Origin of the sequence: Amycolatopsis sp. NPDC051373 (assembly GCF_040689465.1) — a bacterium.
GTDB lineage: Bacteria > Actinomycetota > Actinomycetes > Mycobacteriales > Pseudonocardiaceae > Amycolatopsis.
Genome location: NZ_JBFBAE010000040.1, coordinates 1 through 57,671, shown reverse-complemented (window position 1 = coordinate 57,671; position 57,671 = coordinate 1). Strand labels below are relative to the sequence as shown.

Below are 57,671 nucleotides of genomic sequence, written 5' to 3'. Positions count from 1 at the left end.
GCGCTCGCTCGCCGCGGTGCGCGCGGAAGGAACCCGCGAGCTGCCGGAGCTCGACCGGTAGTGGACCGGCGCCCGCACCGCGAGTGCGGGCGCCGCGCACCGGACGAAACAGGCACGGCGCACCCGGAAGAACCGAACGACTACATGGATGTAGATTTACTACATGCCTGTAGAACTTTCCGAAGGCGACCGCGTGGTGATCGTGTCCGCGCGGGTGGGCGCCGGGCACGACGGTGCGGCGCGGGAGCTCGCCCAGTGGCTGGCCGAGCGCGGGGTGCGCGCCGACCGCGTCGACTTCCTCGACCTGCTGCCGGGCCGGCTCGGGCAGACGCTGTGCGGCGCCTACCACCGACAGTTGCAGGTCGCCCCGCGCAGCTGGGACTGGCTGCTCGGGGCACTCGGCTCGCCGGCGCTCGCGGCGATCGCCCGGCGGCTCGCGGCGCTCGCGTCCGCCGGGCTGGCCGAGGTGGTGGGCGACGACGCCCGGCTGGTCGTGTCGACTTACCCGCTCGCGACCCACGCGGCGGCGCACCTGCGGGCGCGCGGACGGCTCGCGCCGAGGCTGGTGGCGTACCTGACGGATCCGTCGGTGCACCGCCTGTGCGTCAGTGCGCAGGCCGGCCTGACCGTGGCGCCCAACGAGACCGCAGCGAGGCAGGCGCGAGCCTGGGGCGCGGGCCGCGTGCTGGTCGCGCCGCCCTTGGTCGCGCGGGAGTTCCGGCCGGTCGCAGGCGCGGCCGAGCGGACGCGGCTGAGGTTCGCGCACGGTCTGTCCGCGGATCGCGCGCTGGCCCTGGTCGTCTCGGGGTCCTGGGGCGTCGGAGAGGTCGAACGGACGGTGGCCGACCTGCGTGCCGACGGTTCGGTCGAGCCCGTGGTCGTCTGCGGCCGCAACGACGCGTTGCGCGAACGCCTGCGGAACGCGGGGCACCGGCACGTGTTCGGCTGGGTGGACACGATGGCCGACCTGATGCGCGCGTGCGACGTCGTGGTCCAGAACGCGGGCGGGCTCACGACTTCCGAAGCCCTCGCGACGGGCCTGCCGGTACTGACCTACCGCTGCCTGCCCGGCCACGGCCGCGCCAACGCCGCCGTGCTGGACCAGGAGGGCACCGTGCCGTGGGTGCGGACGCCGGACGCGCTCGGCCCGGCATTGCGTGCCGCTCTGGCCCGTGAAGCCGCGCCGGCCCTGCCGATCGAGGTGGCCGGATGATCCGCGTGGCGGCGGCGGGCGCGCTCGTGGCGCACGCCGCCCCGGCCGCGTTGTTCCTGCCGCACCTGCGCACCGACGCGCTCGCCGGAGTGGGTGATCCCGGGCACGTCGCGCTCACCTTCGACGACGGCCCGCACCCGCGCTCGACCCCGCATTTCCTGGCCCTGCTCGCGAAAACCGGCACGCGGGCGACGTTTTTCGTGCTCGGCCGCGAACTCGCCCGGTGCCCGGAGCTCGGGCGCGAGATCGTCGCCGCCGGGCACGAGCTCGCGGTGCACGGCTGGGACCACCGTTGTTTCCTGCGCCGGTTCCCGTCCGCTCTGCACGACGACCTCGCGCGGACGGTCGAGCTGATCACCGACGTCGCCGGCGTCAGGCCGCGGTGGCTGCGCGCGCCCTACGGGGTGTTTTCTGCCGGCTCCCTGGTCGCCGCCCGGAAGCTGGGCCTGCGGCCCGTGCTGTGGACGGCCTGGGGGTTCGACTGGTCCGCCCGCGCGACTCCGGCGTCGGTGGCCGCGACAGTCCACAAGGGACTTCGCCCCGGCGGCACGATCCTGTTGCACGACTCGGACACCGCCGCCTCCACGGTCGGTTCGTGGCGGTCAGCGCTCGGCGCACTCCCGGCGATCCTGGTCGGCTGCGCGGACCGCGGTCTCGCCGTGGGACCCCTTCGTGAACACGGAGTGGGACGCGCACGAGGCCTGCTGGGCGGCTTCGATATCGGCGTGCATCGCGATCGCGGCCTGAGCCCCGGCTCCGGCGGACCAGCCGCAGCAGCCGAGTACCACGGCGACCGCGAAGGCGGTCAGCACACCGCGACGGCGCGGGGGTGACGCGGGGATGTCGAGCAGCGCGCGCACTCGACGGCGGGTGCCGGGTGAACCACCAGTTCTCGACGGCGTTGACCACACCGCCGAGAACAATCTCCCGCAGCCAATTCACAGTCCGGACGGAGACACTCGCGTCGCCGGGGTAAGCGAGCGCGTAGCCGTAAGTGCCGGCTGGGTAGGCCAGCAGGGCCGCGATCACCAGCAGCACGATCCGGCGTCGGCGGCGCTTCGGCCGCGGCGGCGCGGGTGGCTGCCGGGCCACCGGCTGTGGCGGAAGGAGGTGCGGCGGAACCGGGTGCGGAAAGTGCTGGTCGGCGGACATGTCCGCAAGCTATTCCGGGCCTGGTGCACGCCCGGAAAGCCGCGGGTTACGAGACATCCCTTAGCGGTGGAATCCACCGTCAATTGATCGGAGTGCTCTGATGTCGATGGCGTCGGCCATGGGTCCGCGTAGGGACCACGCAAGCACCGGGAAGGCTCCGGCGCGGGACCACCTACATGCCGTCCGCCGGTCCGGCGCCGGGTTCTGGACGGTGGCCGTGGTGTTCATGACGGCCATGGCGTTCTCCACGGTTCCCACGCCGCTGTATCCGCTGTACCAGGTTCATGACGGGTTCTCCACGTTCACGGTCACCGTCGTGTTCGCCGTCTACGCCGTTGGTGTGCTGATCAGTCTGTTGCTCGCCGGGCACGTCTCGGACTGGCTGGGCCGGAAGAAGGTCATGACGGCGGCTCTGGCGCTGGAACTGCTAGCCGCCGCAGTGTTCCTCGCCACGCCGTCACTGCCGGTGCTGATCGTCGCCCGGCTCGTCACCGGCCTCGGCGTCGGCATGCTGTCGGCGACCGCCACCGCGTATTTGCACGAGCTGCACAGCGCTGACCGGCCCGGCGCCTCGACGCGGCGGTTCGAGATTGTGTCGACCGCGGCCAACATTGGCGGGCTCGGCCTGGGTCCGATCGTCGCGGGAGTGCTCGCCCAGTACCTGGGTGCGCCGCTGCGTCTGCCGTATGCCGTCTTCGTCGTGCTGCTACTCACCGGCGTCGCCGCCGTCGCGCTAACACTGGAGACCGTCCACAGGCCCGCGGTCCGGCCGGGCTACCGTCCGCAGCGGGTCGGGGCGAGTCGCGGTGACCGCGGATACCTCGCCGCGGCCGCGGCCGGATTCACGTCCATGGCCGTGTTCGGCCTGTTCACATCCGTGGTACCCGGCTTCGTCGGCGGGACCTCCACCACCCGTCCCGCGCGCTGGCCGGACTGGTCGTGTTCGCCGTGTTCGGTGCCGCAGCGGCGGCGCAGACGGGCACCGGCCGGCTCGGCACACGGACTCGCCGGCACATCGGGCTGCTCGCCCAGGCCGTGGGTATAGCGGTCCTCGCGGTCGGTATGCACGCTGCCAGCCTGCCTGTGTTCCTGCTCGCTGGGATCATCGCCGGAGCCGGCGCCGGGGTGCTGTTCAAGTCTGCCGTCGGACACGTGGCCACCACGGCCACCCCGGCCCGGCGCGGCGAAGCCCTCGCCGGCCTGTTCCTCGCCTCCTACCTCGGTCTGGCCCTGCTCCCCGCCGGGCTGGGCGTCGCCAGCCGCTCCATGAACGTGACCGCCGCGACGACGTGGTTCGCCGCCGTCGTATTGGCCCTGCTCGCCGCCGTCGCCGTGCTGACACGCCACCGCGGGCCCACCACATCCCCCGAGCCCGCTAATGCTCGGCCCCTCCAGGAGCACGACGGGAGTGCACCTCACGTTCACCCACCAGCGCGGATCGGCTTGAGCCCGGTCTGCCAGGGCCTCGTCAGCGCGATGTTGTGGTCCGGCGACCCCCTGGCCGATTACGCGCGCGGCACGGAAGCGGGGCGCGATGGTGCGATGGGCGGACAGCCCGAGGTCGCGGGCGCACCACCCGGTGGCGGAGCGCGGGCCATCACAGGCGGCCCGTCCCGAGCCGATGTTCGCGCAGCAGGAACCGTCTTCCGCGAAAGAAAAACAGGCCTTCGCGCAGGAGGAACCGGCGGCGCAGCCTAAGCCTGCCGGGGGAAGAATAGGTCGCAGACATGGACAACAGTGGCTGAGCCGATCGCCGCAGTCGTGCGCGCCGCCGCCCCCGGCCGGCGCTCGTGGTCCTCCGGCGAACACACCCACCTCGAGGTGCGTGGCATGCATCAGCCGGGCAAAGCGCGAACCGGGCCGACCGGATCGCTCTTTACGTTTTCCTGATACTGACCTGAGGTCGCGGCTGCGCACCGAACTGGGCCCGTCCGGGCGGCGGCGCACCTCGTCATCGCGCCCGCGATGACGAGGTGGGGCCGACTACCACCGCCAAAGCACCGGCGTGTCCCAAGATTCACAACGGGAAGGGCCACAATTCTCTGACATACCGGAGCTACTCAACGCTGACACAGCCAGCCGCTGGGCTGGGCTTTAGCACATATTCCGCAGGACGCAGTTGCTATGCACTAACGGTCAGCCCCGCGTGCCGGCCGCGGTCCGTTCGGGCCGGCGGAGGCCGGAGAGATCGACCTTCTTGACGATGTTGCGGTCCACCACGTTGTTCCCCAGCGCAAACTGCGCCCAGCTTCCCGCGAGTTCCTGACGGCTGCGCTCGCTCCACTCGCGGGCCAGGTCGCTGCGCGACTTGTGGAAGTTCAGAGCGAACCCCTCGCTGTGCAGCCGGAGGATCGAGAAGCCGCCCGGGTACTCCTTGGCCGCGGCGACCTCCTGCAGGGTCACCCGCGGTGCGCTCGGGCTGACCGTGTGGTGGTTGCGGTGAGTGTGTCCCGCGTGGTGCAGGAAGACGCCCGGAGTCTTCGCGTAGGTCTCCAGGATCGACGCGGCCTGGGCGGCGTCTAGCGAGCTGCTCGACTTGATCGGCTTCGACGACTCCTGAACGACGAGCGGGTGGTGACCGAACACGAGGGTCGGCTGCTCCTTGTGCTCGGCCAGGTCCTTCATGAACCAGGCGTACTGCTCCGCTGCCAGTGCACCCGCGTCGCCTCCGCCGCCGGCCTTGTCGTACGTGTCGAGTCCGATCACGTGCAGACCGGAGAGATCGGTCGAGTAGAAGGCGACCTCGTCGTCGGGGAAGTAGCGGTCCTGGAAGCAGTCGTTGCCCTGCCAGCGACCGACCCGGCAGTTCGCGTAGGGGTCGCCGACGTGCGCCCGGTCGTGGTTGCCGCGCGTGAGGAAGTAGTCCTCGCGGTACACACCGAACCGGTCGAGCAACTGACCGGCTCGGCTGAGGTCGCCGGGTACGGCCTCGGCGGAGATGTCACCCGCGGCCAGGAGGTAGGTCGGGTCGAAGCTTCGGACGTCGCGCACCAGGGATTCCAGCATGACCTCGGGATACGGCGGCTCGCCCGGGACCTGGACGATCGGGATGACCGACGGGTCCCCACCGACGAGCCCAGCCTGCGTCTCGCCCATGTGCAGGTCGTTGCACAGCACCACCGAGAAGAGGTAGCGCCCCGGCGGCGGCTGCGGCGTGGTGAACGAGAACGGGCCGCCCGGAGTACCCAGGCCGTAGTCGCTGGTGCCGACGGCGTTGCCGGCGATGAGCGTGAACACCATGGGAGCAGCCAGCTTCCCACGGGAACGCGCCTGGTAGTAATACGTCTGCCCCGGCTCCAGGCCGGTCAACTCGACGTGGTGGTACGGGGTGAGTGGACCGCTCTGGCCGGCGACGCGGTTGAGCCGGCGGGGGTTGGTGCCGTACCAGACCTCACCGTCAGCGGGCAGCGGCACCATCCTGCCCGTGCCGTCGTTCGTGCCGGCCTCGCCGGTGTACCAGGTCACCACGGCCCGGTCCTCCGTCAGAGTCACCAGTTCCAGGTTGACCGGCACGACCTCGCCGGTCCCGGCAGCGCCGGTGGACGCGTCGCTTCGAGCGGGATCGACCACTCCCGCCAGCGGTATGGCCGCAGCAGCGATCGCACTCCAGCGAAGAATGTCTCGACGGGTCACATCACAACCAGGCACGCACAGCCTCCGGAATACCTCCCCAGGCCGAGTCGCCGGGGACGCCAACATCCCACCTCACCAGACCGTGGACTGAAAAGAACCCACGCAGTGAACACCATGTGTCAGCACCGGATCACCGGCACAAACAACGTCGCTGTCAACAGCCAGACGGCCCAGCGCGACCGGCGCGAAACTCCCGGCGTGCGCATACCGGGCGACGGCGCTGGCAGCTTGCTGGGTTCGCCACCGCCGACGTGGGATGCCTCCAGCACGCGGGCCGGCCAAGCCCTCCACATCGTCTACGGAGCCAACCAGGTGCTGCGATCGGCGGCGGATGCCTCGCTGCGGCGTCAGCGGTGGCGTGAACCCCAGCTCCGTCGCCGGCTGGCCCCTCACCGGTCGGGACGCGGGGCCGGTTGTTTCCGTTCCTGCGCATCCGGCGGGCACCCCTCGGGGCCCGCCGGAGGCCTTGCCCCGATCTCGGCCGCCGGGTCGACGATCAGGTCCTGCGGAGGCCTGCAGACTCTCGTATCCAGTACGTGAACAGACGTTCCGGTGGGGCCGGGTGACGGCTGTGGTCGGGCGATCGCCTCGTCGACCACGCTCGCGGGGCCGAGCCGGCGATGTGCGCCATGGTGTGCAGCTGGATCAACGAGCTTTACCACGGTGACGGACCCAGCCCAGCCCGCTCGCCGATGGTCACCAGTCCGCACGCTCGGTGACCTGGTCGGGCGAAGGCCGGAGCTGGAGTCCCGGTGGCCGACGTGGTGCGGGCGCCGCGCGCTTCGCCGCGGTGATGCGGGGGAGGCTGTGATGCGGGGGAGGCTATGGCCTTCTCCGATCCACGGTCTGTGCACGGGGCGCGGTCACGGATCAGCGTCACCGCGGCGCGGGCGGGGCGTCTTGTCGCTCATTCTCCGGTCAGGTCGTCGAGCGTGCGGGCCAGGGCCAGTTCCGCGGGCCGGGTCTGGAGACCGGTGCTGGAACGCGGCCTGGATCCGGTGTTGTGTCTCGGCGAGGATCCACGCGTACCTGCCGATCCTCGTTGACGAGCGGCCAGATCCGCACTGGGACGGCTGCAAGCTGAAGGCCACAGGGTGTCGCCGGGCGGGCTTTGGCCAGTGTCGGCTGCGGTTGGGGTGTGCCCGTCGCCTGGGTGACACCGGCCTGCCGGGTGACGCGTTGCCCGGCAGGGAAGGCTGCGTCGGCGTCGTGAGACAGGCTCGGCGTGGCGAACTGAGGGGTCGGGGAATGCAGAGGGCCCGATCGAGCGGGAGTGGAACTCGGCCGGTGCGGAGTGGGTTCGCACCGGCCGGGTATCCCTGATGTCGCCTGAGCACTAGCGCAACCCGGCTGGAGGTGGGGGAAGCCTGTTCGTCGTCAGGGGCTCGAACCCTGGACCAGGGGCTAGAAATCTGAGGGAACCCAGTGTCGGCGAGTCGCGCCGGATGCCGGCGAATGCCGCTCACCGTGCGATCACTTGGTCCCGATGTGGTCGGGCAGTTGTGTTCGGTGGGCGAGTTGCAGTCGTTCCGGTCCCAGCCGAGCAGAACTCCGTAGTGGTGCGGGTAAAGCGTTGCCTGGCCCTGGTCCCCGTCCTGGGCGCGGGAATAGTGAGCCAGGCTTCCCGGACACGAAGGAGCGGCGCCTAGGTTGCGAGCGGGATACCGATGGATGGCTTCGTTCAAAAGCACGAACTTCTCACCGAATGCGGTATTCCGCGCCCAATGGCTGTCGCGCCGCCTGTTCCTAGTGTCGTGGTTACTGACTCGATCCAATCCACGTAGACGATAAGGAGCGGTAGATGAACGCGACACACGACACAGCATCCGGCTCGGGCCAGAGCACCCTGGCTGGGGCCTCCTCGGGAGGGAACGGGAGGTCGGGGGTGGAGCCGCCGGTGCTGGGTGGGCCCGAGCAGTCCGACTATTACCTGCTGGGTGAACTGCTGACCGACGAGCAGCGGGCCCTTCGCCAGCAGGTCCGCGATTTCATGGACCGGGAGGTCAACCCGGTCATCAATCCTTACTGGGAGCGCGCGGAGTTCCCGCACGAACTGGTCCCCAAGCTGGCGCAGTTGGGTATCGCGGGTTTCCAGATCGACGGCTACGGCTGCCCGGGTATGAGCAATGTGACGACCGGCGTGGTGATCCTCGAGCTGGCTCGCGGCGATCTGAGCATGTCGACGTTCACCGGTGTCCACTCGGCCCTGGCCATGACGTCGATCGCGGTGCTGGGCTCGGAGGAGCAGAAGCAGCGCTTCCTGCCGCCGATGGCGCGTTTGGAGAAGATCGGCGCGTTCGGTTTGACCGAGCCCGCGCATGGCACGGACGTGGTCAAGTTGGAGACGACCGCGCGCCGGGACGGTGATTCCTACGTGCTCAACGGTCACAAGCGGTGGATCTGCAACGCGACCTTCGCCGACTACGTGATCATCTGGGCGCGCGGCGATGACGGGCATGTGGGCGGCTATGTGGTCGAGAAGGGTACGCCGGGGTTCGATGCCCAGGCCATCACGGGCAAGACGGCGCTGCGCTGTGTCCAGAATGCTCAGATCTCTCTGACCGACGTCCGGGTGCCCGCGGAGAACCGGCTGGCGGGCGGCAACACCTTCCGCGATACCGAAAAGGTCCTGCTGGCCTCGCGCTTTTGCGTGGCCTGGGAAGCGATCGGCGCCGCCATCGCAGGCTATGAGACGGCCTTGGCTTACGCCAAGCAGCGGCACCAGTTCGGGATGCCGCTGGCCGCTTTCCAGCTCGTCCAGTACCGGCTGGCGCGGATGCTGGCGGACATCACCGACATGGTCTGCATGCAGTACCGGCTCAGCCAGCTGATGGACGAGGGCAAGTACTCGATGCCGCGAGTGGCGCTGGCCAAGATGCACTACACCGAACGCGCACGAGCAATCCTCGCCGACGCCCGCGACATGCTCGGCGGCAACGGCATTCTGCTCGACTACCACATCGCCCGACACCTGTGCGACATCGAGGCCATCGACACCTATGAGGGCACCGACACCGTTCAGGCGCTGATCGTCGGCCGGGACATCACCGGATACAACGCCTTCGTGCCCGCGGCTCCGCGCCGCTGACTCAGCACGCATCGCGTCGGCGCGACTGCCGACGCCGCCTGAATTTCCTGTCATGGAGAACACGCCCCTGCTGGAGGGCCTGCACGTCGTTGATCTTGCCAGCTTCATCGCCGGGCCGGCCGCGGCCACCGTCCTCGGTGACTTCGGCGCCGACGTCGTCAAGGTGGAACCACCGCACGTCGGCGACGCCTACCGTGGTCTCAGCCGGGTGCCGCCGAACCCTCATGTCGAAGGGGTCAATTACCCCTGGCAGCTGGACAACCGCAACAAGCGCAGCATCGCGCTCAACCTGAAGTCACCCGGCGCCAAGCTCGTGCTCGAGCGGCTGGTGCGGTGGGCCGACGTGCTGGTGACCAACTTTCCGCCGCAGACCCGGGCCAAGCTGGGCCTGGACTACGACGAGCTCGCCGCCCTCAATCCCCGGCTGATCTACGCCGATGTCACCGGCTTCGGTGAGGCAGGTCCGGATGCGCACCAGCCGGGCTTCGACGTCACGGCGTTCTGGGCGCGCAGCGGTCTGATGGACGTGACACGCCAGCGTGACGCGCCGCCGGCGATGAACGCCTTCGGATCAGGCGATCACGCGACGGCGACAACCCTGTTCGCCGGGATCATGACCGCGTTGTACCGGCGAGAGAAGACCGGTCAGGGCGCCCGCGTCACGGCGTCGTTGCTCGCGGAAGGTGCCTGGGCGGCGAGTATGTGGCTGCAAGCCGTACTGGTTGGGGCGAAGGGGCCTCGCCCGGTCGACCGGTTGCACCCGCCGAATGCGCTGGGGAACACGTACCGGACAGCAGACGACCGCTGGGTGCTGTTGGTGTTCGTCAACGAGGACAAGGAGGTCCCCCTGTTTCTTAAGGCCATCGGCCATCTCGAGGCGGCGCAGGATCCACGCTTCGCCGACACCGCGAGCCGTCGCGCTCACGCCGCCGAGATCGTCGCCCTGCTGGACAAGACGTTCGCGACCTGCCCACTGGCCGAGTGGCGTGAGGTTCTCGACGCCGCGGGCCTCACCTACGGAGTCGTCCAGACTCTCGAAGAATGCGCCCGCGACCCCCAGCTCCTCGCCAACAAGGTCCTCGTACCGATCGACGACGGCAGCGCTGAGCCGCAGCTGACCGTCGACAGCCCCGTGCACCTGGACCAGGAACAGAAGGTCCGCCCGCGCCCGGCCCCCGACCTGGGCGAACACACCGAGTCCGTGCTCGGCGACCTCGGCTTCGACGCTGCCGGAATCGAGGACCTGCGCACGGCAAAAGCGATCGACTGACGGAAGACCGAGAGAAGGGAACCATCATCATGACCACGGCCACAGGCGCCACCACGGTGCACACCGAGGAACGCGACGGCATATTCGTGATCACCATCGACCGGCCAGAGGCCCGCAACGCCATCGACGGCGCCACCGCCCGGGCACTGGCTACCGCCGTCGACCAGCTCGACGCCCGCGATGACCTCATGGTCGGCGTCCTCACCGGTACCGGAAGCGTTTTCAGCGCAGGCATGGACCTCACGGCGTTCGCGGCCGGAGACACGCCCGTCCTCCCGGGGCGGGGCTTCGCCGGCATCACCCGCGCCCAGATCAAAACGCCCCTCATCGCCGCCGTCGAGGGCTACGCACTGGGCGGCGGCACCGAGATGGCGCTGGCCTGCGACATGATCGTAGCCGCCCGAAACGCCACCTTTGGCCAGCCCGAGGTCCACTACGGCCTCGTGCCACCCGAAGGGGGCATCGTGCGCCTGCCCGAACGGATCCCCCGCAACATCGCGGTCGAACTCCTTCTCACCGGCGAGCCCCTGCCCGCCGAACGCGCCGAACGGCTCGGGCTGGTCAACCAGCTCAGCGAAGCGGGCCAGGCGCTGGACCGCGCTCTGGAACTGGCTGCTCGCATCGCGCACAACGCGCCACTGGCCGTAGCAGCCGTGAAACGCGTCGTCAACGAGCGAACTGCCTTTCGCGACCAGGATGCCTTTCCCGAGCAGGATCAGATCGTCTCACCCGTGCTGGCGTCTCAGGACGCGCGGGAAGGCGCCCGTGCCTTCGCCGAAAAGCGCGCGCCCCACTGGCAGGGCCGCTGACGGTGCCCAAAGACCACGGGGTTGGGCGAGGGCGCAACGCCGGACAAGGTGCGCTCCGGCGAGTGCACCTTGTCTCATGCCGAACCAGTTCGAAGGACCGCCGAGCCGAGGTATTCGACGGCGAGCAACGCCACCTCCAGATCGGTTCGCCCTTCTTGTACGGTCCGTCCCATGATTTTCTCGGCCTTCCGGATGCGGTACTGCACAGTGTTCTTGTGCAGAATCTGGCTGCTCGCAGTACCCGCGTAGCTACTTCCGGTGGCCAGAAAGATCTGCACGGTCTCGCGCAGCCGGGCGGAGCGCTCGTCATCGACAGCCAACGGACCGAGGACGCTCCATACCCAAGCACGCAAGTCCTCGAAGTGCGTACACATCAGGGCAATCGGAGCCACGTGAGAATACGCGGTGAGTTGTGCACCTGAAATCGCCACCGACGCAAGCTCCTGTGCGCACAGCGCCTGCCGATGTGTGCTGCGGAATCCCTCGATGCCGGGTGCCACACGTCCAGCGCATACCCGCACGGAAGGATCGCGGTTTTCGACCACGCTCGATAACCGTTCCCAGCAGACGTCGCTGTGTGAGCCCAATGGCAACCAAGCCCACGACACTATTTCATCTCGGGGGACGAACAGCGGCCTGGCAGGGCATTCGAACTCCTCGGCGATCTTAGTGGTGAGCCGGTCGAGTCGGGCCAGTCCCACATCGCCACGGGTAGGCTCGGGCAGCCAAGCCACCAGTCCGAGGTGATGTTGTCGCAGCCGGTAGCCAAGGGCTGGTTCCGCCCAGTCCAGGTCGACCTCCTTCTCGGCAAGGATGTCCCGCACGCGAGCGGCGCGCACCGCAGTCTGCGCCAGCAGCCAGCGGTCCCGCTCCATTTGGTGGACCTCAATGAGACGCTCAGTGACTCGGTCGATGTAGCTGAAGCTCACTTTCAGCATCCGCAGGTTCGTGGCGGCACAGAGGTCACCGTCGGCTTCCTGACGGTCAAGCTCTTGAAGGCACCATTGAAGAAAACGCCAATGCCCGATTCTGTACGCTCTGACCAAAGCGGTTATGGGCATATTCCTCTGGGCCAGCCTCTTGGCGTACTCCTTGGCTGCTACAGGCGCTTCGATATCACCCGGCGGAATGTCGTTTTCAAAAATGTGCAGCAAGGTGGTGACATTTTCCATGACGCTCGCCTGCAAGGCTTTAACGATGGCATCATCGCCCCGAAGTGGCGGTATTTCGGCAGTCAGATATAGCCATACGTCGCGGCTGACCTCGGGGAGGTGTGACTCCACGTTCGCTGCGACTACAGACAGTTGTTTTGCGGCGTCGGAGTTTCCCGCAGCCATCTTTGCAAGCTACCACTCCGTGTTCGCGACCCCCGCTCACGCGCGGGGTTCCTGGACAGTCGAGGGGTGGTTCAGTATGCAGTTTTTCACCCCGCTGCAGGTAACACCCGGGTTGTCGACCGTTTTGCGGATAGTCAGGTCCCAGATCAAGGCTGCCACCTGCCACCCGCCACGCTGGCAACCCGAGTCGGTCCCGCCGGGACCGGAACGCCGGCGGAACCCGCCCGCCGCTCTCGCTCCGCGACGTCCAGCCGGTCGTCGACCTCGGGATGCATTCTCTCCAAAGGCGCCAACGCATCGTGCGCACGCGACGGTGGCGCACGCGCCGGCGACGATGGCCACGAGGACCGTGGCAATCGCGATGACGGCTGTGGGGGGCCACTGGAGGATGCCCGCATCGGCTGCGGCGCTGGTGAGTATCGCGGCGGTGGAGCCGAGTCGTCGGTGTGGTTTGGCGCTGGGGTCGCGGACCAGTGCGCTGTCGGCGGTCAGGCCGGTGAGGGTCAGCGTCATTACGGTGGTGGTCAGGTCGCGCGCGCCGAGGCGGCGGACGGACCTGGCGCTGCGGATCTACACAAGCGGCCCGACAGGCTGTTCGAAGGGGGTACTCGGCCACTCGAACCTCACCGCGGTGGCCGGGGTGATTGCCGAAGCCATATATCTCGGTCCAGCGGACCACTGCCTGCTCGTGCATCCCCTGGTTTGGCCGACCTACTTCTCCACCGTCCCGACCATCTACGCTCGGCTCGCCGAATTGCCCGAGGACGTCCGGCCGGACACCTCCTCCGTGCAGTTAACGGTCTGCGAAGCGGCCCCAGTGCCGATGGAACTGCTGGCGCGCACCGAATTGCACCTCGAGGTCCCGCGCCTCGCAGGCTGCGGCCTGACCGAAGGCACCTGCGCGTGCACTGTCAATCCAGTCGACGACCCGCACAAGCCGGGCACCGTCGGTGTGGAAGGAAAACCAGGTACTTGGTGTCTTCTCGACGGGAAGTCCGCGGGCACCGCACGGGACGTAGTTGCAGCCGGCCTCCCGGCACCACCCCGCTGGCGCCGGGAGGCCGGCTCTGAACCGCGACGACGGTCAGCCGGTGATGTACACGTCGTCGCGGAGGTCGTAGACGCCTGCTGTCATCCATGCGGCGTCCAGTACGGCGTCGTGCTCGGCCCACGTACGCACGTGCCCGGTGAGCATGACGGTGTTGCCGTTGGTGTCGACGACCACGTCGCTGTCGTCGAGGATCAGCGCGTACCGGTCGAGCGCGTCCTGGACGGCCGCCAGCACGTCCACCGGGTCGGCGTCGTAGGCGATGTCGATGTCGTTCTTGACATTCCGCACACCGGTCAGCGAGCCCACCGCGGACGCGGCCGCGTCCCGCTCGGAGCCGTACTTCACGGTGCCCGTCAGCGTGATGTTGCCGCGACGCGCGCTGGCTTCGATTCCGGCTGGCACGGTGACGTTCACCGCGAGTGCGTTGTTCGCGGCAGTGGTCAGCATCGGGTCGTCACGTTCGTCGCCGGGCGGCAGCACCACCTCCAGATGGTTGTGCAGGCGGCTCACCCCCGCGACCCGGCGAGCGGCGGCGGCCGCGTTGAGGTACTGCGGGTAGCTGGGCACTGTGCCGTTGAGAGCGACGTCCCCGCGCAGGTTCTTCACGGTGATGTCCGTCGCTTCCACCGTCGGGTCGAAGATGAGCTCGGCTTCGACCGCCTCGCGGATGTCCTTGGTCTTGGTCATGCTCTGGATCCTTTCTGTCGGCCGGCTTTCGATGTCGACCGATCGCGTGTGTTTCTTGTTTTCCAGTACATCGAAGTGGTGGGCTGTCGTAAAAGTGATGGGGCCTGTCCTGCCATAGGTCGCCGCAATGGCTGCGGCAATCCATGCGGCTGCACCAGCGTGTCGCATACCAGACAGGCCACAGTGGCCGGAGCGATGTCCGAGTCGTCGAGGAAACAGTGGCAATGGCCGGCTGAGTCCTCACCCGGCCATTCGGTCCACCAACCGAGGCCGTCGCGCCACACCACTATCACCTCTCGGCGGACATACGGTCTGCCGGGCGCCCGTCCGCCGGCGATCCGCAGGCGGTCGCGTGGCACCGGGCCGAGGCTGACCTCGACCGATCGGATGTGGACGCCGCGACATCGCAACTCATGCGCCACGTCCTCGACATACCTGACCGCACGAAGGCTGTCGGCCGGCCGTATGAGCGGCCGGGAGGGCCACGATGGACTCGTCGCGTGCATGGTGAATCCTCCGTCCGCAGCGCGCAGCGACCGTTTCTGCGCGGGGGAGTGGCTGCTTTCCGAAGCTCAGCCGGATCCGGAGTCGCCGGCCAATTGGCGTGGCCTATGGCTTGATTGGTCGTGCGCGGATCGCGACACCGGCGCACCGTGCCCTGTGCCGGGCGCGGTCGCATCGGTGACGCACCGAGTGTTGCGTGACATGCGATCGGCGACGAGTGCCATGCGGCGCCACACCTCGCGCCGCCGACGGCTACGCGTTCGCCGGATTCGGCCTACCACGCACCACGGCATTGTGGTCACTGAGCTCGATCACCTGAGCGCGCGTGCGTCGTCGATTCAATCAGGCCATGGACAAGGAAACGAATGCATGGAACAGAAATGACGCAACAAACCGGGCCTGATCAGCAGCCTCGTGTGGGAACAGCTCTCCGTCAGGGGATTGAGCTCCGTCATCTGCGGTACCTGGTGGCGGTCGCCGACGCCGGAACGATCACGCATGCGGCGCGGCGGATGTTCGTTACCCAGCCCACCCTCAGCCAGCAGATACGGCGGCTGGAAGAGGTCGGTGCGCCGTTGCTGCACCGGCGGCGGACCGGTGTCCGTTTCACTGCCGCCGGCAGAGTCTTGCTTGAGGAGTCGCGCGCCGTGCTCTCAATGCTTGAGCACGGAGTGACGCGAAGCCGGCAGGTGGCGGGCCTGGGCCGGCCCCGTCTGAGGTTTGTGCTGCCGCCGAATTTGCCGGAGGGGCTCGTGGTGCGGACGGCCTCTCGTCTTCGGTCCACGGCGGACGCTGCCGGCGTCGATGTCGAATGGCTCGAAGCACCGCTCGACGCCGAGTTCACGCCGATCCGCCAGCGACGTGCCGACGCCGGGCTGGGCTGGCTGATGTGTTCCCCGGACGCACTACCGGATCCGCTGGAGGTCGTGAGCGTCGGGGAGTTCGAGCCGGAGGTCTGGATACCCGCGACAGCCGGCAACGCTGACCGCCGAACCATCAGCGTGGACGAGCTGGCCGACATGGATGTCGTCCACCACCACGCCGTACCAGTCCAGCCACCTACGACGCCTGGTTGACGCTGCTGCGTGGCAGCCGCCCGCGTTTCGAGTTCACCGACCCTCCGATCTCGCACTCGCTACCGACGACACTGGCGTTCGCGGCGACCGCCCCGCGTCCGACCGCGGTGCTGACCGGCCCGCTCAACCCGAGCAGTGAGCGGGCGGCACCGCGCATCCGGCAGCCGATGGCGAGCACGTACGCCATGGTCCGGGTCGCCGTCGAACCCTGCCCGCTCATCGCGACTGCCGTCGTGGCGTGGTGCGGGGCTCTGCCGCGTGACCTCCAACAGGTGCTGTTCGACGCGGCTGACGGAGTCGGTTCTTCAGCTTGCTCGTCGGCCGAGCCGGCTGAGGTCGAGCCCACGCCCTCAGCCGCCTCTACCGTTGGGATTTTCCGGCAACATTGCCCGCCGTAGCGGCTGCGGGCTACGAGTGGGGGTCGTCGACCTTGAGCTCGGCTCCGGGGTCGGCGACAAAGACGACCAGGAGCCTGGCCCGTTTCGTCGAGCTGGTGTTCTCCGTGAGCACATGGTGCACACCCGGCTGCTCGGTCCAGTTCTCGCCCTGGCGGAATGTGCTGACCGGTTTGCCTTCGAGTTGGCTGCGCACAGTGCCTTCGAGGACGTACGCGTCGACGAAAGCGTCACCGTGCCGGTGCGGTAACGCGCGTGCGCCGGGCGGGAAGTCGACCCCTACGGAGGTGAACGTCTTGCCTGTCACATTCGGAAGGGCCTGCTGGATCAGGGGGGTGAGGTTTTCGGTGGGTGGCTGCGATGCCGTGGTGGGCATCGGAGCTGTGGCGGGGGCGGGCTGGCCCGGGCGGCGCAGGTCGTGGCCCCGGCCAGCGTGGCGACGGCCAGGATGCCACCGGCGATCCGCATTCCGATCAGGATGGGTCTTCTGTTCAGCTTTCGGTGACGCGGAGAATCGTCGTGCCGTAGGCGCATTTGTTGCTGGGCTCATGGCGATTGTCTAAGGATGCACGCCACAGCTGGACCTGTGCCATACCGCATGGTTGAACACAACGTCGCGTTTTCCGTCTCATCAGGGAGACGAGGCAGCCCCTCCGAGTGCGACGGCTCCACTGGCTACTCGCGACTGCCGCGTAGGACCGTCTCGGCGTGTCGCTTCTTAGACACCGGTTCCCGGTAGTCGCCAGCCCTGCTTGCAGCTGCAGGCCTCATCGCTGACGCCGTTGGCCCATCGCGCGGACGTGTACCTCGGCGTCGTTCTGCCGGTCATCGGTGTCGGTTTCCTGGCCACCGTGGTCGGACTCCTTGCCGCCGTGCAGTATTTCGCCGGTGTCGTCGCCTTGCGGTGTGTGGTGGTCCTGCCCCCTGGCCCGAGCCCGTCAGCGCGCACCGGTCACCACGCCATGATCTCGCCGGGCCGACCGCGAAGGTCAAGCCGCGAGGGACAATAGTGTCGTGTCCAGGATGGACCCGTGCGGACACTCAGGATCGGCTCGGGCGCGGGGTTCGCCGCCGATCGCATCGAGCCGGCCGCGGAGCCGGCTGAGCACGGCCACCTCGGCTGTCTCGTCTTCGAATGCCTCGCGGAGCGGACGATCGCCTTGGCACAGCTGGACAAGCTGCAGGATCTACAGCGGCCAACTGCGTCAGCCGTCAATCGCGTGCGGTCGATGTTCCAGTGCCTCTCGGTCCCATGCCCCAAGATCGGCCGCGGCGACATAGGTTGACCGAAGAAAGCCGAGGAGCATGCCATCCGGGTCTGGCGCTGTGCGCACGGCCTCGTACGGCAGCAAAAACTCGCCCAAACCAGCGTCAAAATAAGCAACGTTGGGCGTCACGCGGCGCTGCCGATAGCCAGCGGGCTCAGGGTAGGAGTAGGCGTAGAAGGAGCCCTCTGCGCTGCCGCCTGGCCAGAACCCGCAACTGGCGAGTTCATGCGAGTAGCCTTCCACCATCACGCGGTCCGGACAGTTCGGAACTCCACCGGGGTGCCGTGGAGCGGCGCGGCCGGAGAACCGGGTGCAAGCCAGGTCCATCGCTCCCCAGAAGAAGTGCACCGGGCTGCTTTTCCCCATGAACTCGGCTCGGTACTCGCTCATGACCCGGTGTGCGGCCGAGAGCTGACCCCAGAACCGGCGGGCGTGATCGTGCTCGTACGTGCGATGCGCGTTGTCTTCGGCGAAGGGGATCGCCCGCTCGACTTCCACGGGGGTCGCCCAAATTGACACTTCGATGCCCAAGTTGGCCAGCGCCGCGACCGTCTCCCGATAGAAGACGGCTACGGGCTTCGACTCGAGGACCACCTGACCGTGCGCGCCGTTGCTGACACGGATGTTCAGACGGTGGTCCACGAAGTCGAATTCCAGGTCGAAGAGCTGATTCCCGTTCGGGATCGAAGACGTGGTGAGGCCTCTCGCGGATACATACAGGGGAACCTGCCACCAGTGGTTGACCGGCGGCGTGTTGGCCATGCGGATCTTGCCGACGACCTGGGTCCACATGTGCAAGGTGTCACGCGTGTCGGTCCAGTCGTCGACCCGAAGCGCAGGCCACGGGTCCGCGACAGCGAGTTCACTGGACATCGTGACTCCCGATCAGTGCCAACCGCATATTGCACAGTGTAATCGATCCTGGCGGAGGCGAGATCATGCGAAGTCCAGGGGTGCCAGCCGCCGATGAGCAGCACGGGGATTCGCGTGGCGGTCAGCGCCGCCGAGGCCCCGTACGGAGTCCAAAAAGGATCATCGCGGTCGGGATGGGAGAGCCAGTCGGTGAACCACGTGTGGGCGGGACCTAGCGCCTTCGCAGCGGCGGCTTCCGCGGTCGGCTCGCGTAGCGCGGTGTCGACGCGGCGGCGCGCGGCGAGCATCGTGCGCGGCCCGCGGGCCTGCACGTTGGTGCTCCAGCCGAGAAAGTCGGCCAGGGCCACCGAACCGGTACCGCGGATGGCGCGGGCGAAGTCGTGCGGAACCACGAGAACGATGGCCGCCCGCAGCTCCGGCGGAGGGTCCTGCAGCAGCGCCCACTGCGTCCAGCCCAGGTAGGAACCGCCGAGCGTCGCGAGGCGGCCGGTGAACCACGGCTGCTCGCGCAGCCACGCGACGGCGTCCTGGCTGTCGGCGGTTTCTTGCGCGATGGGCCGCAAGGCGCCGGTGGATCCGACCGTCCCGCGGACGCTCTGCACCACGACCTGGTACCCGCGTTCGGCGAAGGCGCGGCCGTGGAACAGGCTTTCGGGCAGCCCGCGGCCATACGGCGTGCGGATGAGCACAGTGCCGTGCGCCTCGCCCACGTGCAGGTAGAGGTCGGTGAGCAGCTGCGCCCCGTCGGTGGTGGGCACGGGCACCGCGCGCGCGATCGTGTAGCGCCGTCCGCCGGGGCAGGCTGAACACCGCGCGGTGGACGGCGCCGATCGCGCGCGAGCACGCCGGGCTGGGTCATGGTTCCTCCTGGTGGTGCGCCTCAGCCGGCGTGCGGCAAGACCGCCTCGGGCTCAGGGTCGGGTTTCGCGGACTTGCCGGGGCACAACGCCGCGGCGACCAATGCGGCCAGCGCAAGCGCCACGGCCCCACCCAGAATGCGGCGTGGTGCCGGCCAGGTCACCACCAGACCGGGTGCGGAAGCCGAGAGGCTCATCAACAGCGCGACCCCGATCGAGCCGCCGATCTGCACGGTGGTGTTGACCGTCGCGGACGCGACGCCGGTTTCGGCGGGGGAGACCCCGACCGTCGCCGCGGACATCGCCGAGCCGGACACAGTGCCCAGGCCCAGCCCGGTGAGCAGCAGCCCGGGCAGAGTGGTCGTGGCGTAGTCGTTTTGGAGGCCGGTTCGGGTGAGCGCCACGAAACCACGCCGGCGAGGCCGCGACCGCATCCCGGTAAACCGTCGCCATGGTTCGCGTTGCCTGTCACCCCGCGACGATTGCGGCCGCGGCCTGCTGGATGAGAGCGGCGACCGCGGCGGGCTGCGATACGTAGATGGAGTGGCTGCCGGCCACTTCGACCACGGTCGAGCCGGCCCGCTGGGACATCGCGTGCTGCGCGGGGGGTGGGATCATCTTGTCGTCGGTCGCGATCAGGTACCAGCTGGGCTTGGCTCGCCAGGCGGGTTCGGTGATCGATCCGCCGAGGGCGTCCACACCCCACGGGACCTGCGAATCGGCCATGAACGCGGCCTGCTCGGCGGGCAGGTCACCGGCGAAGGACGCGTGGAACTTCTCTCGGTCCAGGAACAGGAAACCCTCCGTCGGTGGCAGGATCGGCGGCACGGGCGCGCCGGGCGGCGGGTCGACGATGAGCGTGTTCACCGATTCGCCCGCGTCCGGGGCGAACGCCGCGATGTACACCAGCGCGTCGACGTTCGGGTGTGTGCCCGCCTCGGTGATGACGGCCCCGCCGTAGGAGTGGCCGACGAGAACGACTGGCCCGTCCTGTGCATCGATGATCCGCCGTGTCGCTGCGACGTCACCCTCAAGCGACAGGGTGGGGTTCTGCACGACAGCGACGCGGTGGCCGTCGCGCGTGAGCAGGTCATAGACTCCACGCCATCCGGACCCGTCGACGAAACCGCCGTGCACGAGCACGACATTTCTCGCTGATCCCGTGTCCATGATGGTCCCCTCTCGCAACTTTGTGGTCGATGTCGGCGAGACTAAGCAGACGACATGGCATACGGTTCCGCCAGATTGCCGAACCTGACCCTCGCAGCGGCGACTGCGCCAGGGCTGCGGGGGTGTTGCGCTGAGTGAGATCGTCGGAACGTAACGGCGTGCAAGGCGCCGGAGGCGCTAAGACCGGCAGCGTCCTTGAAGCTGACCATCAAGACCGGCAAGAACGCCGGCCAGCCGTTGCGCTCCCACGCTGCGTCTTTCGTCCCGAAGTGAGGTGAAAGACACAGTTGCCGCCAACTGGGTCAGTATTCGATACTCCTTTCAGTGGGGAATTATACGCGCGCTGGTCCAACAATTTACTTTTTGTTTTTTGAGTATTGACACACGTGTTTGAAATTTCATACGGTTTTGCCGTGAAGCACACCAAGGCGAGGTACGGCAGCGTGGGCGTGGCCCGGATCCTGTGCACCGTTTTACCGTGAACGCCGACGGTTTGGGCTTGCCTCGCCACTCGAGCATTTGCCAAAAGCGGTAGATGTACATTTTCAATTCGTGTAAATTGTCTATTTTGCCCTCGGGTCATCGGCTCTGAGTGAACTGTGTTCATCAGTGCTTGAGGTTGCGGTGAACCGAGTAACACGCTTTCGGAAACCTCCATCACTGTCCCCTGCAAAGGATGCACCTTGACGACGAAGTCCGAAACCTCCGAACCCACCAGCCGCAGAGCGGTGCTGAAAACGGTGGCTGCTGCCGCCGTCGTACCCGCGGCGACGGGGTTGCTCGGCGCCACCATGCCGAGCTCGGCCAGTGCCTCCGAGTCCGGCACGCTGCCGGACTTCGCACCGGTTCCCTCCGCCTCGGCGGGGCCTGCGCTGAACGCGAACGGCTACTACGTCGGCCGGATCGAAGGAAACCTCTATTGGGTGACCGATTCGTTTTACCAGGCTATGTTCCTGACCACCTCTGAAGGAGTCGTGCTCGTCGACGCTCCGCCGACGATCGGGCACAACCTCTTGCGGGCTATCGACGACGTCACCAAAGCCAACGGTATGCCCAACAAGGTCACGCACCTGATCTACTCCCACTCCCACGCCGATCACATCGGCGCCTCGGCGATTCTGGGTTCGGACGTGGTGCGCATCGGGCACGCGGAGACCCGCCGACTGCTTCGTACCGCCGGAGATCCCAACCGGCCGGTCCCGACGGAGACGTTCGACGACCGCTACGTTCTCAACGTGGGGGTTGAACGCCTGGAACTCACGTACCACGGCCCGAATCATTCGCCTGACAACATCTTCATCCATGCACCGGGCCATCAGACTCTCATGGTCGTGGACGTGATTTTTCCGGGCTGGGTGCCGTTCAAGAGCCTCGCCGTCTCCCAGGACATCCCCGCCTGGGTGAAAGCGCACGACATCGCCATGGGATATCCCTGGAAGACCCTGGTCGGCGGGCACCTCGGACGCCTGGGTGCCCGCTCCGACGGTTACCTCCAGAAGCAGTACCTCGCAGACCTTGATGCAGCGGTCCGCGACGCCTCGGAGACAGTCGACCCCGCGCCCTACTTCCAGAAGTACGGGGCGAGCGGTAACGCGTGGGCGATTTTCAAGACCTACCTCGACGCCGTCTCCCGCCGGGCCGCCGAGCCGGTGATCGCCAAGTACACCGGCACGCTGGCCGCCGCCGACGTCTTCACCGTGGACAACGCCTTCGCAATGCTGGAGTCCCACCGGATCGACAAGGATCTCCTCGGCCCCTTCGGTGTCCACCCGTGACGGCGCGCTCTTGAAATCACGTCGCCTTGCTCGGTGCTGTAGCGACCGGACGCAGGACAAGCATGGAGATCGGCAAGCCGGGTGAACGCTGAAGACTAACGTCGTGAATGGCTCTTCACTCGGGTTGGTGCTGACCGTTCCGCACCGGGACGGTCAGCACCAACCCGGCTGGTGGCGCAGCGCTCGGCGGACCGGCAGGTCACGCCGACCGAACTCGTTTCGCAATCGCGACCGCACGGCCGAATCGGTCAGCAGGCCACGCTCGACAGCCCCACCGCGCGCGAGCGGGGAGTGAGCGGGACGGGAGCGTCCAGCACGATGGGTGCACGCACGTCCGCCTCATCAGCCTGCGGTCGAGCAGCTCCGTCAGTAGCCGTGCCGTGTCGGTGGGGGCAATGTCCTCGGGTATCGCGAGCCGTTGCTGCACCGCGGCGGCCGCGGTACCCGGGTCGCCGGCGAGCAGAGCGTCCAGCACGACCGTGGCGGCTGCCGAGCGGCTCGGCCAGGGGCGCCGGCGAGCTCGGGGTCGCGGCCCGATGAAGTCGTTGTTGGAGCAGGGTGGCGGGAGCGGTGGGTGACGGTGCTGTCGGAGGCCGAGGCCTATGCGGCGGCGGAGCTGCTCGGGCAGTTCGCGCAGCTCGATCCGCCAGGTGAGTTGAACCGGCTGGCCGCCTCCCTGGCCAGCCGCCTCTACAGTCGCCTCGGCGCCTGACCAACTCTGGGGGTCACCGCCGGCGCTTTTGGGATGCCCACCACCCCAAGGCGCCATACTGTGACGGAACCGAATTTTGTGGCCAAGCTGGGCCGACCGCGGTGTTGTTCGTCAGGCTGTCTTGATGCAGTGGTGAGCGTCAAGAGGGTGACGTATGGCTGATTTCATTCGACTCATCGAGGGCTGGGTCCTGCCCTCCGGGACGGACGTGGAGCGGATCGTGCGGTCCGGGGACGAGCGGGAGCTGTTCGCTGTGCGCGAGACCTACCGGCGTCGGCAGCGGTGGCAGCAGATCGCGGATCAGGCTGTCGACGAGGACCATCGCAGGCTGTGGGAGCCGGCCGTGGCGGTCACGGCGGAGGTCACGCCGCTGCAGGAGCTGGCGGCGGCGCACCGGCTGGCCCGGATACTGAGCAGTAGCCGCTGGTACGTGATGCGTGATGCCCGCGGGGCCGGGGCCAGCTGGCCGGAGATCGGTGTGGCGCTGGAGATGAGCAAGCAGGCCGCTCAGGAGTGGTACCAGCGCAAAAGACCAGGAGAAGTACCTGCCGGACTTCCACGACGCAGCCCGGGTCCAGGCCGTGCTCGACGAGGACGCGCCGGGCACCACGGCGAGCTGACCTGGCTTTTGCGGGCCGGCCTTCGGCGCGCTGCGAGGAGAGAAGGACCTCGGCGATCAGCTTGTGGCTACGGTGGGAGGTGTCCCAGGAAGGTCGAAGCCGTTCGGAGTTCTCATGTCATTTCAAGTCCTTGGTACCGCGCACACGGGAATCACGGTCGTCGACCTCGAAAGGTCGCTGTCTTTTTGGAGGGACGTCCTCGGGCTCAAGGTCGTGATGCGCGATGAAGTGGCTGGCGAGGCGCTCGAAGAGATCACGGGTGTCCGTGGAGGCGCCATGTCGTTCGCCATTCTCGAGGTTCCCGGTGGCGGAGGCCAGATCGAGCTGTTGGAGTACACGGAGCCGGCCGATCGGCAGCATTTGCGGCCACGTCCCTTTGATGTCGGTTCGATGCACGTTGCGTTGTTCGTGGACGACATCGAGGCTGTGCCGCGGGATTGCGCTGCAGCTGGATGGCGCGGCCACGGGGCGCCGCGGATCAGGCAGGAGGGCCCGGCCAAGGGGATAATCTTCCAGTATACGAGCGACCCGGACGGCACCATCGTGGAACTCGTCCAAGCCGCCTCCTGAGGAGTTTTCCGCCTCTTCGAAAAGATCCACCCTGGTGAACACCGTGTGCCATTCTCCAGTCACTGACACCAACATTTCTGGTGTCAACAGCCAGACGGTTCACAACAAGGGCGCGAATCACCCAGCGGCCCCATGACCGGCGACGCCGCAAGTCTTCACCGCCTAAAGGGAACGGGTCCGCCCGCGCAGGAGCGACGAACATGCTCGTGTCGAACCCCGGGTCCGGGGTCTGGGCTCGTCGATCATGGCGTCGTTCAGTTCGGGCCGGCATGCCGTCGCAGCTCGGACCACTCGTCGTTCGGTCTGTCGGCGGCCAGCGCCGCACATCGTGGGCAGGTCCTCAGGTTCATACCACCAACCTGCGCGCCGAACGGCCTCATGCTACGGATGACGACGCGCAAGGTGCTGTCGCACAACGGATAGTCGGTGTCGTCGTGCACCGCGTGCCGCAACACGACAGGCTGCGGGGTGGCTTCGCCGACGCGCGCGAACCGGCGGCTCACACCCTGCGAGCGAGGTGCGGGCATCGTCTCGATGAAGCCTGAGTACAAGGTCATCTGACTGTTCCTCCTGGTGGCGTCGCCATTGAATCGCCGCCGAAGGCTGCAGCGCTACGCCCACTCTGCAAACGGACGCACCCGGGTGTCACCACTCGCGCCAGCGCTGCCCGGCCGAGCGGGGTCGCGGGCCGCGCCTGTTGAGGAACCGCAGCAGGCGGCCGCACAGGGGACGCCGAGGTCGCCGTCGACCCGCTTGATGTCGTCGTGGGGCAGCCCGGTGCCGCAGAGCGCGGTCATCATGTCGTCGGCGCGGCTGAGGGCGGGAGAGGGCACGCGGGCGGTATGCCCCGAGGACCGCATCGGGGCGCTCGAGCACGTCCAGGTCGACGGCGAGGTTCGGCGCCGCGGCTACGGGCGGGTCCTCGCCTCGCCGTGTTCTCCCGCCTGGACTGGTTCACCGACGGGCCGGACTGGATGCACGGTGACCGGCGCGTACGGGCGCTGCGCGCGGCGCAGCACGGCGCCGGGTGCACGTGGACAACCATGCTGATCGAAGACACCCCGCAGGCACGCGGATTCGCCGAATGGCTACCGCTGCCAAGGTCGGGGAACCGCTGTACTGCCGGCACATGCTCGACGCGGCCGGCCTGACCAGTATCGATTCGCCGGGTGCATAACCTGGCCGTGCAGGGGTACCACGATCGGCAACGGGAAAGACAGGAAGATCACGACAGCGCGAGGAAGTGCCTATGTCCCCTGTCAGTGAATTCGGCGGGGCCGCGAACGATTACCTGCGGGCCGGGCGTGCCCGCGGCGGGTGACGGCCCTCTGTCGGAGGAGATTGCGCTACCCGGGCGGAGGGTTCGGTTTGGGGCGAGCACCGGGCTGTTCTCTGGGTATGCCGCCGGTGACGGCGAGTGCCAGCAGCGTGAGCATCGCCAGCACCGCCAGTGCCGACCGCAGCCCCGCGATGCGGCTCTGGGCGTTGGTCGCCACCACCGCGTCGACCGTCGCCGGAGGGACGTCCGCGTTGTCCAGTGCGACTCTCAACTGGTCGTCGGACAGGAACGGCACCCCGCCGGACAGCTGTGTCTGCGCTTGTGACGCGAGATCGGCAGGCACCTCCGGGTTGTCCTGAATGCCGGCGAAGAAGGACGCGGTCAGAGCGGAGATCACGACAGCGCCTGCCAGCGCGGTGCCGATCGACGCGCCGAGCTGGGTTCCGGTGTTCTGCAGGCCGCCGACCTGGCCGCTCATCTCGTCGGGCACGGACGACACCGTGACGCTGCCCAGCTGTGACGCAAGCGCACCCAGGCCCGCACCGGCAAGCAGCAGCGGCCAGGTGATGATCTTTGCCTCGGCACTGACGTCGAGCAGCACGACGAGGAGCACGCTGCCCGCGAAGACGGCCAAGAACCCGAGTCTGACGACCCGCTGCGGCGAGGCGTCGGGCCGCAGCTTCGGGATGCCTACCGCGAACAGCAGCAGCGTCAGCGACAGGGGCAGCAGCCGGATGCCGGTCTCCACCGCTGACAGCCCGAGAGCGACGGACAGGTACAGCGGGATGGTGAAGAAGATGCCGGCCTGCACGAGGAACATGAACAGGAACGAGCCGACACCGCTGCGCAGCTGGCGGACACGCAGCAGCGCCGGGTCGACGAGCGCGCCCTCATGTCGCGTGACACGCCGCTTTTCCCACGCGAGGAAGACCGCGGACATCACGCCGCCCGCGAGCACAAGCCAGATCCCCGGCGAGAGTCCGAGCCACGTCGGGGCGCCGGGCTTCGGCTGAATGAAACCCCAGCTGCCGGAGACGAGGACACCGAGCACGATCATCCCGAGTCCCAGCGCGGACATCGCGGTGCCGCCGAGGTCGAGATTGGTCCCTTTTTCGGCCGGCGTGTCGTTCACGCGCCTGACCAGGACCAGGATCACCAGCACGATCAGCACCTCGCCGGCGAAGACCCAGCGCCACGAGGCGTAGGTCGTGAACGCGCCTCCGATCACCGGGCCCAGCGCGGCGGCGATAGCGCCCGCCGCCGCGACCAGACCGTAGGCCCTGGGACGCTCGGGTTTGCCGAAGTTCGACGCCACGAGCGCCACGATCGCCGGCATGATGAGCACCGCTCCCAGGCCTTCCAGGAAAGACCAGCCGATGATGAGGACGACGAGGTTCGGTGCCAGGGCCGTGGTCAACGACCCGCACGCGTACACGACGCAGCCGATCGAGAACGAGCGCTTGCGGCCGAGGATCTCGCCCAGCTTCCCGCCGGTGATCATGAGCGAGGCCATCACCAGCGTGTAGAGCGTGATCGCCGTCTGGATGCCGGTGACGGTCGTGCCGAGGTCCTTGGCGACGGTCGCGATTGCGGTGTTCATCACGGTGGTGTCCAGGGCCATGACGAACTGCCCTGTTGCCAAAGTGAGCAGAACAGACCTGCCGGCTCGCGACTCTCGCCTGGTCTTCCTCTGGGTCAACGCACTGCCTCCTCGTGCGGCCGACGTCGGTGTCGGGCAGAGTGCGCACGTCGCCGAGCTCGTTCTCGCCGCCGCAAGTACGGATCGAGAACGCGCACCCGCTTACTCCGTAGGCGGAAACAGGCGGCGTCGTGTTACCAGAACTTCTGTGGCACCGACGCTGAGGCGCTGGCGCCAAGCGAGCCTGACGAACGCACCCGTACGTTCGCCGAGCGCGGCGGTGACACCGACCCGAACACCCTCTACGAGCAGGCCCACAAACTCGTCCTCGGCCTCGGCGATGCCCCGACAGGGATCGTAACCGCCGGCGACCCCGAGTACTTCGCCCGGATGCAGCACTGCGCGGCGAACATCCTCACCCAGCTGTGGTCCACCGGCTACCTGCTCGGCCCGATCTCCATCGACGCCTGGCCCAACGAGGCGACCGCCCGCCAACTGCTCACCACCATCGAACACCACGCGGACGTCATCACCCTGCTGCACGAGACTGAGCACTTCGACGAAGACGACCAGCCCTGACCAGCTGGACGCGACCAAGCGTTGTTTTCGGCGCCTGCTACGTAGACGCCCGGATTACTTCGGCCCGCTGCCGGTTCTCCGGCGGACCGGCCCGGACGCGCGAGCATCCCACCGTCCTCGGCGCGGACCACACGACGTGATCGCGCTCCGGCACGACCTCGACCACCTCGCCCGGAGTCCTGCGGCTGCTGGCGTTCCTTGACCTACCCTCCAGGCCTGCGCGGTGAGTCGACCCCGTGGATGTGTCCGTAGCCGATCCGCATGGTCCAGGCCGAGAACCCTCGAGAACGTGACGTTGGCGCGGACGCGGGATGCTTTACAGATCGGCCTGCGGAAACGTCGATCAGCCACCTGTTCGCGAACGATCGTTTGTGCACTATGCGTTCCCGTTCAGGCACCGGCAGGGAAGCAGCTGAACCGAGCCGCACCTCAGGTCCGTGTGACGGGTGTCGACCGCGGGACCATCATGGCTTCGGTCCGCCCGGATCATCTGGCTCTTCGAGAAGATCGGCTGGGCCACCGACGTCCGCTAAGGGATGTCTCGTAACTGCTCTTGTGGTTGGTGGGGCTGGTGTTGCGGATCAGTCTGCGAGGAGGATGTTGTGCAGATGCGCGATGCCGGAGACCGTGTCGTTCAGGGTGCTGGCGGCGCGGCGATAGTCGCGCAGGATCTTCCAGCACTTCATCCGCGCCAGCGCGTGCTCGACACGGGCCCGGATCTTGCGATGGCCGGCATTGAGGTCTTCCTGCCAGCCGGGCAGATCGCTGCGGTCACGGGGTTTGCGGTAGGGCATGATCACCTCGGTATTGCCTTGGTAGCCGCCGTCGGCCATCACCGAACGCCCCGCCAACTTCTGCTCGATGCCGCAGGCGCGGTAGACGGTGCAGTCGCCTGCGTTGCCCGGATGCGCGTCGCCGGTGGCGATCACCAACCGGGTGTCAGCGTCGATCGTGACCTGCACGAACGCCCGAGTACCGGTAGTTCTTCGACGGTGCTGCCAGCCGGTGATCCCGCGTCGGCACCAGGGTGCCGTCCACGATCGCGATCGCGTCGATCCGCCACTTGCGGACCGGGCCCAGCGCCAGCAGCGGCCCGATCGTGTCGATCACCCGATGCGCCGCGGAATGCGACACCCCGAACAGCGGCCCGATCTGGCGCATCGTCAGGTTCGTCCGCCAGTACGTCGCGACCAGCAGCACACGATCGGCCAGGTCAAGACGCCACTGACGACCAGGTCGGCCATCGGCGATCTCGTCACCGCCACGTTTCGCCACGATCCGCACCAACTTGCGGAACTGACCCGGTTCCAACCCTGTGAACGGGGCAATCCACTCCGACCGCGACGCCGAGATCACCTGCACCACACCATGATCAACTATCTAGGCAACCAGACCCACACCGGGTTACGAGACATCCCTTAGCCAAACCCGAACGCCTGGCCCGCAAGCTCAATCCCGGCTACACCTTCACGCCTAGCGGGTTCGGCAAACTGGAGCGTGGCCCGCTCGCCGACGCACCCGCCCGCAAACACCGCAGCATCACCCGGCCGGAAGGCCGCTGACAATGACGACCGGCGGCGGAAGCATGGCGGCCGCGCTCCCGCGACGCAGACACCGGATCGCTCGCCGTCGTCACCGCTTTGCAAACCGCGTGGGCCAGGTCGAGCGGATCAGCTACCTCCTCGGTGGCGGCTGGGCGATCACCCACCGCAACCTCGTGCTGAAAGGCCACCTCCGTGCGGCTGAAATGATTCCACGTCATCCCGGCGCACACACACCAACGGCGCCGAGGAGGCGAGTCGCCCAGCGCCGGCATGGCAGCCGCGAATGACGGCGCTGGTTGCCCGGGTAGGGCAGCACGATCGCTATGTGTGCAGCTGATGGGAGCGCCCGGCCCCAACAGGGCCGGACGCACATCGGTTGTTTACCGCATCTGTTCGGGAATCGTGTCCATGGTGTGCAGTAGTTGCACGGCAAGGGCCTGACAGGCGGTGTCCGACAATTTCGTGTTCTCTTTCAGAACATCTCGCACCAGTTTGACGCGCAGGTCGTACCGGGACGCAAACGCGATTTCCGTGGTCATGATGTTTCCTTCTCAGGTTCGCAGTGCCCGCCGACGCAGACGCATCGGCGGTTGAACCCACCCGCCACGGTGGCCGTGCAGTAACGGCGTGCGATTGAATCGTGCGTGTGTTGGGCATGCTGGCAGGCCGCGCACGCAACTGCGGCCGTACCGCCGGTCTCTGTGACGGCGCCAGCCGGTTTCGCGTTCGCCCCGGCAGTCATGACGGTGGAAACCCACGCCCGGCCTGTTGCCACTGGGCCCGGTGTCATCGACGGGCGCGGCGTCGGGACGGGTCGCGTGCCCACGTGCTCGCCGTGCCGGGGCGCCGTTGCGGGCCGCGTGCTGTCCCGCCGTCGGTTGGCGGTGTCGGGGTGTAGACCGGCTGGCGGAACAGGCTCCCGTACCGGTCGTCCGGGGAGGTGGTGAGCGCTCCGGGCCGGGGTTGCTCGGCGATGGGGTGGCTGAACATCGAATTGTCCAGTGTGGACGTACTGATCAGAGGATCCTTTCGTGGGTGCTGCCCGGTGGGCGGGGTGGTTCAGGAGTGCAGTGGCGCGCGGCTGTTGGTGTGCTTGTGCCCGGCGGCCAGCAGATGTGTGCTGTCGCTGGTGTTGTCCGGGTCCGCGGCGGTCGTGAGGGCGTGCTGTGCGGCGTCGGGGCCGGTTTCCGCGGCAATGACCAGCAGGGTCGTTCGGTGCTGGTCCCAGCCGATGACCGTCAAGATGGCGGATGGCTGCGACCGGAATCCCTCGAGCCGGATGACGCTCTCACCGAAGGTGACGTCGCGGGGTGGATCCGGCCAGTCGCCGAGGTGGTAGGTGACCCGGTCGATGCGTCCCAGCCGAGCGGCCAGCGCCGCGAGCAGCGCGGGCAGTTCGGCGGCCAGATCGCGGGACCGGGGCCACCATGCACCGTCGACGTGTCCGGTGGTGGGTGCCGCCGGTTTCAGCCGTAGACGGGGCTCGGTGACCGGTTGCGTCGAGAGTGTGGTGTTCGGGCCCGACGGCATGTCGGTGCTCCCGTCTCCGGCCGCTGATTGCCGGCCGGACTGGGGCCGAGGACGGCGCAGGTTCGATCACTCGCGCACGAAATGCTCTCGGTCAACACCGAGCGTACACGACGACTGCGCTGAGTGTTGAAGAGTGTGACGCATTCCGGGGTACTGGGCGTTGGCGCCGACATGTTCGCCGTTGAGGACGAGGTCGGCCAGAGCGAGTTCCCAGCCTGCGGTAGCTGCGGAATGTCGGAAGCACCAGCCGGGCGGTGGGGTTTGCCACAACGGGTGCTGCCGCGGTCCCCCTCCCGCGGAGGGGCCGGTCGCAGTCCTCTACTCCACGAGGTGCGGGTACTCCGCCGCGCGGTGTTGGAAGACCAGGACGGCGGGATTCCGGACGACACCGTCGCGGATCTCGATGGCGCGGCGGACAGTTTCGTCACCGTCCCATGCGGACGGTCCGCCGAGCACCGTCCCCAGGAACGGGAGCAGGGCCTCGCTGATCTCCGACGTGGCCGAGTTCCACAGGTAGGACGGGCTGTGATCGACGGCGTAGTACGTGATGCCGTCGCCGACCACGAACGACGGCTCGGCGAACGTGGTGGTCCGCGCCCAGCTGAAGCCCATGCCTTCGTCGCAGGAGACGTCGACGATGAGGCTGCCGGGTGCGAACGCGGCGAGGTCGTCTTCGAGGAGGAAGGTCAACGGCGCGGCGGTGTCCTGCAGGACGCAGTTGACGACGATGTCGTGCGCGGCGAGGAACCCCGCCAACGGTACCCGGCCGCGGTCGGTCAGAGCGTGGCTGCGGCGGGGGTCGTCGGGGTTGTTCACGTCGTGCTCGAACTGCACCATCGTCGCGGAGTGGATCGGCGAGCCGACCGCCGTGACGTCGCGGCCGGTGAGCACGCGCACGTCGTGCACGCCGTGCGCGTTGAGCGCGGTCACCGCACCTCGCGCCGTCGCCCCGAAGCCGATCACCGCCGCCCGCAGCCGGCGGCCGTAGTCGCCGGTCGAGCCGATCACCTGCAGGGCGTGCAGCACCGAGGAGTAGCCGGCCAGTTCGTTGTTCTTGTGGAAGACGTGCAGGCCGAACGAGCCGTCACGGTTCCAGTGGTTCATCGCCTCGAAGGCGATCAGCGTCAACCGGCTGTCGATGGCCTGCTGCGTGAGCTCGCGGTCCTGGACGCAGTGCGGCCAGCCCCACAGCACCTGGCCCGGCCGCAGTTGCGCGACGTCCTGCGGCAGCGGCTTGGCCAGCAGGATGATGTCGCACTCGGCGATGAGCTGTTCCCGCGTACGCATCCCGGCGACGGTGCCTGCCAACTGTGCGTCGGCTACGCCGAAGTCTTCGCCGTAGCCGTGTTCGAGGTAGATGCGGTCACGGAGGCCGGCGTCAATTCGTCCGACGTGGCGTGGGTGGATCGGCAACCGGCGTTCGTCCGCTTTCCGCGAATGCGCGACGACGCCGAGGGTGAGCTGGTGCACATGGGCCCCTTTTGCTAGACCACAGTCTAAACACACGGCGGGTACGGCGCTCCGCCCACGGGGTTCCGGCCGCCAACACGTCAGTAGTGGACGTGCCGCGGAAGCGGCGAAAGATCTTCGGGACGACCGTGCCGAGCGAGCTGCGCCGGAGTCAGGGCATCGGAACGGTCCACATCAGACGGATGCCGTCCGCGGCCGGGTGCGCAGACAGTCGGTCACGACGAACCAGTTTCGGCGCCGGACAGCACGCTGCTTCACAGACCGGATCGGTCGACGGTCATTACCCTGCTCTTGTCGTAGAACTTCACCTCGCCGGTGTCCGGGAAGTGGACGCCGACACAGTGAACGTGAGCGTTACCGGAGCCGAAGCTTTTGCCTTCGTCGACGACGAAGCGATGTCATCACGGTCGAGAACCTTCACTCGCCGCGGCCCCGGTCGTTCCTCACTGGTCGAACTGCGTGTCGTCTCCTGTTCGAAAAACAGGCCGTGTATGGCGATAGGACACTACGTGACACTACGTGATCCCGACGGCACGCGAAATAAGAGCTCCGGCTGCGGTGGCCCGGCTCGCGGGCTTGGCCGTTCGCCGCTCGGCGGCGTGGAGACATACGAGGCACGCTGGACCCGGCCACGTCCTTGCCGGGACGGGTACTGAGCCATGGAAGGCGGACGCTCATGACAACCGATCGGCCGGTGAGCCGGAAGAGCGAATCCTCAGAAGAGGTGCTGTCCGCGGTTCCCTACGGGCTCCGGGTCGCGGCCGCCGTCGGCTGGCGCGCGCTGATCGTCGCGGGCGGTCTGACGATCGTGGGCTTCCTGGCCGTCAAGCTGGCCTCAGTGCTGGTCCCGGTCGCGGTGGCGCTCTTGCTCGCGGGCCTGTTCTCCCCGGCCGTTTCCTGGCTGGCGGGCAAGAAGGTCCCGCGTGGGCTGGCGACCGCGATCGTGTTGGTCGTGGGAATCGTGCTGGCCGGTGGTGTGGTGACGTTCGTGGTCATCAGCGTCACTGTGGGCATGCCCGGGCTGATCGATCAGTTCACCACGAGCCTGACCGACCTGCACACCTGGTTGCGCACCGGGCCGCTGCACCTGAGCCAGGGCCAGCTCGACGAGATGCTCGGCAACCTGACCGCCATGCTCGGCCGGAACAAGTCGGCGATCGCCTCGGGCGCCCTCACCACCGCGGTCACCGTCGGGGAACTGCTTGCCGAGTTCCTGCTGGTGGTGTTCTGCCTGATCTTCTTCCTCGCCCAGGGCAACACAATCTGGGCATTCGTGCTGAAGGCCGTTCCGGCACGCCTGCGCGGCCGCGTCGACGTCGCCGGCCGCAGTGGATTCACCACCCTCGCGCAGTACATCCGCGGCACCGCCGCCGTCGCGTTCGTCGACGCCGCCGGCATCGGCCTCGGACTGGTGATCGTCGGAGTCCCGTTGGCGGCTCCGCTGAGCACGCTGGTCTTCCTCGGCGCGTTCATCCCTGTCATCGGCTCGGTGATCGCCGGCACGATCGCCGTCCTCGTGGCACTGGTGGCCAACGGCGTCTGGGCGGCCGTCATTGTGCTCGCCGTCGTCGTCGGTGTCATGCAAATCGAAAGCCACGTGCTGCAGCCATTGCTGCTCGGGCGGGCCGTCCGGCTGCACCCCCTGGCCGTGGTCCTCGCCCTCGCCGCCGGGCTCGTCACCGCCGGCATCGTCGGTGCCCTGCTTGCGGTGCCCCTGCTCGCCGTCGTCAGCTCGGGCGTGCGAAGCCTGACTACGTCACCGGCGCCGGACTGACTGTCTCGCTGTGCCGCTCGCGCTGACTTCCGACGGCGGGATGGCCACGGACCTCCGCGGTCGATCGAGGTGTACCGCCCGCGGGGTGCCGGCGGTACACCTCGCGGCCTCAGTTGGCGGGTTGGGGACTGGTGTTGCGTCGTCGGGCTTCGTGGAGCTCTCTTCGAGTGAGATGATGCGGCATGCGGGGTCGATGGCCGTTCCGTCGTCGATGAGTTTGCCGTACTCGCGCGGCGATGCGCAGCTGGTGGCGGGAGAGCGGCGGTGCGCGCCCGCAGAGCGCGACTTGAACCCGTCCACACGGGAGATCTCCCATGTGGACGGTTCTCGGACACCCCGCACGGCCGTCGCTAGCTGATCGAGCTGCGCGTGTTTGCTCGGCGGCGACGAAGTCCTGCTCGGTGACGAGGGCCGCATGTGAGGGCTTGGTGGATGCGGGTGTTGATGTCGGACGTCCCGTGCCGTTGGCACGGCGGTTCCACGGCGGCACCCTCACCGGCGCACTCGCGTGCAACGCCCCGCGCGAGCTCGCCCGGTTGCGCGCCGTCTTGCTGAAGTCCGCGCCCGCACCGTAATGGGTCGTGCGCCTGCGGCCGACCATCGACCTGTTGCTGATCGGAGTGAGGTGCACGTCCGCGCGTCTCTCCGGCATGACCGCCAGGCGTAGGTAGCAGTCGCCTCTACAGTGGGCTCAAGGGTCGACCGAACACACACAGCAAGTTGTGCAGATGTCTCGAGAGCGGCGCTTCGAGTTTCTGTCGGGAGGTCACCGCTAACGTCTCGGATTGATACAGACACGACCCGCTCTTCACGTCTACATTATCCCGCGACCTGGGTAAACGCGACGACTAGTTCATCTTCGCGAGGCGTCGAGCGTTGCTTCGGCACCGCGCTCCGCGGGGGGTGCCCCGATGTGGTTGTCAAGCCGCGGCAGGGGCGAGAGCGGCTTCGGGGTGGCGGTAGTGGGTGTGGTTGCGGAGCATAGGAGGACGTCGCAGCGGCGGCGGGCCAGGCAGATCAGGGCGACGCTGTGCCTCGCCGACTCGAGCAGGATGCGGGCGGCGGTCCTGACGCCGATGCCGGGCATCGAGGCCAGGACCCCGGCAAGAGGGTGCGCATAGAGTATCCCCTCAACCTCCTCGGCAACCTGTTTGCGTTGCTGAAGGACGCTTTTGAGGCTGTCGGCCAGTCTCGGGAGCACGGTGTCTGCGGCTGCGGTGCCCGGGACGGTGACGCTCTGTTCGGCCAGCGCGGTCATGATCGCGTCGATGAGCTTGTCGCCCATGCGCGGCGCGTGGGCCTTCGCGATCGCGGTCAGTTTGCGGCGGCGGGCCTGGGCGATCCCGGCTGGTCCGCCGCAACGGGAAAGGATCTCCAGCACCGCCGGATGACTGATCCGTGGTCCGATCGCCCGCTCGAGGGCGGGATGGATGCCGGTGAGCAAGCCGCGGATGCGGTTGGCGCTGCGGGTGGCTTCGCTGGCCAGGTCGTCATCGAATCCGACCAGCACATCGAGCTCGGCCAGGGCTTCGTCGCCGACGTCGACCGGGCGCAGCGTGTCGGACAGGGAGCGGGCGGCGTCGGCGATGATGAACGCGTCCCGGGCGTCGGTTTTGGCGCGGCCTGGGTAGAGGTCCGCGATGCGGCGCATCGCCGGCCCGGGCAGATAAGCCACTTGATGGCCTGCGGCGCGGGCGACCGCGACGGACAACGCGCCGATCGTCGCGGGCCGGTCGGCCACGACCAGCAGTGGTCCGTGCTGGGTGAGCTTGTCGAACAAGGCCTTCAGTTTCGATTAAGTGCTGAGCAGCGGCGCGTTGTGCAGCCGTTCGCCGTCCGGGTCGAGACCGACCGCGTGACGCTCGCCTTTTCCGACGTCCAGGCCGAGGAACCGGTGAGCGTGCAGGCTGTTCCGCACTGGAGCGGAACGGCCACCGCCGTCGACGAGTTCGACGGCCGCGGCCTGGACCACGCCTCGACGACGGCCCCAGGACGGCAAGACCGCGATACTGTCGTCGGGCCGTGGATCCGAGGGGCGGTGGTCGCTGACTCTGATCACCCAATTTGGGGGATCCTGCCAAACCCAAGGGATTATGGCCGGAACGCTCGCCGACGACCTGCGTTTTCGCAGGTCAGCACACCGCTGGACTCAGGAGGACCCATAATCCCTTGGCCGTCGGTTCGAGCCCGACCCGGCCCACTCTTTGTCTTCAAATAGCGGTCCTGAATGCACAAACGGTGACTGTAGTTGATCTTGTGGTGCCTGTTGGCATACTGTCAGCAATTAGCACAGCGCTTGGAACCCAAGGGATCTTCCGGGTACGACTGATCGCATGACCGCAGCTGAGACACCGGAGGAGGTGCTGGACCCCGATGACATCAGAGCGCTCGTCGGGGACTGGAGAACGCATCTGAGGGCCAAGAACCGCGCCGACTCGACGATTGATGCGTACATCGAGGGCGTCGCCATCGGCTGACGCCGCGTCCGGCAACGGACAGTTACGTGGCGGCCAGCAGCACGTACCCCATACCCGCGCCCATCACCGCGCGGTACACCTTCCGCGACGTCAGCCCCGGCGCCGCCACCCGGGCAGTCCGCACGGCGGCCACTCCCGACCGCGCGGCGTCGAGGAGGAAGTAGCCAGCGCCGACAACCGCGAGCAGCGGTAGCGCGAGCCCGGTATCCATTGTGGACATCGTGAGCCACGGCCCGTGCGCCATGCCGCCGTGGGGCATCGCGGTCACCATGTACAGCATCGCCGCGGCCGAGAGCGCGTGGTGCCCGCAGCTCGCGGTGTGCGCCTGACCGCGGCCGCGCCACCAGGCGAACCCGAACCAGGCCGCCGTGAGCACGAACACCGCCTGCCAGCCCGCCGCGGGGATCGGGCCGCCGACGGGCGAGAGCATCGCTACCATAGCGACCACGAGCAGCAGCTCGGCGAGGTTGGCGTGGCGCAGGCCGTGGCCCAGCCGTGCGTAGTCGAGTTGCACGAGCCGCAGCACGCACGGCAGCGCGAGCAGCGCGAAAACCGCGGTGAGCAGCCAGGCGAGCAACAGCGGCCCGCTCACGGCGAACCCGCCGGTAGGGGTCGGGACATGGCCTCACTCCAGGTTTCACGCTCTGTCAACGATCTCGGGATCCACCGTGGCACTCCGCGGCGAGTCAGTACCAGTCAGCAAAAGGTGAAACCCGTTGCCCCACAAGAGCTACGACTCCAAACGCCTCGTCTTACCGGGTCAGGCTCAGCACGCACGACGGACAATCGGTGACGGAAGCTGCCGAGCCAAATGCGTGCCCCGCGCGCCTCGACCACCGGTCCCGCCCCCAACGACGAGCTCGCCGCCGCGATCAGGGGTCGCCGGTCTCCAGCTGCTCGGCCAGGTACTCCCACCAGCTCGATGACGACCACGCCACCCGCTCCGCGTGCCGGCAACAACCTCGCGATCACAGTCCTCTCCGAGGCGGAGCTGCAGAAGGGCAAGAGCTCGTGGAGGACAACGGCGTCAAGATCAAGAGCGAGCTGGACCGCGGGTTCTGTCACTCGATCTACTTCGAGGACTCGGTCAACCAGATCGCGCTCGAGCTTGCCACCTGGCAGCACGCGCGATCGTCACAGTCAGCCGGCGACGTGGTATCGGCTGGTGATGGCGACGCGGTTGAAGGCGTTCATCACGATGACCAGCCAGGCGACGGCAGATACCTGCTCGGGGGTGAGCACGGCCGCGGCGGCGGCGTAGTCCTCGTCGGGGACGTGTCCGTCCGAGACGCGGGTGATCGCCTCGGTCAGCCGGAGGGCTGCGCGGTCGGTCGCGGAGAAGTAGCCGGTCTCCTCCCACGCGGGCAGCACGGCGATCCGGTCGGGGTTTTCGCCCTTCTTGAGGGCGTCACCGGTGTGCATGCGCAGACAGAACGCGCAGCCGTTGATCTGGGAGGCGCGGATCCTCACCAGCTCGACCAGAAGCGGGTCAAGGCCCGCCGCGGCGGCGTTGGTGTCCGCCTCCGCGGCGACGGCGATGAGGGTCTTGTAGGCGGTCGGGTGCTGCTTGTCGATGCTGACGCGCTGGATGTTGGTCACGGTTTCTCCGATTCGTTTTGTGCGGCCTTGCCGGCGGATAGGTTTTTGCAGATCTGCCCGCTGTAGCCGATTTCGAGTTATCCCTCGGATCGTCGGCCCGGAGTGAGAACCATCGGAAGCCGCCCTGGCTCGGCCCGCGTTCCGAGCCAGGGCGGCGCGCGACGACCGGCGATCGATCGTGCCGACCGGTCAGGTCGGATGGCTACCGGTTCGGCGCAGGAATCCGCTTGCTCGCCTTGGCTGCGAGCTCCTCATCACTGACCATGGTGAGCATCTCGACCCCCGGGGTCATCATCGCGACCACGACGAGGCGGCTCGTTTTGTCGGCGAGCAGGTTTGCGATCGTGTAGTGGATGACGTCGCCCCCCGGTTCCCAGAAAGCCTCTCCCGCCTTGACCGGATAGGGCGCCTCACCCTCGAGTTCGAACAGCATCTCGCCCTCGAGCATGTAGCCGAAAACGGGGCCCGAGTGACGATGGGGAGCGATACCAGGGTCCCCCGGCGGCAGCTCGAGTATCCGGATCATCGCGGAGGAACCCGGCGCGATGAACGGTGGAACGACTTCCAGCAGATCCTTCTGCCTCATGTTGCTGACAGCAGACATTTCATCCTCTCTAGGCTGCGTGTACCTCGTGCCTTCGCCGGGACTTCACTGGGACCCGAAGTCCGGATCACAGGTATCAGCGGTGGAGCACGCAGTACGAACCAGGCGAAATGACCATGGTTCCGATCTCTCAGGCCTTTCGGCCTCGAACAGTGGTGGGTTGCGCGCACCTGCTCGCGACCATGCCCTCGTCGCCTCGTTTTGATCTCTCATCAGGGAGACGAGGTAGCCCCTCGAGGTGTGACAGCTCAGACGTGATTAAGTCCGGGAGTATGGGCGAGCAGAACGTGCCACCAGCGTCGATCAGTCCGGATTGTCGCAGCGACCGCAGGGAGATGACTCGGTGACGGCAGGAAGCTCCACACCGGCGACTGCCGCGGTGACGGCGCTGGTCACCGACCTGGCTCGGCGGCTGGCGAGCGAGGGCCTGCCCGAGCACGCGGCCGACCTGCGCAGCACGCACCCGACCGCGCCGGTCGCGCCTGCGGCGCCGAGCGCCGCCCTGCCTGCCCTACGTAACCTGCCGAAAGCCCTTCGCATCGCGCTGGCGGACCACGTGACCGGACTGGTGCAGGTGCTGAGGTCCGCGCGATGGACGCAGACCACCACGTACGTCAGCAATCCACCTAACGAACGCTTCCTGCCCGGCTACGCGCACTGCACGCTGCTCGGCCCCGCCGCCGCGCTACCCGTGGCCGTCGACCCCGCCAGCCTGGTCACGCTCGGCGTCCTGCTGCTCGGCCCCCACGTGCACTACCCGCCTCACTGGCATCCGGCCGACGAGGTCTACGTGCCGCTCACCAGGGCCCGCTGGTCCACCGACGAATCCCCCTACGTCGCACGCGAACCCGGCACGGTCCTGCACCACGCCCCCACCCAACCGCACGCCATCCACACCGACGCCGTCCCCCTCCTCGCGCTCTACCTCTGGCGCGGCGACCTCCACACACCCGCCCGCCTCATCGACCCACCCCATTGAAACCCGGCATCAACGCTCAACCGGGTGCTACGACGACCCCGACGCCCCTACAACGACTCGACCGAAGAGGACCTGGCCGTCCCCGCCCGAGGGTATGACGGTCGCCGAGGCGGTTGCCGCGGCCGGCGTGACCCTGCCGCGACGGTGGAATGACCGCGCGTTTCGGACCCCGTCAGCGCCCAGTTCGGCATGCTCGCGGGTGAGCAGCCCGGCGAGGTCGAGCTGATCTGGATGTAGCCAAGCCTTGGACTCTGGCGAGGCGGATGGTCCCGCTGCTCAGCTCCCGGCACGGCACCAGCGGGTCTGTCAGGTCGGGCGCTGCTAAGCCAGCCGCCAGCCGCTGCCGTCGCGCCCTTTCGGCAGCGGTGCGCCGAAGCCCACGGCATCCGCATCCGCCAGATCTCCCGGGACCTCGGCCACGCCACTCTCGCCACCACCGAGGCCTACCTCGAACAAGGCCACCACCTCGTCGGCACCGCCGCGCCCACCCTCGCCGACCTCTTCACCGCCGGCGGAACCCCCACCCGTCCCGTCGACGCAGGAGTCCTCCGGTGAGCGCCCGAGCGGACACGAGACCACGGAATAGCCACTGACCAGCCCGCCCGCGGACGGCACGAGGATCGAGGCGGCCGTCCCGTTCGCGGAGCAGCCCAGCAGCGCCGCGGGCTGATACCGGCCAGCCGGTAGAGCAGGCCCCCGGCACCCGGGACTGGGAAATGCCCGTTGGCCGTGACGACGCGGACACCTTCTGCCCGCCAGACTGAACGAGTCCCGTTCAGCCCGGAAGAAGCGACATCATGAACAACCGCCACCACGCCAGCAACAAGTACTGCGGCCAATGCAACCGCTGGCACTGCCAGTGCGACGGGTGTGGCTGGTTCTGGTACAACGCCTCCACGTTCGGCGAAGCGCTCCGGCACATCCGCCTGCACCAGCTCGACCGGGTGTACGCGGAAGCGGTTGCCGGCCCGCGGCGTGCAGCCTAGGGCTTGACGAGGAAGATGCCGGTCATCGATCGACGCTGGCCGTTCGGGGCGAAGACCGCCACTCCATTTCCGTTGTCGACCTCCAGGCGGTAACCGTCGATCGTTCGCAGAACTTCGGAGCCGTCGGGCCGCTGGTGCAGAACACCGCTGGACAGGTCTGTGGGATCGACATTGAGCAGCACGAAGGTCAACCCGGATTCGCAGGGCGCATTCCAGTACACGATGCCGTCGGCACCGACGTGGTAAGGGATGACCGTGTCGAGCTGAACGTTGCCCGGCCCGTCGAACTCGGCGGCGAGCAGCAGCATGCGCACCGTGCCGTCAGCTGTAGGAACGGTCATGGCGTCGCCCTCCGTCGGTCTCGCGCGAGCTGTTAGTTCGCCAGCGCCCTCGGTATCGGCCTGGGCCGCCGGTGATGGGGAGACGGAGCGCATGGTCCAACCCGTTGCACTGCGGAGGCCACCACTCGCACCAGTGCTGTTGAGGAGCCGGGCGGGGCCCGCTGGACGAGGAGCTCGAGCAGGCAGCTGACGCAGGGGACACCGCGCTGGGTCAGAACACGCCGTGGTCACCTGGACCAGGGCATTGTCAGACACGCCCTAGCCGTCACCGCTCCCGCGGGAGGTAGGTCGGCGAGCCGGTTGCTGTGGAATTTCGTAGCCGCTCGGGTCGGCGCCCAACGTGGAGCAGGTAGTCGTAGCGTGGCGATGATGTGGTGTGTGCGTACGACTTCGGGCAGCCGGACGACGGGAAACACTCGCAGACCGCGACCGGTGACGGCCGGATCGACGTCGGCGCGGGATCGCCCAGGTTCTCTCCGATCGGCGGACCCTGCGCAGGGCAGGGTGCGGACGACCGGCCCGCGCGCGCAGGGAGGTCGGCGTTGCTGATCCGGCCGTCGGTTCCGAGCACAGCCAGGATCAGTGACCACGTCATCCCGCTTGTCGGCCGCCGTCCGCTGTCGGGCTTGGCCGGCATCGGGTCGATTCAGCCGGAGACCGGGGAACGGTTTTCGGCTGCACGTGCCGTCGCGGGCTCCCGTCAGTGCGCCGAGAGCGCCGCTCCTTGCCGGCGAGCGGTATTCACATCTCGATGGTCGCGCGGCGCCGCCTCAGGCGGCGTCGGCGGGGGTGAACGCGTGGGTGAAGAGGGCCTGCGCCAGCTTGAGCACGAGGGACTCGATGAGGTTCGCGCCGAGCTTGGCGAGGACGGTGGCGAAGAACTCGGCCATGGTGGTCTCCTCGGGTCACGGGGGCTTCGAGGGGACGAAACCCGCTGCGGGTGAGGGAAAGACGGAATCGGGATTGCGGCCCGGTGAACGCGTTGGGAAATCCGGTGGTTCAGGCGTGGGCGAGGACGCGTTGGGCGGCGGCCTGCGCGACGGTCGCGGTCGCTGCCGCGCCGAGGGCGAGCGCCCATTGGTGCGGCAGCAGCGGGCGGCAGCCGAAGAAGCCGCTGACTCCGGGCGTCTGGACGATCGCCGCGAGGGTCAGCAGGGAGCCGGCGCCGGCCGCGACCACGAGGGGGGTGCGGCCGCGTACGGCGATCGTCTGGCCGAGCTGGGCCGCGACCAGTGTCACCAGCCCAGTGGTGCTGGCTTGCTGGGGCGTGCTGACCGTGCGCGCGGCGAGCCAGCCCGCCAGGGCTGCACCGGCGGTGGTCGACGCGCGGGCGATCAGGTCCTTCGTGAGCACCGCGCCGAGTGAGGCTTCGGGGCCTTCGCGCAGCAGGTCGTCCGCGCTCGCGTGTGGCGGCGGGCGGACGGCGACGGCCATCGCGGGGAGCACGTCGGTCAGCAGGTTGATCAGCAGCAGCTGCCTCGCGTTGAGGGCGTCCCGGGTGCTCAGCAGGCCGGCGCCGACGGTGAAGGCGACTTCGCCGAGGTTGCCGCCCAGCAGGATGGACAGGGCGTCGCGGACCGAGGCCCACATCGCGCGGCCCTCTGCGATGGCGTCGGTGATCGTTTCGATTCGGTCGTCCGTCAGGACCAGGTCCGCGGCCTCACGGGTGGCCGGCGTTGCGGTGGCCCCGAGCGCGATGCCGACGTGCGCGAGCCGGACCGCGGGCGCGTCGTTGGCGCCGTCACCGGTCATCGCGACGACCCGTCCGAGGCCGTTGAGCTGTTGCACGATGCGCGCTTTTTGCGCGGGGCTGACGCGCGCGAACACCGTGACGTCTTCGATGCGGGCGGCGAGCTGCTCGTCGTCGGCGGCGTCGACCTCGGCGCCGGTCATCACCGCCTCGCCGGTGCCGAGGGACAGCTCGGCCGCGATCGCGGCGGCGGTGCTCGGGTGGTCCCCCGTGATCATCGCGACCCGCACACCGGCGTGGCCCAGCTCGGCGATGGCCCGCGCCGCGGTGGGCCGCACGGGGTCGGCGAGGACGAGCAGGCCGCGGAAGGTCAGGTCGTGGATGTCGTCCTCGGTCAACTCGATGCGCTCAGTCTGCTCGGCCCGGTCGATCCCGTCGCGGGGTACCCGGCGCTCGGCCACCGCGAGCACCCGGAATCCCTGTCGTGCCATGCGATCGACGGTGCCGAGCAGGTTGCCGTCCGGCCCCGCGCAGCGGGCGAGGACCGCCTCCGGGGCGCCCTTGACGCTGAGGAGGGGTCCGTCCGGTGTGTCGGCCAGTGCCGCGTGGTAGCCGCGGGTCGGCTCGAACGGCAGCTCGGCGAGCCAGGTCAGCTTTCCCACGCCGCGCCCGGGTTCGACGCCGTGGGTGGCGGCGGCCTCGAGCACGGCTCGGTCGGTGGGGTGCGGCGTCTGTCCCTCCGCTTGCCACGGGCTCGCCCGTACGGCGGCGGCGAGCACGTCACGCAGGTGGAGCGTGAGCTCGTCCGGGCGACGTCCCGTGGTGCCGTCGGAGACCTCGCGCAGACGGATCCGGCCCTCGGTGAGCGTGCCGGTTTTGTCGAAGCAGAGCAGGTCGACCCGGCCCAGTGCCTCGATCGTCGACGGACTGCGGGCGAGCACACCTCGGTGCGCGAGGCGCCGGGCCGAGGCGAGTTCGGCGATCGTGGCGACGAACGGCAGGCCTTCGGGTACCGCGGCCACCGACAGGCCGACGGCCCGGCCGAGCGCTTGGCTGATCGCGTTGCCGCGGGCGAGGTCGGCCAGCAGCAGCGCGGTGCCGGCGCCCAGAGTCACCGGCAGCGTGATGCGGGTCAGCTCGGACAGCCGGGCGGCGACTCCGGTGACCGGGGGCGCTGCTCCGTTCACCTGTGCCGTGCGTCCTGCCTCGGTCCGTTCGCCGGTCGCGACGACGACCGCGGTGCCGTGTCCGGCCGCGACCACGGTGCCGCGGTAGAGCATCGACGAGCGATCTGCGACCGCGTCGGCCGCGCTGGCGGGCACGCTCTTCGTGACGAGCTGCGACTCGCCAGTCACGCTCGACTCATCCACCTCCAGCCCGTAGGCGTCGAGGAGCCGGCAATCGGCGGGTACCGCGTCGCCGGGCCGCAATTCGATTACGTCGCCGGGTACGAGCTGCTCGGCTCGCGCCGTCGTCGAAGTGCCGGCACGGCGCAGCCGGACCTGCGACGCACTCGTGTCGAGCAGGTGGTGCAGCTCGCGGTCGGCGCCGAGCCGCTGGGCACCACCGATGAGCGCGTTCAGGGCGAGCACGCCGATGATCAGCACGGCGTCGGTGATCGAGCCGAGTGTGGCCGACACGCCGGCGCCGGCGGCCAGCGCCGGGGTCAGCGGGCCCGCGAGCTCGTCGGCCGAGGCGCGGGCCAGCCCGAGCCCCTCGGGCTCGGCTCGGCCTTCGGTGCGGCGGCGTTCCGCCGACTCGGCGGCGAGCCCGTCGTCGCTGGTCTTCAGGCGGCTGAGCACGGCCTCGGGTGACATCGCGTGCCACGGCGTGCGGTCGAGCGGGATCGGCTCGGGCCGCCGTCCGGCCTCCGCCCCCGTCCAGGTCCCGGTGGCCAGCGCCAGCAACGTGGCGAAGTGGACCGGGAACGATCCCCGCGAAGCCGCTGTCTCTTGTGGACCGAAACCCCCGAAGAGCGTGCCGAGCGCCGATCCGGCGACGGTGAGTCCCGCGCTGTAGCGGCTGGCGCGGTGGGCGGGCTCGACCGTGTCCAACAGCGTGCACACCTGCGCGAGTCCGGGGCACAGGACGTGCGCGGTCCACGGCACGCTGCGATCGGTGTCGGCCACCCCGAGGCCCACGTCCGCCTCGGCAAGCCCGGCCGGATCAGCCGACACGACCGCGACGACGTGGCCGTCGGCCTGCAGCCTCCGCACCTGCTCGCCCAGTGTGCCCGGCTCCGCCTCGATGACCTCGCCGGCCCGCCGGGCGGCCGCGGTGACGGCCTCGGCCAGCGGGTGGGTCTCGTCCTCCAGTTCAGCCCGCGCCACGATTGTTCCGTCGTGGTGCACGCGGAGCACGTCGCCCCGTGCGTGCACCGTCCACTCGTGAGATCCGCCGCCAGGGTGCTGCGGGTCCGCGAGGTCGTAGAGCGTGCGCAGCACGTCGGCCCGGTCGGCGGCGCCCGTGATCGTGACCTCGCCGACGACCTTGCGGCCGGTGCGCAGCAGCGAAGTGTCGAGCACGACGCGGTCCACCCGGTCCAGACGTCGCAGTGCGGCCGGCTCGAGAACCAGGCACCCGCTCGTGGAGACGTCGGTGCTCACTTGCGCGGCGAACGCCTCGCGGCCGAGCTTCGCCGCGCGCGGCACGGCGGCGAGCAGCACGCCCATGGCCCGGTCCGCGCTGCGGCTGGCCGCGAGCACCCCGGCTGCTCCCGCGAGGCCGAACGCTGCCGTTCCGTTCGCGGTCCGCTCGATCGGCCCCACCGGCAATGGGCGGGGGCGCTGTACCGCCTCGGTCGCCGTGGAGGAATGCCGGTGTACCTCAGTTTCCGGCTCCCACCGTTCCCAGGCGTCGCGGCGGGCGGTCACCTCCCGGCGCAGGCACCACCGGTAGATCGCGTCGGTGGCGAGAGCGACCGGCCGCCGCGCCAGCGTCTGGCTGACTACGCCTCCGGCCGCGAAGACCGTGTCCGTGGCGGAGCGCCCCAGCGCCGATTCCACGCCGGCACGCAGCGCCGGCGTGGAATCGATGAGCGACGCGAGCGCGGGCGCCACCGGCGGCAACGCCCGCCCCGGCAGCAGCCGGCCCAGCGCGGAGTAGGACAGCCCGAGCACGTTGGCACCGACTGCGGCCACTTCACGCAGGACCGGCGCCGGGTTTCCCGGGTGCACGTCGCTCGTCGACGCGCGGCCCTGAAGTGCCCACTCCTTCTCGACCGCGGAGATCACCTCGGCCAGTTCCCGGACCCCGGTCGTCTCCGGGTCGTGGTCGACGACGACCCGGCCGAGCACCGAGTTCAGGATGACGTCCCGAACGCCGGGTTGTTCGCTCAGGCTGCGCACGAGCACCTGCGCTGCCGCCTCGTGGCCCGGCTCGTGCAGGCCGCGCACCTCCAGGTGGGTGCGCTCGCCGGAGGTCCACGAGCGTCGCCCGGGAGCTGCCGCACCGCGCGCGACTGCGGCGATCGGCTCGGCCACCGCGCGGACGAGGCCGAACGGATCGGGCAGACGCACGGGCTACTCGCCGCCGGGCGCGGAATTGCTGTCCTGCTTGCCCGACTTCGCCGCCTCGCCGGACGGTGCCGGTGCCGCGGGCTGCAACCTCGCCGGGGTGGACCCCGTCCGCGATTCTCGCTGCGCGGGCGCGGTTTCTGGCTTCTTCGGCGTGCGACGCTTCGCGGCCGCGGGTTCGGACTTGGCCACGGCGGGTTCGGGCTGCCCGGCCTGTGGTGGTGTGCGCTCCGCCAGCGGATGGTGCGCGCCCGCGATCTCGGGCTGGCCGGCCATCGACGGCCGCTCTCCTGATGTGACCCGCTTCGTCGGCTGGTGTGCACCGGCGGTCTCGGGCTGGCCGGCGGGCCGCACCCGATCCTGGGGTGCTCGCCGCTTTTCGACCGGCTTCACCGGCGCGGTCCGCGCTCCCGGCTCGGCGGCACGCGATTCACGACCGCGTCCTGCCACCGCCGTACCCACTCCGATCGCGATGGCCACCGGCCACTCGATCAGCTCGACCGCGGTCAGCACTCCCAGTGCCCCGTAGTAGACGAGCTGCCGCGGCGGCGGCAGGAACGAACGAGCGGTGTCCAAGGCCGCGCTCATCTCGTGGCGCGCCTGCTTCGGAACCCGGGGCATCCGCACGTCGGGTGCGTGTAACTCGGGGAGCCCAAACGGGAGTTTCACCTTGGCGGTGCGGGACTGCTCCTGCGTTTCGCCGGTCTCGACGGCGTTGGTGGCCATGGCTTCTCCCTTTGCCGATCCACAGCGACCGCGCCCATGTTACGAGCCGCGCAACGTCCACTGAAGGCTCGACGAACGGCCGCGACGACGAGGATTTCAACCCGTGCTTGCGGCCGAACGCCTCCGTGCCCTCGCGTTCGTGACACACGACGTGCGCCCCGGCAGTCGCAACGTTTCCGGCTGGGCCGTCGCCTGCCCTGGGTCGGCGGTGTGGCACGGTCCGGCAATACGAGTGGACCGCGCGGCTGCAATTGAGCCCTGACTGTCACCGATTTCGGGTTGGGGTAGCCGACGGGCTTCCGTGTCGCCGATGCCTTCATGACTGGTTGACAGAGAGCGGGAATGGTGAAAAAGCGACCCTTCAATGCCGAGTGTGGGCGCGGGATGCTGAGCAGCGGGCCCGCAGAAGGGAGACGTGGTTGGTGGATGTGCGGAGGAGTGGCGCGGCTCCGTGAATTGCGCAGGCCCCTCCGCAGACAGTCGCGCACGTGAGTACACCGTTCATCGCCCATTCGTGCTGGCCTTTGTGCTTCGGCTGCAGGAGTCGCTGCCCGAGTTCCGCCGTGGCCAAGCAGTGCTGGGGCTGCCAACCTGTCACTGCCTTCCCGCGCGGCCGGATGCCCGGTAGCCAGCGGAGGATGCCCATGAAGATCGTGGTTATCGGCGGTACAGGTTTGATCGGTTCGAAGCTTGTGACGAAGCTCGGCGAGCACGGCCACCAGGCGGTAGCCGCATCGCCGAACGCCGGCGTCAACACGCTCACCGGCGAAGGACTTTCGGACGCCCTGGCCGGCACGGCGTTGGTGGTCGATGTGGCGAATTCGCCGTCGTTCGAGAATGCCGCGGTGATGGAGTTCTTCGAGACCTCGACCCGCACACTGCTGGCCGCCAGTGGCTGCTTCCGGGTGAAGATCGCGCAGGAGTCGCCGATCGAAAAGTCGTCGATCCCGTATTCACTCGTGCACGCCACGCAGTTCTTCGGATTCGTCGCGCGCATCGCGGACGCGGCCGCCGAGGGTGGCGCGGTCCGGTTGGCACCTGTGCTGTTCCAGCCCATCGCGGGCGACGACGTCGCCCAGGCGGTCGGCTCGACCGCGGGGGGCTCGCCGCTGAACGGGACGGTCGAGATCGCCGGCCCCGAGCAGTCCCGGATGGACGAGTTCTTCCGCGCGGCGCCGGCCGCCCGCAACGATCCGCGTGAGGTGGAGCCAAACCCGCACGCGCGCTACTTCGGAACCGAGCTGAGCGAGCGGACTCTCGTGCCGGCCGGCCTGGCGATCCGAGGCGAGATCCGCAACGCCGAGTGGCCCGGCCGGATTCGGGAGTAACGCCGCCCTGCACCACCCATCCGACACGGAGGTGTTTCTCATGCCGAACATCGATCCGGCGCCGACCGGGCAGAAGCCGCGATCGACCGCCTGGGAGTCGGCGTTCACCACGCTGCAGGAGGTAGAACCGCCTTTCATTCCGGCGGGAGCCCACGTGATGACCGTGGTTGTCGAGTATCCAGCCGGTGATCCCGGTGCGCCGCCGCACCGGCATCCGGGGCCCGCGTTCGGCTACGTGCTGGACGGCGAGATGCTGCTGGAGCTGGAAGGCGAGCCGGAGCGGGTCGTGCATGCCGGAGAGGCGTTCTGGGAGCCGGGTGGCGACGTCATCCACTACCAGGACGGCAACAACCGCGAGGACGTCCCGCTCCGGTTCACCGTCATGATGCTGTGCGAACCCGGCAAGCCGATGCTGGTGCTGGTGGAGGAAGCAGAGCTCGCCCAGCGCAAAGATCGCCGGGCCCCGCGGAGGACCTGACCGGGCCGTCCGACGGGACGGGGTGCCAGGAATGACGGACCCGATCGGCAACACCGGACGCGACGTTCTCGCTCAAGCAGCGCACGGACGAGGGGCTCGCACAGAAGGCGCTGGAAACCGTCATCCGCCGGCGCCACACAACCGGGCGCGTCGCCACCCCGGAGATGCTGCATCTCGCGCTGGCGCAGGACGTCCTCGCCGCGATCGGCTGTAGCGCCTCATCCGACCCGGCCGAACCTTTCTGCGCCCGCGCACCACTATCCGACCGCCGTGAACCTGACGCCGATGCACTTCGGCGAGCTGGCCCTCCAGCACTTCATGTTCCTCGAACGCGCGGAGGGCATGGCGCTCGAAGGTGCGGAACGCATCGACGCGCCCGTGCACAAGGCGGTTCCTCTGATGCCCGCGGGCGACATCATCCCCCAGCTCCAGGACTTCGCCACGCCGTCACGAACAGCTCACCCGAGCGCGTGGCGCGCGCTCGAACCGGCGCAGCGTGCGCTGACCGCCGCGGCGGACTCGCTCGCTGCGCACTTCGCCGGCCGGGGCGCGGTCGGTCGCTTCGCGCCCGGCGGCGGCATGGCAGGTACAACCGCAACGGAGGATGAGCCGATGCACTTCGAGCAGGACGTCAAGCCACTGTTTCGCGAGCAGGACCGCGATGCGATGGCCTTCGCCTTCGACCTCTGGTCTGTCGGCGATGTCTCGGCCCACGCCGACGCCATCCTCGGCCGGCTCGAAGCCGGAGCAATGCCGTGCGACGGAGGATGGCCCGCCGACGAAGAAGTGCTCCTCGTGCGGGAAGTCCGAGCTCGGGCCGGGGGCGCGTTGTGCCTTGCCTCGGGCGTAGCGGGCGTCGAATCCGGTGATCGGGGCGGAGACAGCGAGGGTGTCGCGGCCGCGGGAACTACGAGGCGATGGCGGGGTCGGGGGTCAGGATGCACCCGGCCCGGGGTCGGGCAGATCGAGCTCGCCGTGGCGAGTGGCGAGGGTTTCGGCCAGCTCGACGAGTTTGACGTTGAGGTCTTGGGACGTGCGGCGCAGCAGGTCAAACGCTTCGTCGGCGGACAGGCCGCGGCGCGCCATCAGGATGCCTTTGGCTTGGCCGATGACGTCGCGGGAGTCGATAGCCCGCTCCATGTGGTGGTTCTGGAGCCGGCCTCGGGTGACGGTGTCGACGTGGGCGAGGGCGAGCGAGGCGTGGGTGGCCAGCAGCAGCGCGGCCGCCCGGTCGGGCTCACCGAGCCCACCGGCGCGCCTAGCGTAGACGTTGAGCGCGCCGGATAACCGCGGTGGCTGCGCGTCGGTCAGCAGCGCGGTGGACATCACCGCACCCCAACCACGCTGGGCGGCGGCCGGTCCGAACCGTGGCCACCGTGAGGTGGTGGCCAGGTCCGGGCTGTCGGCGACGGCGGGCCCCGCCGGGTCGGCGGCATCCAGGCACGGCCCTTCATGGAGCCGGTATTGCAGCTGATCGAGTTCGCCGGCGACCGGGTCGGTCTGGATCGGGGTGTGGAACGTCCCGTCCGGGGCGCGCAGCGTGATGCTGACCAGCTCGGCGCCGGGTACCACCCGCAGCGCGGTGTCAGTGACTTGCTGCAGGACGTCGCCGACCGTGTGGGTGTTCAGCAGCGAATAGGTCAGCGTGGCGAACTGCTGGGCCAACGGCCCGAGCGGCGCGCCGTGCTCGGGCGCCGGGCGCCGGGCGACGGCCACGGCCGCGTCGGCGGAGAATTGGAGCTTGTCGCAGGCCCAGTCTTCGTCACTGGGCGATGTGTGTGGCACCTCGGCCCCCTCTCCGCACGGCCACGAGGCCGGCTCGTGACTCGGACCACCCGACTCTCATGATGATGCACTGCAGGGAAGCCCGATGGTGGTGCCGGACACCCGCCGGGCCGACACGTCCATCACCTGTTGCCGCAGCTCATTCACGACGCTGGTCCCGGTGCCGGTGTGAGTGCCGGGCCACGACGTCGCGGGCGGCCTCGATCAGTGGCCGGCCCGAGGCGAACGCCGACGCCCGCAGGCGAACCAGCGCCTCGTCGGTGCTGATGGTCTGCTGAATCGACAGCAGACCGACCGCGATGTTGATGTCCTCGTACGCTGTGGAGCTGCTGATTTGCTGGGCCAGCTCGCGGTCGTCCGACAGGGCCGTCGCGACCAGCTCGACCAGGTCGTGGGCGTCGGCCAGTCCGGCCGGAGGCGTTCCGGTATCGCGCCGGTAGAGGGTCATCGTGCCCAGCGGGAGAGCGGTCGCCGTGGACAGCGGGAACGCGAACACCGCGTCGACCCCGTATTCGCCCGCTGCACCGACGAATCCCGGCCACCGCCCTGCGTGCTCGGACAGTCGGGTGACGGTGACCGGTTGGCCAGTGGTGAACGCGGTGATCGAGGGCCCCTCGCCGGTGATGTATTGCAGCTCCTCGATCCGCTGTCCCCAGGGGTCGGTGGCCGCGAGCTCATGCTGCGTCAGTCCGCGTCCGCGGATGGTGATCACCACCGCGTCGACATCGCGCACCAGGTGCGCGGCCGCTGCCGCGACCGCCCGACTCACTGGTGGGTCGGCCTGACTGGCGGTGTGGGCGAGGTGGCGCCGCAGGACGTTACGTCGAGCCGACAGGGTTGTCTCGCCTGTTGTCGGCAGTGCTGAGCATTCCGCGGCCCGCCGACGGTCCGCCTCGGCATCGGCACGATGTCGGGCAGCGTGCCCTCGGCAGGCGAGCACGTCCCCGATTCCGTGTTCGGCCACACGCTCGAGGACTCGGGCGGCCCGCTCGTGCGCGGCGGCCGCGCGCAGAAAGCCCTGCCGGAGGCTCTCCCGCGCCGTGGCCGCGCGCTCCTGCGCGACCTGAACCCGCTGAGCAGCGCGGGCCGCAGCAGTCCGGCCCGGCTCGGCACGTCCACGGCCGGTCAGGGCCGCTCGACGGGTCGCCAGCTCGCGTGCGCGCGCGCCCGCAGCCTGCCCCCTCGCACGAGCACGCTCCGCTCCCTCTTCTGTCGTGATCACCCTCCCCACATTCCCCCTTCGGCTACGGTTCAATCAGCAGAAGAACGGGCCAGCCTCACGTTCCCGCCAAACGGCGGGGCAAGCGCGTTTCGGGGCTGGCCCGCTGCTCGGGACCGTGTCCAGTCTCGTGGTGGGACCGGCTACGTCGCGATCTGCGCGGCGGGCTCGCGACCCTCCGCCACCGTGGGCGCCACCGCACCGAACGCGGAGAGCCTGGGGTGGGCACCGTGGACACTGGCGCCACGCGTCGTCGTCAGCGTCGCGCGGGCCGGTGGTGCCCTGCCGGCACGCGCAGGGTCGCCCAGACGACCTTGCCGCCGGCCCAGGTGCGGCTGCAGCCCCACGCGCGGGCCAGTTGCGCGACGATCTTGAGCCCGAGGCCGGGTTCCATCGGATCTCGCTGCTCGTCGAGCTCGACGAGGCGGGGGTCGTCGTCGGCGACGGCGATCGTGCAGATGCCGCGGCGGAGATTGAGGCGGACCTGGGGTTCGGAGTGCGTGTGGTGCAGCGCGTTCGTCACGAGCTCGGTGACGATCGTTCCCGCCTGGTCGGTGAGCTCGGGAACGTGCCAGGCCCGCAGCACCTCGCCGGTGAAATCGCGGGCGACCTCGCCGGCCACTTCGGTGCGCGGGAACTGGCGGACGGCGCGCTGCCGCACGGGGTTGCCGAACTCGCGTTCCGCCTCGGCCGCGTCGCGGTGGACGCGGGCGTAGCGGGCGAGGGAGAAACGGGTCGGAGTGCCCGCTGGTGCGGCTGACGCGTGGCGAGGGCGAACGGTACCCCCGGCCAGCTGCCCACCCGCATCGCCACCAGCGCGAAAACACTCAGCCGGGCGTCCTCGGGGAAGGCCAGCTCCGAGACATCGGCGATCAGGCCGTCCGGTGCCTCCGCGGCGGCCTTGAGCAGTCCGTCGCGCACGGTGCGGCGCGACCGCGGGTCGAGCGTGCCGGTGAACACGAGCACCGTCGATCGAGCGCGCCGGACGAGCTCGGTGCGGACCTCGGACATCACCGCCCTCTTTCCGCCCGGACGGGCTGGTTTCTCCCTCCTCGGCGCCCAGATTACCCCGTTCGTTAACTGTCCACTGTGGAATTCCGTGACAGGGCGGGGCCATCAGAGCCGAAGTGGTTTCGCGTGGCGCGAGCGGGGAAACCAAACCATCAGTGACTACGCTCACGCGGAATGTGAGGAGGTGCGAGCCGTGTCGCTCGTCAAGCGCGACCTGGTGGTTGTCGGTGCTTCGGCCGGTGGCATCGAGGCGCTGCGCGCATTGGCAGCGACTCTGCCGCCGGACTTCCCCGCGGCTGTCCTCGTGACCGTCCACCTCGGCATCGGAGCCCGCAGCGCACTTCCGCTGATTCTCGATCGCGCCGGGCCGCTCCCCGCGAAGTCGGCCGAGCACGGGGCGGACCTGGCTCCGGGCACGATTTACGTCGCCTCGCCGGACCGGCACCTGCTGACCGCCGGCGGAAAGATCGTGCTGCCGAGAGGCCCTACGGAGAGTGGCCACCGTCCCGCAGCCAACGCGATGTTCCGCTCGGCCGCGCTGACCGAGGGACCCCGGGTGATCGGCGTCGTCCTCTCTGGGATGCTCGACGACGGGGCGGCCGGGTTGCGGGCGATCGTGGACCGGGGTGGGCTCGCGGTCGTGCAGGACCCGGCGGACGCGTTGTTCGCGGGAATGCCGACGAACGCCCTCGCCGAGGTCGAAACCGAACACGTGCTCCCCGCCGCGGAGATCGGCGCCGCACTGGACAAACTCGCGCGAACACCGGTGGATCCGCCTCCCGTCGCACCGCCATCGGACGCGCTTCGAGCCGAGGACCTGATCGCCCGGGAAGGCGTGGACTTCCAGGCGGTGCGGCCGGGGGAGAGCGGCCCGGCCAGCGGGTACACCTGTCCCGACCGCAACGGCGCGCTGGTCGCGGTCGGGGACGCCCCGGAACGGTACCGCTGCCGCATCGGTCACGCGTGGTCGGCGGAGGCTCTGCTGGGGGCTCAGGACGAGGAGTTCGAACGCGCGCTGTCGATGGCGTTGCGGTCCCTCGACGAGAAGGCCGGCCTCGCGCGCAAGCTTGAGCGTCGCTCCCACGACCGGGGGCACGGGGCGCTCGAAGAGCGGTACTCCCGTTCCGCCGGCGAGGCCGCGGACGCGGCGAAGACTCTGCGCCGCTTTCTGGTGGACTCCGTCGGCGCCGAAACGGAGGAGGAGGTCCGGCCGTGACCGACGGGCCACTCGAGCTGTCGCGGCACCGGCGGACGAGCTCGACGGTGGTGACCGCGACGGGTCACCTGACCGTCGCGGCCTACTCCGAGCTGCGGGACTACCTGCTGAAGTCGGCTGTCGAAGCTCCGGACGGGCTCGTCGCGGACATCAGCGGGCTCGACGTCGACGACTCGATGCTGGTGAGCGTGTTCACCCTGGTGGCCATGCGGATCCGGGAGTGGCCGGCGATCCCGCTCGCCGTCGTGTCCACCTCGGCGGAGCACCGGGCCCTGCTCCGGCGCCGGACCGTCGACCGGTACGCCTCGGTCCACGCCGACACCCAGGAGGCGGAGGCCGGGCTCGACCGGCCCGTCCGGCTCAGAGGGCAGCAGGAGATCGTGCGCTCACCGCGGGCGGCGGCGCACGCGAGATGGTTCGTGAGGGAGAAGTGCGCGGACTGGCGGGTACCGCACCTGGGCGACGACGCCTGCCTGGTCGTCACCGAGCTCGTGGAGAACACGATGGCGCACACGGAGTCGGCGCCGCGCCTCCGGCTGGATCTGCGACGGGAGATTTTCACCGTCGCCGTGGCCGACGACAGCCCCGTGAACGCGCATTTGCGCGAAGGCCTGGGTTTCGCCGATCGTGGCTTCGGCCTGAGGCTCGTTGCCCGGCTCGCGCGGACTTGGGGGAGCAGCCGGACGTGGCAGGGCGGCAAGGTCGTCTGGGCGGTCCTCGCCTCGCCGGCCCGGCCGTGGTGACCCGCGCCGGCGAGTAGCGTGTCGGAGCGTGACGGAACCGAAGCTCAAGCCCAACGGTGAATTCGAGTCGGTCCTCGCGTACCTCAAGGAGTCGCGGGGCTTCGACTTCACGGGTTACAAGCGCAGCAGCCTGATGCGCCGGGTCCGGCGGCGGATGACGCAGATCGGGATCGAGAGCTACGGCGACTACATCGACCAGCTGCAGGTGAACGCCGAAGAGTTCGTCGCGCTCTTCAACACGATTCTGATCAACGTCACCGGGTTCTTCCGCGATCCCGACGCCTGGGAGTACCTGCGCGAACCGGTGGTGCCCGCGATCCTGGCCGAGCGCAGCCCCGAGGAACCGATCCGGGTGTGGAGCGCCGGGCTGGCTGCGGATGAATCCGGCCCGGGCACGAGCCCGGGCGCTCTCTGCGCGTTGTCGTGCTTCTGCCAGCGCGGCGTGTGCTTGGACCACCGCCTCATGATGCCCACGGCCGCTGGTCTCTTCGTAATCCGCGGCGGAGTCCGCGTAGTCAGTGGCCTTCGTCCGCAAGGCGCTGCGGCGGTTCGCCGCGGTCAGCGCGCGTGCGGCGGCGTGCCCAGCCACTTCCGCGGCGGCTGCGCCGGGGTCGTCGGAACTGCTCACCTGTCCACGGTGCCACGGCTCCGCGGGGATGAACACGCATCGGCCGGTCCGATGTGCCTCGGCTCCCCGGATCGGCCGGGGCCGGGGCGACCGGAGGCCGTCGGGTTCTCCGATCAGGCCGGCGCCGGGCGCCTGCCGGCCTGGCACAGCGGGCGGTCGTTGAGTCGGCGTTCGCCTTCGCCCCTGGGCCCACGGTCGTGGCCGGGGCTACCGTGGGTAGTCGAGACCGTGCCGCCGAGGTGGGCTCGCCGGACGTGACGCGGAAGGGGGCGTCGATGACGGTCCGCTGCCGCGCCGACGACGTGCGCCACCTCCGTTCCGCGGTGGATTCGTCCGCTTCGGCTCCGGCGCGGGTGGTGGTTCTCGTCGGCGATCTGGCCGGTCCGGAGCTGGCCCAGGTCGAGGCCCGGTTGCTCGAGTTGGTCGGCCACGACCGGTGGCCGGTGGTGCTGGATCTGTCGCGCGTGTCGCTGCTGAGCGCGGCCGGGGTGCGCATGGTGCTGCGGATCGCGCGGACTCTTGCCGGCTCGGGCCGCGCCAACCGGGTGGTCGCCGCGGACGGTGTGGTGCGTCGGGTGCTGCGCGCGGCTCGTGCCGATGACGTGGTGGAGATCGACAACACGGTCGAGGCCGCCGAGGATGCTCTTCGTGGGCGTCGCGTCGTCGGCGACGGACCGGACGTGCCCACCGAGCAGTTGGCAGAGGACATCGCCGACCTGCGGACGAAGTTGGCGGTACGGCCGCTGGTCGCGCAGGCCCTTGGGCTGCTTCAGGAGCGCTATCGCCTGCCCGACGCGGACGCGGACGCGGCGCAGGCGTTGCTGCGCGACGCGTCGCAGGCCTTGAACGTGCGGCTGGTCGAGGTCGCGGCGACGGTGCTGAAGCTGCCGCGCCCCACCTCGGCGAACGGATCGCGATGGCTCACCGGATCACTGCGGCCTCGGCAACCCGACCTCGGGTTCGCGGTCCGGCGGCACCACGGACGCGCCACCGAAGCCGTGCTCGACGGTGCGGCGCAGCGCTGCCTGAGCGCCGCCGAAGCGGACGCCGCGGACGCCTGGCTCGTCCAGCCCGACGCCATGCTGCGGATGGCCGCCCACACCGGGCTGCCCCGGGTGTACGTCGACCACTTCGAGCGCGCGGCGCTCGCCGAGGCGGCCTGCGCGGTCGTCCTGCGCACCCGGCAGCGCGTCGTGGTGCCCGACGTCGGCGACGACCCGATCTTCGCCGGCACCCTCACCGAGGGCATCGTGCTCGCCGCCGGCTTCCACGCCCTGCAGAGCACCCCGGTCCGCGACCCCGACGACGGACGGGTGCTGGTCGTGCTCTCGACACTGCACCACACCATCGGGCACACTCCCGCGGCGGTCGAGTGCGCCACCCTCGATCACATCGCCGGCGCGACGGCGCGCTGGCTGCGTTGGCAACACGACGACACCCTGCTCGCCGCCGCGGAGCACTGCCATTCCCTCGCCACCGGCGGGTAGCGGCCCCGCCGCGGCCGTGAGCAAGAGACCCGGACGCACCGGTGTTCGACGTGTCACGCCGGCTCCGGGCTCGATGACACCGGTGAAGTGCATCGGGAACATCGTGATCAGCCGGCGGGCGACCGGCGAGACCGGCGGCCGGATAAACAGGGTGACGCCGCGTTCCTTCGCCAGGAAGTAGACCCGTTCCCAGACGCGCAGCCCGTCGAGCTCATCAACGACACCGCGGTCAGATCGGCCAGCGTGCTGATTGTGCCGTGCAGGAGCCCGTCGCGCTGATCGTCGGGCCGGCGGAAAGGAGCCGAGGCTCGTCGGGTCCGTTGCGATTACCTGGTCTGCCGCGGGGTACGTCCACGTCCAGCGTGGTGGCCGTCCGGGCCCCACCGAAGCCCGTTTCACGGGGAGGAGAAGGCCATGTCGACTCACACGCCGTCGCACACCGCAATCGGACGGTCGTCCGCCCAGCTCGCGGCCGGCATCGTCGCCGTTGTTTTCCTGGTGGTCGGCGTGCTGGGGTTCATCCCCGGCGTGACGACCGACTACGACCAGATGGGTCTCGCCGGGCACGGCTCGATGGCCATGCTGTTCGGGGTGTTCATGGTTTCGACCCTGCACAACGTCGTGCACCTGATTTTCGGCGTCGTCGGCCTGGTGTGCAGCCGCACCGCGCACGCGGCGCGGCTGTTCCTGCTGATCGGCGGGGTGGTGTACCTCGTGCTGTGGCTCTACGGGCTGCTCATCGAGCACGGCAGCGACGCGAACTTCGTCCCGGTCAACGGCGCGGACAACTGGCTCCACCTCGGTCTCGGACTCGGCATGATCGCCTTGGGCCTGCTCACCGGACGCGAAGGACGCGCCGTCTCCGCCCCGCACACCGGGGGAGGCGGCCGCTGACAACCACGTGCTGTGGTCAGCCGGTTTCGTCGGTGAGGTGGTGTTGGGCGCCGACGGGTTTGGATTCGGGGGAGCCGCGTTGGCGGAGGT

The 57,671-nt window shown here is 69.0% G+C and carries 49 protein-coding genes and 6 pseudogenes (1 of these 55 running past the window's edge); 26 read left to right on the top strand and 29 right to left on the bottom strand.

The genetic code is table 11. The features are described from left to right. From AB0383_RS45575 to AB0383_RS45555, 5 genes and pseudogenes are all read left to right on the top strand, one after another. Positions 1-61 (top strand): annotated as a pseudogene (locus AB0383_RS45575) (alkaline phosphatase family protein) (its annotated part extends 1,388 nt beyond the left edge of the window); the annotation flags it as partial. Between the two features lie 102 nt (positions 62-163). Further along, complete coding sequence (locus AB0383_RS45570) at positions 164-1,213, top strand: glycosyltransferase (protein WP_366190690.1); 1,050 nt, start codon at positions 164-166, stop codon at positions 1,211-1,213. Then, positions 1,210-2,046: a polysaccharide deacetylase family protein gene (locus AB0383_RS45565; protein WP_364187420.1), complete on the top strand. Its 837-nt coding sequence runs from the start codon at positions 1,210-1,212 to the stop codon at positions 2,044-2,046. The genes AB0383_RS45570 and AB0383_RS45565 overlap by 4 nt, the downstream gene beginning before the upstream one ends. Before the next feature lie 530 nt (positions 2,047-2,576). Beyond that, a complete protein-coding gene (locus AB0383_RS45560) occupies positions 2,577-3,410 on the top strand; it encodes an MFS transporter (RefSeq protein WP_366190687.1) in 834 nt (277 codons plus the stop codon). After that, positions 3,305-4,063: an MFS transporter gene (locus tag AB0383_RS45555; RefSeq protein ID WP_366190685.1), complete on the top strand. Its 759-nt coding sequence runs from the start codon at positions 3,305-3,307 to the stop codon at positions 4,061-4,063. The genes AB0383_RS45560 and AB0383_RS45555 overlap by 106 nt, the downstream gene beginning before the upstream one ends. A gap of 438 nt (positions 4,064-4,501) precedes the next feature. Here AB0383_RS45555 and AB0383_RS45550 read toward each other — a convergent pair whose 3' ends face one another. Continuing rightward, on the bottom strand, positions 4,502-6,064 hold the full coding sequence (locus tag AB0383_RS45550) for a metallophosphoesterase family protein (RefSeq protein WP_364187415.1): 1,563 nt from the start codon (positions 6,062-6,064) through the stop codon (positions 4,502-4,504). 1,819 nt (positions 6,065-7,883) lie between these two features. Between AB0383_RS45550 and AB0383_RS45545 the strand changes: the two genes are divergently transcribed. The 3 genes from AB0383_RS45545 to AB0383_RS45535 are packed head-to-tail and all read left to right on the top strand — an operon-like array spanning position 7,884 to position 11,165. After that, the gene (locus AB0383_RS45545) at positions 7,884-9,086 is read left to right on the top strand and encodes an acyl-CoA dehydrogenase family protein (protein WP_366190683.1); all 1,203 of its coding nucleotides are present in this window, start codon (positions 7,884-7,886) and stop codon (positions 9,084-9,086) included. A 52-nt stretch (positions 9,087-9,138) separates the two neighbouring features. Further along, positions 9,139-10,356, top strand: coding sequence for a CoA transferase (locus tag AB0383_RS45540; protein WP_366190681.1), 1,218 nt, complete (start codon positions 9,139-9,141; stop codon positions 10,354-10,356). Between the two features lie 29 nt (positions 10,357-10,385). Beyond that, positions 10,386-11,165: a crotonase/enoyl-CoA hydratase family protein gene (locus AB0383_RS45535; protein ID WP_366190679.1), complete on the top strand. Its 780-nt coding sequence runs from the start codon at positions 10,386-10,388 to the stop codon at positions 11,163-11,165. A gap of 74 nt (positions 11,166-11,239) precedes the next feature. Here the strand turns inward: AB0383_RS45535 and AB0383_RS45530 are convergent, their stop codons facing one another. Further along, positions 11,240-12,502, bottom strand: coding sequence for a helix-turn-helix domain-containing protein (locus AB0383_RS45530; protein WP_366190677.1), 1,263 nt, complete (start codon positions 12,500-12,502; stop codon positions 11,240-11,242). A 36-nt stretch (positions 12,503-12,538) separates the two neighbouring features. Further along, entirely contained in the window at positions 12,539-13,072 is a 534-nt protein-coding gene (locus AB0383_RS45525) for a DUF1275 family protein (RefSeq protein WP_366190710.1), read from the bottom strand. On the opposite strand from AB0383_RS45525, the pseudogene AB0383_RS45520 reads away from it, so the two are divergent. After that, a pseudogene (locus tag AB0383_RS45520) lies at positions 12,999-13,445 on the top strand (AMP-binding protein); the annotation flags it as partial. The gene AB0383_RS45525 and the pseudogene AB0383_RS45520 overlap by 74 nt on opposite strands. A gap of 141 nt (positions 13,446-13,586) precedes the next feature. On the opposite strand, the gene AB0383_RS45515 reads toward AB0383_RS45520, so the two are convergent. Further along, positions 13,587-14,240 (bottom strand): BON domain-containing protein, encoded by a 654-nt coding sequence (locus AB0383_RS45515; RefSeq protein WP_364187398.1) that lies wholly within the window; start codon positions 14,238-14,240, stop codon positions 13,587-13,589. Positions 14,241-15,124: 884 nt separating this feature from the next. Between AB0383_RS45515 and AB0383_RS45510 the strand changes: the two genes are divergently transcribed. Next, positions 15,125-15,820 carry a LysR family transcriptional regulator gene (locus AB0383_RS45510; RefSeq protein WP_366190674.1) on the top strand — a complete coding sequence of 232 codons (696 nt, stop codon included), beginning with the start codon at positions 15,125-15,127 and terminating at the stop codon, positions 15,818-15,820. Here the strand turns inward: AB0383_RS45510 and AB0383_RS45505 are convergent. Then, positions 15,804-16,040, bottom strand: coding sequence for a hypothetical protein (locus AB0383_RS45505; protein WP_366190672.1), 237 nt, complete (start codon positions 16,038-16,040; stop codon positions 15,804-15,806). The genes AB0383_RS45510 and AB0383_RS45505 overlap by 17 nt on opposite strands. A 188-nt stretch (positions 16,041-16,228) precedes the next feature. Next, entirely contained in the window at positions 16,229-16,522 is a 294-nt protein-coding gene (locus tag AB0383_RS45500; protein WP_364187393.1) for a cupin domain-containing protein, read from the bottom strand. A 724-nt stretch (positions 16,523-17,246) separates the two neighbouring features. Here AB0383_RS45500 and AB0383_RS45495 point away from each other — a divergent pair. Next, positions 17,247-17,501: an acyclic terpene utilization AtuA family protein gene (locus tag AB0383_RS45495; RefSeq protein WP_364187391.1), complete on the top strand. Its 255-nt coding sequence runs from the start codon at positions 17,247-17,249 to the stop codon at positions 17,499-17,501. Here AB0383_RS45495 and AB0383_RS45490 read toward each other — a convergent pair. The 4 genes and pseudogenes from AB0383_RS45490 to AB0383_RS45475 form a co-directional block, all read right to left on the bottom strand. Continuing rightward, positions 17,421-18,275 (bottom strand): DUF5996 family protein, encoded by an 855-nt coding sequence (locus AB0383_RS45490; protein ID WP_366190669.1) that lies wholly within the window; start codon positions 18,273-18,275, stop codon positions 17,421-17,423. The two genes, AB0383_RS45495 and AB0383_RS45490, sit on opposite strands and share 81 nt — an antisense overlap. Before the next feature lie 206 nt (positions 18,276-18,481). Then, positions 18,482-19,066, bottom strand: a pseudogene (locus tag AB0383_RS45485) (CocE/NonD family hydrolase); the annotation flags it as partial. Positions 19,067-19,236: 170 nt separating this feature from the next. Further along, positions 19,237-19,617: a hypothetical protein gene (locus AB0383_RS45480; RefSeq protein WP_366190667.1), complete on the bottom strand. Its 381-nt coding sequence runs from the start codon at positions 19,615-19,617 to the stop codon at positions 19,237-19,239. 64 nt (positions 19,618-19,681) lie between these two features. Continuing rightward, positions 19,682-20,383, bottom strand: coding sequence for an alpha/beta hydrolase (locus tag AB0383_RS45475; RefSeq protein ID WP_366190665.1), 702 nt, complete (start codon positions 20,381-20,383; stop codon positions 19,682-19,684). A gap of 683 nt (positions 20,384-21,066) precedes the next feature. Here AB0383_RS45475 and AB0383_RS45470 point away from each other — a divergent pair. The 3 genes from AB0383_RS45470 to AB0383_RS45460 all read left to right on the top strand — a co-directional run bounded on the left by AB0383_RS45470 (position 21,067) and on the right by AB0383_RS45460 (position 24,060). After that, positions 21,067-22,158: an MBL fold metallo-hydrolase gene (locus tag AB0383_RS45470; protein ID WP_366190663.1), complete on the top strand. Its 1,092-nt coding sequence runs from the start codon at positions 21,067-21,069 to the stop codon at positions 22,156-22,158. A gap of 574 nt (positions 22,159-22,732) precedes the next feature. Then, positions 22,733-22,870, top strand: a complete 138-nt coding sequence (locus AB0383_RS45465) for a hypothetical protein (protein WP_366190661.1) — start codon at positions 22,733-22,735, stop codon at positions 22,868-22,870. Positions 22,871-23,604: 734 nt separating this feature from the next. Continuing rightward, entirely contained in the window at positions 23,605-24,060 is a 456-nt protein-coding gene (locus AB0383_RS45460) for a VOC family protein (protein ID WP_366190659.1), read from the top strand. Positions 24,061-24,314: 254 nt separating this feature from the next. On the opposite strand, the gene AB0383_RS45455 is transcribed toward AB0383_RS45460, so the two are convergent. Both AB0383_RS45455 and AB0383_RS45450 read right to left on the bottom strand, forming a co-directional pair. Continuing rightward, positions 24,315-24,617: a hypothetical protein gene (locus AB0383_RS45455; protein WP_366190657.1), complete on the bottom strand. Its 303-nt coding sequence runs from the start codon at positions 24,615-24,617 to the stop codon at positions 24,315-24,317. Positions 24,618-25,406: 789 nt separating this feature from the next. After that, entirely contained in the window at positions 25,407-26,981 is a 1,575-nt protein-coding gene (locus AB0383_RS45450; protein WP_366190655.1) for an MFS transporter, read from the bottom strand. Between the two features lie 387 nt (positions 26,982-27,368). Between AB0383_RS45450 and AB0383_RS45445 the strand changes: the two genes are divergently transcribed. After that, entirely contained in the window at positions 27,369-27,557 is a 189-nt protein-coding gene (locus AB0383_RS45445; RefSeq protein ID WP_366190653.1) for a hypothetical protein, read from the top strand. Positions 27,558-28,138: 581 nt separating this feature from the next. Here the strand turns inward: AB0383_RS45445 and AB0383_RS45440 are convergent. The 5 genes and pseudogenes from AB0383_RS45440 to AB0383_RS45420 form a co-directional block, all read right to left on the bottom strand. Then, positions 28,139-28,919, bottom strand: a pseudogene (locus AB0383_RS45440) (transposase family protein). Positions 28,920-29,481: 562 nt separating this feature from the next. Further along, complete coding sequence (locus AB0383_RS45435; RefSeq protein ID WP_366190651.1) at positions 29,482-29,640, bottom strand: DUF6307 family protein; 159 nt, start codon at positions 29,638-29,640, stop codon at positions 29,482-29,484. Next, on the bottom strand, positions 29,637-29,843 hold the full coding sequence (locus AB0383_RS45430) for an RGCVC family protein (protein WP_364187359.1): 207 nt from the start codon (positions 29,841-29,843) through the stop codon (positions 29,637-29,639). Before AB0383_RS45430 ends, AB0383_RS45435 begins: the two co-directional genes overlap by 4 nt. Before the next feature lie 317 nt (positions 29,844-30,160). Next, the gene (locus tag AB0383_RS45425) at positions 30,161-30,631 is read right to left on the bottom strand and encodes a DUF5994 family protein (RefSeq protein ID WP_366190648.1); all 471 of its coding nucleotides are present in this window, start codon (positions 30,629-30,631) and stop codon (positions 30,161-30,163) included. Positions 30,632-30,949: 318 nt separating this feature from the next. Next, a complete protein-coding gene (locus AB0383_RS45420) occupies positions 30,950-32,101 on the bottom strand; it encodes a N(5)-(carboxyethyl)ornithine synthase (RefSeq protein ID WP_364187353.1) in 1,152 nt (383 codons plus the stop codon). 676 nt (positions 32,102-32,777) lie between these two features. Between AB0383_RS45420 and AB0383_RS45415 the strand changes: the two genes are divergently transcribed. After that, a complete protein-coding gene (locus AB0383_RS45415) occupies positions 32,778-33,875 on the top strand; it encodes an AI-2E family transporter (RefSeq protein ID WP_364187351.1) in 1,098 nt (365 codons plus the stop codon). A gap of 920 nt (positions 33,876-34,795) precedes the next feature. Here the strand turns inward: AB0383_RS45415 and AB0383_RS45410 are convergent. Beyond that, positions 34,796-35,793 (bottom strand): annotated as a pseudogene (locus AB0383_RS45410) (IS110 family transposase). A 415-nt stretch (positions 35,794-36,208) separates the two neighbouring features. Here AB0383_RS45410 and AB0383_RS45405 point away from each other — a divergent pair. Further along, entirely contained in the window at positions 36,209-36,352 is a 144-nt protein-coding gene (locus tag AB0383_RS45405) for a hypothetical protein (RefSeq protein ID WP_364187348.1), read from the top strand. Between the two features lie 22 nt (positions 36,353-36,374). On the opposite strand, the gene AB0383_RS45400 is transcribed toward AB0383_RS45405, so the two are convergent. The 3 genes from AB0383_RS45400 to AB0383_RS45390 all read right to left on the bottom strand — a co-directional run bounded on the left by AB0383_RS45400 (position 36,375) and on the right by AB0383_RS45390 (position 38,555). Continuing rightward, positions 36,375-36,944, bottom strand: coding sequence for a DUF5134 domain-containing protein (locus AB0383_RS45400; RefSeq protein WP_364187345.1), 570 nt, complete (start codon positions 36,942-36,944; stop codon positions 36,375-36,377). A gap of 548 nt (positions 36,945-37,492) precedes the next feature. Continuing rightward, positions 37,493-37,951 carry a carboxymuconolactone decarboxylase family protein gene (locus AB0383_RS45395; RefSeq protein WP_364187342.1) on the bottom strand — a complete coding sequence of 153 codons (459 nt, stop codon included), beginning with the start codon at positions 37,949-37,951 and terminating at the stop codon, positions 37,493-37,495. A 202-nt stretch (positions 37,952-38,153) separates the two neighbouring features. Then, on the bottom strand, positions 38,154-38,555 hold the full coding sequence (locus AB0383_RS45390) for a cupin domain-containing protein (RefSeq protein ID WP_364187340.1): 402 nt from the start codon (positions 38,553-38,555) through the stop codon (positions 38,154-38,156). Positions 38,556-38,898: 343 nt separating this feature from the next. Between AB0383_RS45390 and AB0383_RS45385 the strand changes: the two genes are divergently transcribed. Further along, a complete protein-coding gene (locus tag AB0383_RS45385; RefSeq protein WP_366190644.1) occupies positions 38,899-39,534 on the top strand; it encodes a dimethylsulfonioproprionate lyase family protein in 636 nt (211 codons plus the stop codon). Between the two features lie 321 nt (positions 39,535-39,855). Here AB0383_RS45385 and AB0383_RS45380 read toward each other — a convergent pair whose 3' ends face one another. Next, positions 39,856-40,149 (bottom strand): hypothetical protein, encoded by a 294-nt coding sequence (locus AB0383_RS45380; protein ID WP_366190642.1) that lies wholly within the window; start codon positions 40,147-40,149, stop codon positions 39,856-39,858. Between the two features lie 182 nt (positions 40,150-40,331). On the opposite strand from AB0383_RS45380, the gene AB0383_RS45375 reads away from it, so the two are divergent. Then, positions 40,332-40,520, top strand: a complete 189-nt coding sequence (locus tag AB0383_RS45375) for a hypothetical protein (protein WP_366190640.1) — start codon at positions 40,332-40,334, stop codon at positions 40,518-40,520. On the opposite strand, the gene AB0383_RS45370 is transcribed toward AB0383_RS45375, so the two are convergent. The 3 genes from AB0383_RS45370 to AB0383_RS45360 all read right to left on the bottom strand — a co-directional run bounded on the left by AB0383_RS45370 (position 40,517) and on the right by AB0383_RS45360 (position 46,792). Then, positions 40,517-40,834 carry a hypothetical protein gene (locus AB0383_RS45370; RefSeq protein ID WP_366190638.1) on the bottom strand — a complete coding sequence of 106 codons (318 nt, stop codon included), beginning with the start codon at positions 40,832-40,834 and terminating at the stop codon, positions 40,517-40,519. The genes AB0383_RS45375 and AB0383_RS45370 overlap by 4 nt on opposite strands. A gap of 1,026 nt (positions 40,835-41,860) precedes the next feature. After that, entirely contained in the window at positions 41,861-46,069 is a 4,209-nt protein-coding gene (locus AB0383_RS45365; RefSeq protein ID WP_366190636.1) for an HAD-IC family P-type ATPase, read from the bottom strand. A 3-nt stretch (positions 46,070-46,072) separates the two neighbouring features. Continuing rightward, positions 46,073-46,792, bottom strand: coding sequence for a hypothetical protein (locus AB0383_RS45360; protein WP_364187322.1), 720 nt, complete (start codon positions 46,790-46,792; stop codon positions 46,073-46,075). A 563-nt stretch (positions 46,793-47,355) separates the two neighbouring features. Between AB0383_RS45360 and AB0383_RS45355 the strand changes: the two genes are divergently transcribed. Together AB0383_RS45355 and AB0383_RS45350 are read left to right on the top strand one after the other, a co-directional pair. Continuing rightward, positions 47,356-48,120, top strand: a complete 765-nt coding sequence (locus AB0383_RS45355) for an SDR family oxidoreductase (RefSeq protein WP_366190634.1) — start codon at positions 47,356-47,358, stop codon at positions 48,118-48,120. Between the two features lie 40 nt (positions 48,121-48,160). Next, positions 48,161-48,598 carry a cupin domain-containing protein gene (locus AB0383_RS45350; protein ID WP_366190632.1) on the top strand — a complete coding sequence of 146 codons (438 nt, stop codon included), beginning with the start codon at positions 48,161-48,163 and terminating at the stop codon, positions 48,596-48,598. A gap of 447 nt (positions 48,599-49,045) precedes the next feature. On the opposite strand, the gene AB0383_RS45345 is transcribed toward AB0383_RS45350, so the two are convergent. The 4 genes from AB0383_RS45345 to AB0383_RS45330 form a co-directional block, all read right to left on the bottom strand. Then, positions 49,046-49,312 (bottom strand): hypothetical protein, encoded by a 267-nt coding sequence (locus AB0383_RS45345; RefSeq protein ID WP_366190630.1) that lies wholly within the window; start codon positions 49,310-49,312, stop codon positions 49,046-49,048. Between the two features lie 219 nt (positions 49,313-49,531). Continuing rightward, positions 49,532-50,314: an ANTAR domain-containing protein gene (locus AB0383_RS45340; protein ID WP_364187308.1), complete on the bottom strand. Its 783-nt coding sequence runs from the start codon at positions 50,312-50,314 to the stop codon at positions 49,532-49,534. A 208-nt stretch (positions 50,315-50,522) separates the two neighbouring features. Further along, positions 50,523-51,605: a hypothetical protein gene (locus AB0383_RS45335; protein WP_364187305.1), complete on the bottom strand. Its 1,083-nt coding sequence runs from the start codon at positions 51,603-51,605 to the stop codon at positions 50,523-50,525. Positions 51,606-51,858: 253 nt separating this feature from the next. Further along, entirely contained in the window at positions 51,859-52,263 is a 405-nt protein-coding gene (locus AB0383_RS45330) for an ATP-binding protein (RefSeq protein ID WP_366190627.1), read from the bottom strand. 543 nt (positions 52,264-52,806) lie between these two features. On the opposite strand from AB0383_RS45330, the gene AB0383_RS45325 reads away from it, so the two are divergent. The 5 genes and pseudogenes from AB0383_RS45325 (at position 52,807) to AB0383_RS45305 (ending at position 57,581) form a co-directional block, all read left to right on the top strand. Next, positions 52,807-53,829 (top strand): chemotaxis protein CheB, encoded by a 1,023-nt coding sequence (locus AB0383_RS45325; RefSeq protein WP_366190625.1) that lies wholly within the window; start codon positions 52,807-52,809, stop codon positions 53,827-53,829. Next, positions 53,826-54,572 carry an ATP-binding protein gene (locus AB0383_RS45320; RefSeq protein WP_366190623.1) on the top strand — a complete coding sequence of 249 codons (747 nt, stop codon included), beginning with the start codon at positions 53,826-53,828 and terminating at the stop codon, positions 54,570-54,572. Before AB0383_RS45325 ends, AB0383_RS45320 begins: the two co-directional genes overlap by 4 nt. A 28-nt stretch (positions 54,573-54,600) precedes the next feature. Further along, positions 54,601-54,954 (top strand): annotated as a pseudogene (locus AB0383_RS45315) (chemotaxis protein CheR); the annotation flags it as partial. 521 nt (positions 54,955-55,475) lie between these two features. Next, positions 55,476-56,687, top strand: coding sequence for an ANTAR domain-containing protein (locus AB0383_RS45310; protein ID WP_366190621.1), 1,212 nt, complete (start codon positions 55,476-55,478; stop codon positions 56,685-56,687). A gap of 414 nt (positions 56,688-57,101) precedes the next feature. Then, a complete protein-coding gene (locus AB0383_RS45305) occupies positions 57,102-57,581 on the top strand; it encodes a DUF4383 domain-containing protein (protein ID WP_366190619.1) in 480 nt (159 codons plus the stop codon). Positions 57,582-57,671 lie beyond the last annotated feature (90 nt).

Excerpts from the sequence above, each read along its gene's own strand:
- AB0383_RS45570 (WP_366190690.1), top strand. The coding sequence starts at position 164 with ATGCCTGTAGAACTTTCCGAAGGCGACCGCGTGGTGATCGTGTCCGCG.
- AB0383_RS45565 (WP_364187420.1), top strand. The coding sequence starts at position 1,210 with ATGATCCGCGTGGCGGCGGCGGGCGCGCTCGTGGCGCACGCCGCCCCG.
- AB0383_RS45550 (WP_364187415.1), bottom strand. The coding sequence starts at position 6,064 with ATGTTGGCGTCCCCGGCGACTCGGCCTGGGGAGGTATTCCGGAGGCTG.
- AB0383_RS45540 (WP_366190681.1), top strand. The coding sequence starts at position 9,139 with ATGGAGAACACGCCCCTGCTGGAGGGCCTGCACGTCGTTGATCTTGCC.
- AB0383_RS45535 (WP_366190679.1), top strand. The coding sequence starts at position 10,386 with ATGACCACGGCCACAGGCGCCACCACGGTGCACACCGAGGAACGCGAC.
- AB0383_RS45530 (WP_366190677.1), bottom strand. The coding sequence starts at position 12,502 with ATGGCTGCGGGAAACTCCGACGCCGCAAAACAACTGTCTGTAGTCGCA.
- AB0383_RS45515 (WP_364187398.1), bottom strand. The coding sequence starts at position 14,240 with ATGACCAAGACCAAGGACATCCGCGAGGCGGTCGAAGCCGAGCTCATC.
- AB0383_RS45510 (WP_366190674.1), top strand. The coding sequence starts at position 15,125 with ATGACGCAACAAACCGGGCCTGATCAGCAGCCTCGTGTGGGAACAGCT.
- AB0383_RS45505 (WP_366190672.1), bottom strand. The coding sequence starts at position 16,040 with ATGAGCGGGCAGGGTTCGACGGCGACCCGGACCATGGCGTACGTGCTC.
- AB0383_RS45490 (WP_366190669.1), bottom strand. The coding sequence starts at position 18,275 with ATGTGGACCCAGGTCGTCGGCAAGATCCGCATGGCCAACACGCCGCCG.
- AB0383_RS45475 (WP_366190665.1), bottom strand. The coding sequence starts at position 20,383 with ATGGACACGGGATCAGCGAGAAATGTCGTGCTCGTGCACGGCGGTTTC.
- AB0383_RS45460 (WP_366190659.1), top strand. The coding sequence starts at position 23,605 with ATGTCATTTCAAGTCCTTGGTACCGCGCACACGGGAATCACGGTCGTC.
- AB0383_RS45455 (WP_366190657.1), bottom strand. The coding sequence starts at position 24,617 with ATGACCTTGTACTCAGGCTTCATCGAGACGATGCCCGCACCTCGCTCG.
- AB0383_RS45445 (WP_366190653.1), top strand. The coding sequence starts at position 27,369 with ATGCAGCACTGCGCGGCGAACATCCTCACCCAGCTGTGGTCCACCGGC.
- AB0383_RS45435 (WP_366190651.1), bottom strand. The coding sequence starts at position 29,640 with ATGACCACGGAAATCGCGTTTGCGTCCCGGTACGACCTGCGCGTCAAA.
- AB0383_RS45430 (WP_364187359.1), bottom strand. The coding sequence starts at position 29,843 with ATGACTGCCGGGGCGAACGCGAAACCGGCTGGCGCCGTCACAGAGACC.
- AB0383_RS45425 (WP_366190648.1), bottom strand. The coding sequence starts at position 30,631 with ATGCCGTCGGGCCCGAACACCACACTCTCGACGCAACCGGTCACCGAG.
- AB0383_RS45415 (WP_364187351.1), top strand. The coding sequence starts at position 32,778 with ATGACAACCGATCGGCCGGTGAGCCGGAAGAGCGAATCCTCAGAAGAG.
- AB0383_RS45405 (WP_364187348.1), top strand. The coding sequence starts at position 36,209 with ATGACCGCAGCTGAGACACCGGAGGAGGTGCTGGACCCCGATGACATC.
- AB0383_RS45390 (WP_364187340.1), bottom strand. The coding sequence starts at position 38,555 with ATGTCTGCTGTCAGCAACATGAGGCAGAAGGATCTGCTGGAAGTCGTT.
- AB0383_RS45375 (WP_366190640.1), top strand. The coding sequence starts at position 40,332 with ATGAACAACCGCCACCACGCCAGCAACAAGTACTGCGGCCAATGCAAC.
- AB0383_RS45360 (WP_364187322.1), bottom strand. The coding sequence starts at position 46,792 with ATGGCCACCAACGCCGTCGAGACCGGCGAAACGCAGGAGCAGTCCCGC.
- AB0383_RS45350 (WP_366190632.1), top strand. The coding sequence starts at position 48,161 with ATGCCGAACATCGATCCGGCGCCGACCGGGCAGAAGCCGCGATCGACC.
- AB0383_RS45310 (WP_366190621.1), top strand. The coding sequence starts at position 55,476 with ATGACGGTCCGCTGCCGCGCCGACGACGTGCGCCACCTCCGTTCCGCG.
- AB0383_RS45305 (WP_366190619.1), top strand. The coding sequence starts at position 57,102 with ATGTCGACTCACACGCCGTCGCACACCGCAATCGGACGGTCGTCCGCC.